41 protein-coding genes and 2 tRNA genes are annotated in these 43,640 nt (G+C 72.9%); 13 read left to right on the forward strand and 30 right to left on the reverse strand.

Translation table 11 applies throughout. The features are described 5' to 3' along the window. Positions 1-118: 118 nt before the first annotated feature. The 3 genes from V1260_RS05940 to V1260_RS05950 form a co-directional block, all read right to left on the reverse strand. Positions 119-1,345 carry a nucleoside permease gene (locus V1260_RS05940; protein WP_329745890.1) on the reverse strand — a complete coding sequence of 409 codons (1,227 nt, stop codon included), beginning with the start codon at positions 1,343-1,345 and terminating at the stop codon, positions 119-121. Positions 1,346-1,563: 218 nt separating this feature from the next. After that, complete coding sequence (locus V1260_RS05945) at positions 1,564-4,896, reverse strand: GH36-type glycosyl hydrolase domain-containing protein (RefSeq protein ID WP_329745891.1); 3,333 nt, start codon at positions 4,894-4,896, stop codon at positions 1,564-1,566. Then, positions 4,893-5,966: a LacI family DNA-binding transcriptional regulator gene (locus V1260_RS05950; protein ID WP_329745892.1), complete on the reverse strand. Its 1,074-nt coding sequence runs from the start codon at positions 5,964-5,966 to the stop codon at positions 4,893-4,895. The genes V1260_RS05945 and V1260_RS05950 overlap by 4 nt, the downstream gene beginning before the upstream one ends. A 227-nt stretch (positions 5,967-6,193) precedes the next feature. Here V1260_RS05950 and V1260_RS05955 point away from each other — a divergent pair, with 227 nt between their 5' ends. After that, the gene (locus V1260_RS05955) at positions 6,194-8,566 is read left to right on the forward strand and encodes a beta-galactosidase (protein WP_329745893.1); all 2,373 of its coding nucleotides are present in this window, start codon (positions 6,194-6,196) and stop codon (positions 8,564-8,566) included. Positions 8,567-8,730: 164 nt separating this feature from the next. Here the strand turns inward: V1260_RS05955 and V1260_RS05960 are convergent, their stop codons facing one another. From V1260_RS05960 to V1260_RS05975, 4 genes are all read right to left on the reverse strand, one after another. Further along, positions 8,731-10,806, reverse strand: a complete 2,076-nt coding sequence (locus V1260_RS05960) for an ABC transporter ATP-binding protein (RefSeq protein WP_329745894.1) — start codon at positions 10,804-10,806, stop codon at positions 8,731-8,733. A 1-nt stretch (position 10,807) separates the two neighbouring features. Then, positions 10,808-11,875, reverse strand: a complete 1,068-nt coding sequence (locus V1260_RS05965) for an ABC transporter permease (RefSeq protein ID WP_329745895.1) — start codon at positions 11,873-11,875, stop codon at positions 10,808-10,810. 1 nt (position 11,876) lies between these two features. After that, entirely contained in the window at positions 11,877-12,863 is a 987-nt protein-coding gene (locus V1260_RS05970; protein ID WP_329745896.1) for an ABC transporter permease, read from the reverse strand. A 63-nt stretch (positions 12,864-12,926) separates the two neighbouring features. Next, a complete protein-coding gene (locus V1260_RS05975; RefSeq protein WP_329745897.1) occupies positions 12,927-14,612 on the reverse strand; it encodes an ABC transporter substrate-binding protein in 1,686 nt (561 codons plus the stop codon). 314 nt (positions 14,613-14,926) lie between these two features. Between V1260_RS05975 and V1260_RS05980 the strand changes: the two genes are divergently transcribed. Continuing rightward, positions 14,927-15,727 (forward strand): hypothetical protein, encoded by an 801-nt coding sequence (locus tag V1260_RS05980; protein WP_329745898.1) that lies wholly within the window; start codon positions 14,927-14,929, stop codon positions 15,725-15,727. Here the strand turns inward: V1260_RS05980 and V1260_RS05985 are convergent. From V1260_RS05985 to V1260_RS06005, 5 genes are all read right to left on the reverse strand, one after another. Then, the gene (locus tag V1260_RS05985) at positions 15,713-17,092 is read right to left on the reverse strand and encodes an aminotransferase class I/II-fold pyridoxal phosphate-dependent enzyme (protein WP_329745899.1); all 1,380 of its coding nucleotides are present in this window, start codon (positions 17,090-17,092) and stop codon (positions 15,713-15,715) included. The genes V1260_RS05980 and V1260_RS05985 overlap by 15 nt on opposite strands. A gap of 10 nt (positions 17,093-17,102) precedes the next feature. Next, on the reverse strand, positions 17,103-17,903 hold the full coding sequence (locus V1260_RS05990) for a hypothetical protein (protein WP_329745900.1): 801 nt from the start codon (positions 17,901-17,903) through the stop codon (positions 17,103-17,105). 78 nt (positions 17,904-17,981) lie between these two features. After that, on the reverse strand, positions 17,982-18,968 hold the full coding sequence (locus V1260_RS05995) for an IS481 family transposase (protein ID WP_329745901.1): 987 nt from the start codon (positions 18,966-18,968) through the stop codon (positions 17,982-17,984). Positions 18,969-19,111: 143 nt separating this feature from the next. After that, positions 19,112-19,498 (reverse strand): VOC family protein, encoded by a 387-nt coding sequence (locus V1260_RS06000; RefSeq protein ID WP_005180136.1) that lies wholly within the window; start codon positions 19,496-19,498, stop codon positions 19,112-19,114. A gap of 10 nt (positions 19,499-19,508) precedes the next feature. After that, positions 19,509-20,306: a helix-turn-helix domain-containing protein gene (locus V1260_RS06005; RefSeq protein WP_158494305.1), complete on the reverse strand. Its 798-nt coding sequence runs from the start codon at positions 20,304-20,306 to the stop codon at positions 19,509-19,511. A gap of 295 nt (positions 20,307-20,601) precedes the next feature. Between V1260_RS06005 and pdxS the strand changes: the two genes are divergently transcribed. Together pdxS and pdxT are read left to right on the forward strand one after the other, a co-directional pair. Beyond that, a complete protein-coding gene (gene pdxS, locus V1260_RS06010; RefSeq protein ID WP_329745902.1) occupies positions 20,602-21,525 on the forward strand; it encodes a pyridoxal 5'-phosphate synthase lyase subunit PdxS in 924 nt (307 codons plus the stop codon). Between the two features lie 41 nt (positions 21,526-21,566). Continuing rightward, positions 21,567-22,193: a pyridoxal 5'-phosphate synthase glutaminase subunit PdxT gene (gene pdxT, locus V1260_RS06015; RefSeq protein ID WP_329745927.1), complete on the forward strand. Its 627-nt coding sequence runs from the start codon at positions 21,567-21,569 to the stop codon at positions 22,191-22,193. A gap of 105 nt (positions 22,194-22,298) precedes the next feature. Here pdxT and V1260_RS06020 read toward each other — a convergent pair whose 3' ends face one another. After that, entirely contained in the window at positions 22,299-22,793 is a 495-nt protein-coding gene (locus V1260_RS06020; protein ID WP_329745903.1) for a flavodoxin domain-containing protein, read from the reverse strand. Positions 22,794-22,982: 189 nt separating this feature from the next. On the opposite strand from V1260_RS06020, the gene V1260_RS06025 reads away from it, so the two are divergent. Then, positions 22,983-23,528 carry an AMIN-like domain-containing (lipo)protein gene (locus V1260_RS06025; RefSeq protein WP_329745904.1) on the forward strand — a complete coding sequence of 182 codons (546 nt, stop codon included), beginning with the start codon at positions 22,983-22,985 and terminating at the stop codon, positions 23,526-23,528. A 263-nt stretch (positions 23,529-23,791) separates the two neighbouring features. Here V1260_RS06025 and V1260_RS06030 read toward each other — a convergent pair whose 3' ends face one another. Next, a complete protein-coding gene (locus tag V1260_RS06030) occupies positions 23,792-24,421 on the reverse strand; it encodes a superoxide dismutase (protein WP_329745905.1) in 630 nt (209 codons plus the stop codon). Positions 24,422-24,596: 175 nt separating this feature from the next. Further along, the gene (gene soxR, locus V1260_RS06035; protein ID WP_329745906.1) at positions 24,597-25,085 is read right to left on the reverse strand and encodes a redox-sensitive transcriptional activator SoxR; all 489 of its coding nucleotides are present in this window, start codon (positions 25,083-25,085) and stop codon (positions 24,597-24,599) included. A gap of 236 nt (positions 25,086-25,321) precedes the next feature. Here soxR and fdxA point away from each other — a divergent pair, with 236 nt between their 5' ends. Further along, complete coding sequence (gene fdxA / locus V1260_RS06040; protein WP_329744830.1) at positions 25,322-25,639, forward strand: ferredoxin; 318 nt, start codon at positions 25,322-25,324, stop codon at positions 25,637-25,639. Positions 25,640-25,706: 67 nt separating this feature from the next. Here fdxA and V1260_RS06045 read toward each other — a convergent pair whose 3' ends face one another. From V1260_RS06045 to idi, 11 genes are all read right to left on the reverse strand, one after another. After that, on the reverse strand, positions 25,707-26,162 hold the full coding sequence (locus tag V1260_RS06045) for a barstar family protein (RefSeq protein ID WP_329745907.1): 456 nt from the start codon (positions 26,160-26,162) through the stop codon (positions 25,707-25,709). Between the two features lie 266 nt (positions 26,163-26,428). Beyond that, a complete protein-coding gene (locus V1260_RS06050; protein ID WP_329745908.1) occupies positions 26,429-27,097 on the reverse strand; it encodes a class I SAM-dependent DNA methyltransferase in 669 nt (222 codons plus the stop codon). 58 nt (positions 27,098-27,155) lie between these two features. After that, positions 27,156-28,046 (reverse strand): prenyltransferase, encoded by an 891-nt coding sequence (locus tag V1260_RS06055; protein WP_329745909.1) that lies wholly within the window; start codon positions 28,044-28,046, stop codon positions 27,156-27,158. Continuing rightward, a complete protein-coding gene (locus tag V1260_RS06060) occupies positions 28,043-28,351 on the reverse strand; it encodes a lycopene cyclase domain-containing protein (RefSeq protein WP_329745910.1) in 309 nt (102 codons plus the stop codon). Before V1260_RS06060 ends, V1260_RS06055 begins: the two co-directional genes overlap by 4 nt. Continuing rightward, the gene (locus tag V1260_RS06065; protein ID WP_329745911.1) at positions 28,348-28,743 is read right to left on the reverse strand and encodes a lycopene cyclase domain-containing protein; all 396 of its coding nucleotides are present in this window, start codon (positions 28,741-28,743) and stop codon (positions 28,348-28,350) included. The genes V1260_RS06060 and V1260_RS06065 overlap by 4 nt, the downstream gene beginning before the upstream one ends. Beyond that, positions 28,740-30,404 carry a phytoene desaturase family protein gene (gene crtI, locus V1260_RS06070; protein ID WP_329745912.1) on the reverse strand — a complete coding sequence of 555 codons (1,665 nt, stop codon included), beginning with the start codon at positions 30,402-30,404 and terminating at the stop codon, positions 28,740-28,742. Before crtI ends, V1260_RS06065 begins: the two co-directional genes overlap by 4 nt. After that, positions 30,401-31,312, reverse strand: coding sequence for a phytoene/squalene synthase family protein (locus tag V1260_RS06075; protein WP_329745913.1), 912 nt, complete (start codon positions 31,310-31,312; stop codon positions 30,401-30,403). The genes crtI and V1260_RS06075 overlap by 4 nt, the downstream gene beginning before the upstream one ends. After that, positions 31,309-32,151 carry a tryptophan-rich sensory protein gene (locus V1260_RS06080; RefSeq protein ID WP_329745914.1) on the reverse strand — a complete coding sequence of 281 codons (843 nt, stop codon included), beginning with the start codon at positions 32,149-32,151 and terminating at the stop codon, positions 31,309-31,311. Before V1260_RS06080 ends, V1260_RS06075 begins: the two co-directional genes overlap by 4 nt. Then, positions 32,148-33,686 (reverse strand): SDR family oxidoreductase, encoded by a 1,539-nt coding sequence (locus V1260_RS06085; protein WP_329745915.1) that lies wholly within the window; start codon positions 33,684-33,686, stop codon positions 32,148-32,150. Before V1260_RS06085 ends, V1260_RS06080 begins: the two co-directional genes overlap by 4 nt. Next, the gene (locus V1260_RS06090) at positions 33,683-34,789 is read right to left on the reverse strand and encodes a polyprenyl synthetase family protein (RefSeq protein ID WP_329745916.1); all 1,107 of its coding nucleotides are present in this window, start codon (positions 34,787-34,789) and stop codon (positions 33,683-33,685) included. Before V1260_RS06090 ends, V1260_RS06085 begins: the two co-directional genes overlap by 4 nt. Continuing rightward, positions 34,786-35,358, reverse strand: a complete 573-nt coding sequence (gene idi / locus V1260_RS06095; RefSeq protein ID WP_329745917.1) for an isopentenyl-diphosphate Delta-isomerase — start codon at positions 35,356-35,358, stop codon at positions 34,786-34,788. Before idi ends, V1260_RS06090 begins: the two co-directional genes overlap by 4 nt. A 126-nt stretch (positions 35,359-35,484) precedes the next feature. Here idi and V1260_RS06100 point away from each other — a divergent pair, with 126 nt between their 5' ends. Further along, complete coding sequence (locus V1260_RS06100) at positions 35,485-35,991, forward strand: MarR family winged helix-turn-helix transcriptional regulator (RefSeq protein WP_329745918.1); 507 nt, start codon at positions 35,485-35,487, stop codon at positions 35,989-35,991. A 537-nt stretch (positions 35,992-36,528) separates the two neighbouring features. On the opposite strand, the gene V1260_RS06105 is transcribed toward V1260_RS06100, so the two are convergent. The 3 genes from V1260_RS06105 to V1260_RS06115 all read right to left on the reverse strand — a co-directional run bounded on the left by V1260_RS06105 (position 36,529) and on the right by V1260_RS06115 (position 36,902). Further along, positions 36,529-36,601, reverse strand: a tRNA-Ala gene (locus tag V1260_RS06105). A gap of 27 nt (positions 36,602-36,628) precedes the next feature. Further along, positions 36,629-36,808 carry a DLW-39 family protein gene (locus V1260_RS06110; RefSeq protein ID WP_329745919.1) on the reverse strand — a complete coding sequence of 60 codons (180 nt, stop codon included), beginning with the start codon at positions 36,806-36,808 and terminating at the stop codon, positions 36,629-36,631. Between the two features lie 20 nt (positions 36,809-36,828). Further along, positions 36,829-36,902 (reverse strand) — tRNA-Ile (locus V1260_RS06115). 323 nt (positions 36,903-37,225) lie between these two features. On the opposite strand from V1260_RS06115, the gene V1260_RS06120 reads away from it, so the two are divergent. From V1260_RS06120 to V1260_RS06135, 4 genes are read left to right on the forward strand one after another with little or no spacing between them, the layout of a single operon-like run. Then, entirely contained in the window at positions 37,226-37,906 is a 681-nt protein-coding gene (locus tag V1260_RS06120; protein WP_329745920.1) for a fasciclin domain-containing protein, read from the forward strand. A gap of 37 nt (positions 37,907-37,943) precedes the next feature. Continuing rightward, positions 37,944-38,570, forward strand: a complete 627-nt coding sequence (sigK, locus tag V1260_RS06125) for an ECF RNA polymerase sigma factor SigK (RefSeq protein ID WP_329745921.1) — start codon at positions 37,944-37,946, stop codon at positions 38,568-38,570. Beyond that, the gene (locus V1260_RS06130) at positions 38,546-39,373 is read left to right on the forward strand and encodes an anti-sigma factor (protein ID WP_329745922.1); all 828 of its coding nucleotides are present in this window, start codon (positions 38,546-38,548) and stop codon (positions 39,371-39,373) included. Before sigK ends, V1260_RS06130 begins: the two co-directional genes overlap by 25 nt. Further along, positions 39,370-40,983, forward strand: coding sequence for a molybdopterin-dependent oxidoreductase (locus V1260_RS06135; protein ID WP_329745923.1), 1,614 nt, complete (start codon positions 39,370-39,372; stop codon positions 40,981-40,983). The genes V1260_RS06130 and V1260_RS06135 overlap by 4 nt, the downstream gene beginning before the upstream one ends. A gap of 27 nt (positions 40,984-41,010) precedes the next feature. On the opposite strand, the gene V1260_RS06140 is transcribed toward V1260_RS06135, so the two are convergent. Then, positions 41,011-41,760 carry a hypothetical protein gene (locus tag V1260_RS06140; protein ID WP_329745924.1) on the reverse strand — a complete coding sequence of 250 codons (750 nt, stop codon included), beginning with the start codon at positions 41,758-41,760 and terminating at the stop codon, positions 41,011-41,013. 142 nt (positions 41,761-41,902) lie between these two features. Here V1260_RS06140 and V1260_RS06145 point away from each other — a divergent pair, with 142 nt between their 5' ends. Beyond that, on the forward strand, positions 41,903-42,382 hold the full coding sequence (locus tag V1260_RS06145; protein ID WP_329745925.1) for an aminoacyl-tRNA deacylase: 480 nt from the start codon (positions 41,903-41,905) through the stop codon (positions 42,380-42,382). A gap of 351 nt (positions 42,383-42,733) precedes the next feature. Beyond that, positions 42,734-43,576 carry an alpha/beta fold hydrolase gene (locus tag V1260_RS06150; RefSeq protein WP_329745926.1) on the forward strand — a complete coding sequence of 281 codons (843 nt, stop codon included), beginning with the start codon at positions 42,734-42,736 and terminating at the stop codon, positions 43,574-43,576. Positions 43,577-43,640: the final 64 nt, after the last annotated feature.

Consider the following 43,640-nt stretch of genomic DNA (forward strand, 5'->3'; position numbering starts at 1 on the left):
GTAGGGTATGGAGAGCGGGAGGCGGATGGTGCGGCGACTACCGCCCATCCCCCCCCCCCCCCCCCCCCCCCCCCCCCCCCCCCCCCCCCGGCAGGTCAGGGTCGCCGGAGTCGCACGATCATGCTGCCTCGACCTCGGCCCCCGCGCTCTCCCGCTCCCGGAACAGGCTCGCGAAGAACAGCGCCACGCCGACCGCGAGCGCCGCGGGGATGAGCCAGATCGTCCGCCAGGCATGGCTGCCGTCGGCCGCGAGGAAGGCGTCGACGATCGGCCCGGAGAGGAGCGAGCCGATGAGCAGGCCCACGCCGTAGGTGGCGAGGGAGATCAGGCCCTGGGCGGCGCTGCGCACGTGCTTGGGGGCGAAGCGGTCGGTGTAGATCTGTCCGGCGACGAAGAAGAAGTCGTAGCAGACGCCGTGCAGCAGCAGCCCGATGATCACGAGCCACAGGAGCGAGCCGGCGTCCCCTACCGCGAACAGGGCATAGCGCAGGGCCCAGGCGAGCATGCCGATGAGCAGCGTCCACTTGATGCCGAGGCGCTTCAGCATGAGCGGCATGATCAGCAGGAACGCCGCCTCGGAGAGCTGGCCGAGGGACTGCACCGCGGCCGCGGACCTCACCCCGATCTCGTTGAGGTAGAGGTTGGTGAAGTTGTAGTAGAACGCCAGCGGGATGCAGATGAGGATCGAGGCGAGGAAGAACACCAGGTAGGAGCGGGTCTTCAGCAGTGCGAGGGCGTCCAGGCCCAGCACGTCGCGCACGGTGGCGCGGCCGCCGGCAGACTCGGGCGGGGTGTGCGGCAGCGTGAAGGCGTACACGCCGAGCACGGCGGAGCCGATCGCGGCCATGACGAAGGTGTTCGCGAGCGCGTCGCCCGCCTCCCAGCCCAGCCAGCCGATGAGCAGCCCGGCCACGATCCAGCCGATCGTGCCGAACACGCGTACGCCCGGGAACTGCTTCTCGGGACTGCGCATGCGGCGGAAGGAGATCGAGTTCGCGAGCGCGAGGGTCGGCATGAACGAGACCATCGCCAGCAGGGCGAACACGAAGAACGCGCCGAAGGACTCCTGGCGCCCGGCGAGGAACAGCATCGCGGCGCTGAACAGGTGCAGCACGCCGAGGATGCGCTGGGCGGCGAAGAAGCGGTCGGCGATGAGCCCCACGATGAACGGGGCCAGGATCGCGCCGAGCGACTGGGTGAGGAAGGCGAGGGCGATCTGGCTGCCGGTGGCCTGCAGGTCGGTCGCGAGGTAGGTACCCAGGGTGACGAACCATCCGCCCCAGACGAAGAACTCCAGGAACATCATCGTCGAGAGCCGGACGCGGGTGAGCGGGTCGAGGTCCATGACCCGTGAATCTATCCCGGCCCGCTCCCGCGCGGGGAGGGGGAAGGTCGGGGCGGCGGGAGGGGGAGAGTCGAGCTCGCTGCTGAAACTCCGGGCCTGGCGTGACCTCACCGCCCCACAGGCCTTCAGGTCACGCCACGCGCGGAGTTCCAGCAGGCTGAGCACCCGACCGAGCAACCGGCGGCCACCTACCGCACCCGAACCGCCTCCGCCGAGCCTCAGCCGGTGACCACCTCGAGCACGGCCCCGGGCCGCACCAGCGCCCGGTCGAGCCCCACGCCGGCCGCGCGGTAGCGGCGCTCGAGCGGACGGGCCGCCGCGAGGTCCACCGCCTCTCCGTCGACGCGCAGCTCGCGCACTCCGCAGCCGGTCTCCCCGCGGCGGAATCGGACCGTGAGCAGCCCGCCGTCGTAGGGGATCTCCGCCTCGGCGCCGTCGAGCGCGCCTGGCAGCACCGGATCGACCTCGAGCCGTCCGGCCCGGGCGCGGAGACCGAGCACGTCCTCGACGATCATCCGCAGCAGCAGCCCGGGACCCGAGGAGTACACGCGCCAGCCGCCCTCGAAGTCGACGGTGCCCTCGCGCATCCGGGCGCCCTCGGCGGCGGCGGTCGCCCGGTCGGGGAAGACCGCGTCGGAGCTCGAGAAGTAGCAGGTGGACTGGCGGATCCGGGCGGAGTCGACACGGTCGGAGAGCCCGATCGGCACGGCCTTCAGCAGCTCGGTCCAGGCCCGCTCGGGCTCGCCGAGGCGGGTGAGCGCCTCGACGTAGCGCAGGTGGGCGTGCATGTACATGAGCCCGATCTCGCGGCCGAAGAAGGTCGCGGTCTCGGCCCGCTGGAAGACCTCCATGACGCCGCCGTGGTAGCCGACGGGCCGGTCGAAGAGGTGGATGCCGGTGGGTCCGGTGAGGTGCGCCTCGAGCAGGTCGAGGTGGTGGCGGGCCTGCTCGGTGGTCAGCAGCTCGTCGGCGAGGGCGTGGATGACCTGCAGGGATCCTCGCTGGAGGCCGGTGGTCTCGTCACGCGGGTGGACGAGGTGGCGCACCTCGCCGTCGTGCAGATGGGCGTATCCGGCGAGCTCCCCGTCCACGAGCAGCAGCTCGGCGAAGGCCTCGGCGGCGCCGTCGGCGAGGCCCTGGCAGCGGGCCGCGAGTGCGGCGACCTCCGGGTCGGCGCTCGGGTTCGCGTGGGCGGTGAGGGCGGCGGCGAGGTGGCCGAGTGCCTTGATCTCGAGCTCGGTGGTCCAGGTCGAGCAGAGGCTCGCGGCGAGCGCGGGGCTCGCCGGCTGGAGGGAGTCGTTCCAGTCGCCGTGCCCGTAGGCGGGCAGGCGCGGGTCTTCGGTGCGCTGGCGGGAGATGTGCTCGACGGCGCGCAGGGCGTGGTCGAGCACGCTGGTCGGCTCGCCGAGGCGGTCTGCCCCGACCCAGCCCGCGGTCTCCGCGAGGATGCTCGCGTCGCCGGTGACCTCGAGGTACTCGGCGAGGGCGAGCAGCGGCCAATAGACGACGTCGCCGTGCGCGTCGCGAAGGCCGGGACCCGCGTACCCGGGGAGATAGTCGAACCACTGCGGCCAGGTGCCGTCCTCCTGCTGGGCGCCGAGCACGGTCAGCAGGGTGCGGCGCAGCTCGGCCGGCTCGTCGGTGGCGAGCAGCAGGCCGACAGGTCCCTGGCACACGTCGCGCGTGCCCCAGGCGCCGCCGGTGTACTGCTCGAGGCCGCGCGGGGAGCGGAAGTGCACGGAGGCGTTCTGCGCGAGCCAGGCCAGGGTCTCGCCGACGGCGGCGACTTCCAGCTCGGCGGCGGCCGACGGGGCGGTCGTGTCGGTCGCCGCGGTCGCGGGGTCGCCCGCTGCCGACGGGGCGGCCGACGCGGCGGTCAGTCGCGGCAGGCGCGGTCGGTAGGGCTCCACCTCCGCGTCCGCGCCGGCTCGCCCGAGCAGCACCTGCGCCTCCCGCGCCGCGCCGAGGGCGACGGTGCGCAGCCGCGAGTCGCGGGCGACGGCGTCGGAGAAGAGCGCGGAGTCGTCCGCGATCTCGAGGCTCTGCCCGTCGGCGGCGGCCTGCAGGGACAGCTCCTCGCTGCCGTCGACGAGGAGCAGCAGCTCGCCCACCGCGCCCGTGGTGGTCACCGTGAGGCGGACCGTGCCGGGCAGGGCGACCTCGGCGCGCACGCGCACCGTCGCCTCCGCGGCTCCCGCCGCCCCGTCGGCCGCGACGTACAGCCAGGTGCAGACCTCCTCGCCCACGGACCAGGCGGTGGGCAGACCGAGCAGCTGCCAGTCGCCGCCCACGGCGCGGCGGAGCAGGCGGACGCCGCTGGCCCGCTCGAGGCCGAGGTAGGAGCGGCGCACGCCGGTCAGCTCGCCGCTCGAGGCGTGGCCGATCGTGAGCTGCGAGCAGAACACTCCCCGCATCCAGGCGGTGGAGGCGACGACGTCGAGGTCCGCGGCGGCGCGCGCGTGGACCTGCTGGATGTGGCCGTGGGGGCGCAGCACGGCGCGCTCCTTCGCGGCGGCGACCACGTGACCGGCGGTCCCGAAAGCGGAGAGGACGGCGCCGCGGTCCTCCTCGAGCAGGCGCAGCGCGCCGCCGGCGAGCGCCTCGAGATCGATGCGGGTTGCCTCGCGCACGGGCAGCTCGGCGGCGGTCGCGAGGAGGCTGCGGGGCACATCGGTGCTGCCGGCGGTGGTGTCCGCGCTGGGCGCAGCGGCCTCCGCAGTGTCCGACGGGGTCTCCCCCTCGAGGACCCGCTCGCGCAGGGCGTCGACGAGGGCGGCATCGGCCGCGGTGGTGGCCGCGGGGTGGTCGGCGACGACCGCGCCCCAGAACACCGTCGACCAGCTCTCACCGGGGCCGAGGGAGACCGCCGCGGTGCGCAGCGCGGCGAGGGTGTGCTCGTGCTGGAGCCGCTCGGAGGGCAGGTCACGGGCGGGATCGAGGCCGGCGCCGGTGCTCTGGTTGAGGAGCTGGAGGGCGTCGGTGCCCCACTGGGCGACGGGGGCGTCGGCCCCGATCACGGCCCAGGGCACCTCGCCCGAGGGCATGTTCTGGCGCACGGCGAGCGCGAGCCCGGCACCGTCCGCGCCGTGGCGGACGGGGCTGAGGTCGAGGTACTGGGCGACGTACTGCTCGTTCCGCCGGACGGCGTCGCGCGGGGTGAGCGCCGCGTCGAGGGTGTGCAGCAGATCCACCTCGACGACGGTCCCGCGGTCGTTGCGCACGGTGACGCTCCAGGACCAGCCCTCGCCGGCCGCAGCGAGGCGGGCGGTGACGGCGAGGCCGGCGGGGGCGCTCTGCACCGTGCCGTCGGCCGCGCGGACACCCAGCACGGCGGGGCCGGTGAGCGGCGCGGTCATCTCCCAGGCGGAGGCGCCGACGGGGCGGACCCGCAGGTGCACGCCCGCGGGCCCGGACTCGGCGGGAGTGGCCGGGTACTGCAGCAGGCTGAGCGACCCGGCGTCGAGGCGGGCCGGATCGCCAGCGGGGGTCAGCTCGAGGGCGATCGGCAGGGTGCGCGTCGCGTGGGGCGGGGCGGTGGTCGTGGAGGTCATCGGGTCTCCTCGGGGAGGTCGGGGGAGGTCTCGGGGCCGCTGGGGCCCGGCGTCGCGCAGCCGCAGCTGCCGCGGTGGACGATGCGGGAGTCGAGGACGACCGGCTCAGGATCGGGGTCGGCACCGTCGACGAGGGCGGCGAGGCGGCGGGCGGCGAGCGCGCCCAGCTCTTCGACGGGCTGGGCGACGGTGGTCAGGCCCGGGCGCACGTAGCGGGCGGCGTGCACGTCGTCCCAGCCGACGACGGCGATCTCTCCGGGCACGTCGACGCCCTCCTCCTGCAGCTGGTGCATGACCGCGAGAGCCAGCTGGTCGTTGCCGCAGACGATCGCGTCGAGGTCGAGGCCGTCGGCGACGATCTCGCGCGCGATCTGGGTGCCGGACTCGTCGACCGCGTCGGCCGCGAAGGTCGTCACGCTCTCGAGCCCGGCATCGCGCAGGGCGCTGAGGTAGCCCGTGTAGCGGGCGCCGATGTCGGAGTCCGGCTCGGGCCGGCCCAGGAAGGCGATGCGGCGGCGACCGGCCTCGACCAGGTGCCCGGTGAGGCGGGCGGCGGTGACCTCGTTCTCGGTGAAGAAGGCGTCGCGACCGGGGATGCGGCCGCGGGCGGCGGTGACCACGGGCCGACGACGGCCGATCTCCGCCACGAGGGCGTCGTCCGCCGCGCTGCGGGACATGAAGGCGATGCCGTCCACCTTGCCGGCGAGCTGGCGCACGGCCCGTTCCGGATCGGTGTCGGGGCCGGTCAGGAGGATGACGACGGACAGGCCGAGGTCGCTCGCGGCGGTCTCGAAGCCCACCAGCACGGCGGCGTAGTAGGGGCCGTCGATGCCGGGCAGCACGAGGCCGAGCGCGTTGGTGCGCCGGCCGGCGAGGGCCCGGGCGGATCCGTCGGGGACGTAGTTCAGCTCGCGCGCGGCGGTCAGCACCGCCTCCCGGGTGCGGGGCGCGACCTTGTCGCTCCCGGCGAGCGCCCGAGAGACCGTCGCGGTGGAGACGCCCGCGCGTTCCGCGACCGCGTAGATGGTGGCGGAGCCCCGCTCGGACCTCTTCGTCGTCTGCCTGCTCATGCCGTGCGCCTTCCTGCTCGACCTCGATGACCGTCCGGCCCGCGTCGACCGCGACCCTCTTGACCCCCGCCGGGAGGGTCCTCGACGCGCCCGGCCGTGGTGGATATGCTTGTGCCCCAGAGGTGCAAGCGCTTACATGTCTTCACCGTAGACGCCGGCCGACGCCGCGTCCACCCGACAGCGGGCCCCCGGCCCGACCCCCGACACCGACGACGGGATGTCCCCGAATGCTCACCATCGACCGCCGCCGCCTGCTGATCCACGGAGAGCCGCGACTGATCCTGGCCGGCGAGATCCACTACTTCCGCGTGCCCCGCGAGCAGTGGGCCGCGCGCATCGCGCAGCTCGCCGAGTCCGGCGCGAACACCGTGGCCAGCTACATCCCGTGGGTCTTCCACGAGCTGCCCGACGGCACCCTCGACCTCACCGGCGCCACCCGCCCGGAGCGGGACCTCGCCGCCTTCCTCGACCTCTGCGCCGAGGCGGGGCTGTGGTTCATCGCCCGCCCCGGCCCCTTCCAGATGGCGGAGCTGAAGAACGAGGGCCTCCCCTACCGGCTCTACACCGAGCACCCGGAGATCGTGCCCGTCGGCTGGGACGGCGCGCCCGCGCCGAGCCGCACCGTCGACTACCTCGCCCCCGCCTTCCTCGCCGAGGCCGACCGCTGGTATGCCGCGGTCATGCCGCTGCTCGCCGAGCGGCTGATCCAGCACGGCGGCCCGATCATCTCGGTGCAACTGGACAACGAGATCGGCATGCTCGCCTGGGTCACGAACTCCCCCGACCTCACCGACGATCTCCTCTCCGACCTGCGCGGATGGATCCGTGAGCACCGCGCGGACGCCGCCGGGACGTACCCCGCGCTCGAGGAGGACGACGCCGCCTGGGCCCGCGCCGTGCGCAGCCCCGAGGAGGCCTGGGCGGGCGCCCTGCGCGTGGACCTGACGCGGTTCCTGCGCGGCCGCTTCGCCCGCTACGTCGACCATCTGCGCGCAGCCGCCGAGTCGCACGGCGTGCGTGATGTGCCCTTCCTGATCAACATCCACGGCACAGAGCAGGGCTCCGCGCTCGGCATCAGCCAGCTGGTCGAGACCTACTCCGGCCGACCCGGCTACCTCTCCGGCTCCGACCACTACGCCGGGGACATGACCCTCGACGTCACGACCGACATGTACGTGCTGAACGCCTTCCAGCAGGCGGTCCACGACGACGACCAGCCGCTGACCTCCCTCGAGTTCGAGGCCGGGACCGGCGACTACGGCGACGGCATGGAGCGCCTCGCCGAGCCCGCCACCGCCGACCTCAAGAGCCGCCTGTTCGTCGCCCAGGGCAACCGGATGCTGAACTACTACCTCTTCGCGGGCGGACACAACCCGCCGCTCGACGAGCCCGTCGGCGACGGCAACGACCGCCTCGCCTTCACCGGGCGCCGGCACGGCTTCGCGGCCCCCGTCGGCCCCGAGGGCCAGGCCTCCCCGACCCTCGCGCCCCTCGCCGCGGCCATGCGCCAGCTGGCGCTGCACGAGCGGCACCTCGCGAGCGCCGTCGAGGAGCTCGACGACCTCGCGCTCGGCCTCGTGCTCGACTCCTACGCGACCGAGCTGCGGCATCCGGACAGCGAGGTCATGGGCGAGATCGTCCGGGACCTCGAGCTGCACCGCGGGCCCGGCCAGCGCAAGGCCCTCGCCCGCTCCGCCCTCTTCCAGGGCTACCGCTTCGACGCGGTCGACGTCGCCTCCCCCCGACCGCGGTCGGGCGGCGCGGGACGGAGCGTCCTCATGCTCGCCTCCTCGCGACACCTCGACCCGCACGTGCAGCAGCAGCTCGCCGATCACGTCGCCGGGGGCGGCGGCCTCCTGCTGCTGGGCGTGCTGCCCGAACGGGACCTCGAGGGCCGGCCCTGCCGGATCCTCGCCGACTCCCTCGGCCTCAGCGCCGCGCCCGTGCGCCACGACTCCTCGCGCTTCCACCCCTCGGTGCACTGGACCGAGGATCGCGCGGTGCTCGATGAGACACGGGTGGGCTGGTTCCAGGAGCTCTCCGGTCCGGACGCCCGGCCGGTGCTGACCACCGTCGACGGCGAGACCTGCGGCGTCGAGGTGCGGCGCGGCGAGGGCCGGGCGATCCTGCTCGCCGCGGGTCTCCCCTCGCACCTGGGCCTGTTCGGCCACGCCCTCGAGCGTCTCGGCGCTGTGCCCGGGCTGCGCCTGCGCTCGAGCGTCCCGGGCGTCGTCGCCACGACCACCCGCGACGAATACGGCGGCCGCATGCTCCACCTGCTGAACGTCACCGGTTACCGGCCGGACGTCACGATCGAGCTCGACGGGGAGCGGATCGACCTCCGCCCCGCCCCGCACACCGGCTACCTGCTCGCGCGCGGGCTGGACGTGGGCCGCGCCCGGATCGAGGAGGCGAACGCCGAGCTCACGGCGATCTCCGACGAGCAGCTCTCCTTCGCCGAGCCCGCCGGGGAACGGCTCCGGGTGGTGCTCCGGACCGACGCGCCGGTCACGGCCGACGGGCCCGGCGCCCGCGCCGCCCGCTCCGGGCAGAAGGTGCTGGTCACGGCCGACGGCCCGGTGAGCGTGCACATCGGCTGAGGGGGGCTCCGGGCAGGCCCTGCTGAAACTCTGCGCCAGGCGTGACCTCACCGCCTGTGGGGGCTTCAGGTCACGCCACACGCGGAGTTTCAGCAGCCGGCTCCCTGCACCCAGCAGTCCGTCAGCACAGCGTGCCCCCGGGTCCGGCGCGCCCACCGCGGAGATCACGGCTTGTAGAGGTCGGCGAAGGGGTTCGGGATCGCCTCCAGCAGCTGCCGCGTGTACTCGTCGCGCGGGGTGCGGATCACGTCGATCGCTTCCCCGTGCTCGACCACGCGGCCCTGGTTCAGCACGATCACGTCGTCGGCCAGCATGCGGGCCGAGAGCAGGTCGTGGGTGATGTAGAGGATGCCCACGTCGGAGTCGGCGACCAGGCGCTGGAGCAGCTCGAGCACCTCGGCGCGGATCGACACGTCGAGGCTCGAGATCGGCTCGTCGGCGATGATCAGCTCCGGATCGGCGGCGAGCGCCCGCGCGATCACCACGCGCTGACGCTGCCCGCCGGACAGCTCGAAGGCGTGCCGGGACCGGTAGCGGCGGGCCGGGGTGAGGGCGACCCGTTCGAGCAGCTCGTCGATCGCCGCGCTCAGCTCCGCCCGCCCCATGGAGCGGTGGTTCTTCAGCGGCCGCGACAGGATGTACTCGAGCGTCTTGTTGGGGTTGAGCGACGAGTAGGGGTCCTGGAACACCATCTGCACGAGGGAGCGGTAGCCGCGCAGGGCGCCGCCGCCGAGGGTGCCGACGTCGAGCGGGCCCTCCTTCGCGTGGAACGTGATCGTGCCCGTCGTCGGCCGGTCCACGCCCGTGATCATGCGGGCGAGGGTGGACTTGCCCGAACCGGACTGGCCCACGAGCGCGGTGACCATGCCGCGGCGCAGCTGGAAGCTGACGTCGTCCACGGCGAGGGTCTCCCGCGTGCGCAGGCCCTGCCGGGACTGGAACACCTTGGTCACCCCGTCGACCTCGAGGAACACCTCGCCGCGCAGCGCCTCCTTGGTGTCCGCGACGGTCTTCTCGAAGGCGGGTCCGGCGAAGCGGACGGTGCGCGGCGGCAGGCCCTCCGTCTCCGGCGCCTCACGCTGCAGCCGGGCCACGTGGCAGGCCGCGCGGGGCGGGGTCCACGTGCCGTGGGAGTCGAGGCGCAGGCCGGTGACGGCGTCGTCCTTCCGCAGCGTCGGCATCTCCAGCAGCTGCGGGGCATCGGTCAGGCACTGCGCGATCTTCTCCGGGCAGCGGGGCGCGAAGGGGCAGCCGGTCAGCGGCTGCGAGAGGTCCGGCGGACGCCCCGGCACATAGGTGATCCGCACCGTCTCCTGGCGGGGGTCGCCGTAGGAGCCGAGCAGGCCCTTCGTGTAGGGGTGCAGCGGCTCGCGCAGCAGGTCATCGGTGTCGTGCTCCTCGACGATCCGCCCCGCGTACATCACCAGGATCCGGTCGGAGAGGTCCATGACGGTGCCGATGTCGTGGCTGATGAACAGCACCGCGAAGCCCTGCTCCGCCTGGAGCTTGCGGACCCCTTCGAGGATCGAGCGCTGCACGACCACGTCCAGGCCCGTGGTCGGCTCGTCGAGCAGCACGAACTTCGGGTCGTTGACCAGGGCGAGCGCGAGGTTGACGCGCTGCTTCATGCCGCCCGAGAGCTCGTGCGGATAGGCGCGGATGAAGCGGTGGTCGATGAGGACCAGGTCGAAGAGCTCCTTGATCCGCTCGACCACCTCGGCGCCGCGGCGGGAGGAGTGCAGCTCGATCGCGTCGCGGAACTGGTCCTCGACGCGCACCACCGGGTTCAGCGAGTTCATCGAGGACTGGAAGACGGTGGAGATGTCCCGCCAGCGGTAGGGGCGCAGCTCCTCCTGGCTCATCGCGGTGATGTCCCGACCGTCGAAGCGGATGGTGCCGCCCGTGATCCGGCCCGGCTTCTCGGTGAGCCGTAGCAGGGCCGTGCCCAGCGTCGACTTGCCCGAGCCGGACTCCCCGATGAGGCCCACGAACTCGCCGGGACGGATCGAGAAGGAGACGTCCTGCACGGCGTCGAGGGCCGGGTGGAGCTTCGGCTCGTAGCGGACGGTGAGGCCGTCGACCTCGAGCAGCGGGGCGTCGGGGGCGGGGCGGTTCTCGGCGAGGGCGGGGAGGTTCTCGGCAGGGCCGGTGCGTTCACGGCCGACGGGGGCCGCGGTCGCGTCGGCGCCGCCGACGGTCGACGCGGGCTGGTGCTCGTTGTTCTCGGCGTGCTCGCTCATGTCAGCCGTCCTCTCGCAGGTGCGGGTTCGAGATGAGGTCGATGCCGAAGTTGATCAGGGTCAGCGCCATGATCAGGCCCGACAGCGCGAGGCCCGGCACCAGCAGCCAGACCCACAGGCCCTGGGCGAGGGCGCCCTGCAGCTGCGCCTGGTAGAGCATCGTCCCCCAGGAGATCGACTCGGTGTTGCCGAGGCCGAGGAAGCTCAGCCCCGCCTCCGCGCCGATCGCCCCGGTCGCGGCGCCGAAGAAGCCGGCGGCCACCAGGGAGGTCATCTGCGGGAGGATCTCGCGGAAGATGATCGTGGGGGTGCGGTCCCCGGCGAACTTCGCCGCGGTGACGAAGTCACGGTGACGCAGCGTGATCATCAGCGAGCGCTTGGACCGGGCGGCGCCGGCCCAGGAGATGATGCCGATGATCAGGATCGTGAACCACACCGAGCGGACCTCGGAGTAGGCCATCAGGGTGATGATCAGCGGCAGCGTCGGCACCACGAGGGCGACGTTGGTGACCAGCGAGAGCACGTCGTCGATCCAGGTGCCCTCGAAGTAGCCGGAGGTCAGGCCGATGATCAGGCCGAGAATGGTGGCGAACAAACCGCCGAACAGGCCGACGATCAGGGAGACCCGGGTGCCCCAGATCAGCTGGCTGAAGATGTCCGCGCCCTGGGTGGTGGTGCCCATCCAGTGCTCCGCGCTCGGCAGCAGCACCGGCGCGAATGTCGTGTCGTCGCCGCGGTAGGGCGCGATCAGCGGGGCCGCGAGCGCGATCAGCACGTACAGGCCCAGCAGCACGATGCCGACGCGGGCCTTCTTCGAGGCCCAGAGGATCTGGAACCAGGAGGGGCCGTGGTCGATGCGGTCGGTCTGCTCCGCCTCGGCGAGGGCGAGGTCCGTCAGAACGCTCGCGTCGGCCGTCGCGGCCGACGCCCCGGGCAGCGGGGCGGGGTCGCCCGCCGGGGAGGCGCCGGCCGCCGGGCCGGAGCCGCGCTCGTCGGCCGGGCCGGACCCGCGCGCCCCGTCGGCGCCGGAGCCCTCCGGGCGGGGGTGGACGTCGTCGTGGTCCGCCATGTCAGGCCGCCTTCCGGGCTCGGGGATCGAGGACGCCGTAGAGCATGTCGGCGAGGAGGTTCGCGATCAGCGTGCCGACGATGGTGAACAGCAGCAGCGCCTGCAGCAGCGGGTAGTCCTTGCCGGAGGCGGCCTGCTGCATGAGCCGGCCCATCCCCGGGTAGTCGAAGGTGGTCTCGATGAGGATCTGCCCGCCGAGGATGCCGCCGAGCGCCATCGCGAGGCCCGTCACCGAGGGGAGCAGGGCGTTGCGGGCCGCGTAGCGCATCGCGATCTGCTTGTCCGGCACGCCCTTCGCGCGGGCGAGGCGGATGTAGTCCTCGCCGAGGTTGAGGATCATCGTGTTGCGCATGCCGAGCACCCAGCCGACCGGCCCCAGCAGCATCAGCACCGCCGCCGGCAGGATCGAGTGCAGAACCGCGTCCCCGAGGAACTCGAGGTTCCAGCCCGGCATCGACGCCTCGTAGCCGCCCGAGGTCGGGAACCAGCCCAGCACGTAGCCGAAGACGAACAGCAGCAGCAGGGCGACCCAGAAGGACTGCAGGGTGCCGATGAAGGTCGAGCCGAGCGTGACCACCGAGTCGAAGGGCGAGTTGCGCCACCAGGCGGCGAAGGCGCCCAGCACCGTGCCCAGCAGGAAGGAGAGCACCAGCGTCACCCCGACCAGGACCAGGGTCCACAGCATCGCCCGCCCGATCACGTCCGTCACCGTCGCCGGGAAGTACGTGTACGAGTAGCCGAAGTCGCCGCGGGCCAGCTGGCCGAGATACGCGAGGTACTGCTCGAAGAGGTTGCCCTCGGGCTGGCCGAGCATGATCCGCATGGCCTCGATGCGGGCCGGGTCGATCTCGGTGTCACGACCGGAGATCTGGCGGATCATCAGCTCGGCGGGATCGCCGGGCTGGAGGCGGGGGATCAGGAAGTTCAGCGTGATCGCCGCCCACAGGGTGAGCAGGAAGTAGCCGATCCTGCGCAGGAAGTACTTCACGGTGCGCTCCGTTCCGGGTCAGGGCACGGCCGGGGCGGGGACCTCACACCCCGGCCGCGCGGCTCAGGAGGCGCTCGGCGGCACCAGGCGGGTGATGATCATGAGCATCTCGGAGTTGGTCCCGTAGGGGTCCTCCTCCGAGGGCCAGCCCTCCGCCTTGTCGGTGCGGTAGATCATCCGCGCCGGGGCGTAGAACAGCGGGGTGACCGGGTACTTCGTCATCATGATCTCGACGAGCTGACCGGTCAGCTCCTTCTGCGCCTCGGGGTCGGTCTCCCCCGAGAGCTGGGCGATGATCTCGTCGGTCGCCGGGTCCTCCCAGCGGCCCACGTTCGCCTTGACGGTGTCCTCGGTGGGCACCTGGTCCGAGGAGAGCTTCGAGCCCAGGTTGCGGGCCACCTCGCAGCCGCCGTGGAGGTACTCGAGCAGCAGGTCGAAGTTGGTGTCCTTCTTCGCCTGGTCCACGGCCTCGGGCGGTGACGTCTGCACCGAGGCGTTGATCTTCATGGTCTGCAGGTTGCGGACGATCACGTCGGCCGCCGCCTGGTAGTCGATCCAGCCCGCCTGCACGAGGAACTTCGGGGCGAACGCCGAGCCGTCCGGGAGGGTGCGGAAGCCGTCGGCGCCGACGGTGTACCCCGCGGCATCAAGCAGCTCCTCCGCCTTCGCGGTGTCGAAGGGCAGCACGGTGTCCTGACCGGCGTAGGCCTCCGGCAGCAGGTTCTCGGCGTAGGGCAACTTGAGCCCGGTCTGCGAGGCGGGGGCCATCACCGAGTAGGTCGCCTTGGCGCTGATCTCGTCCTTGTCGAGGCCTTGCGAGACGGCCTCGCGGAACTTCTCGTCGTCGAACGGGGCCTTGGTGAGGTTGTAGGTGAGGACCGTCGAGCCGGCCGGGGCGTACCAGAAGTGGTTCAGCTCCGGGTCCTTCGCGGCGAAGGCCTGCTCCGGGTTCGGGATCTCGCCCCAATAGGCGTCGAGCTCGCCCGCGGCGAGCTTCAGCGCGGCGTTGGTGGCGTCGTAGTTGCCCTCGAGGATGAGCTCCTCGATGAGCACCTTGTCGGCCTGCCAGTAGTCCTCGCGGCGGGTGAGCTGCAGACGGCGGCCGTTGTAGGAGCCGAGGGCGAAGGGGCCGGTGCCGACGGGGGCCTCGTCGACGTACTGGGTCGGATCGCCGACCTCCCCCCACACGTGCTGCGGCATGATCTTCGCGGTGATCAGCGAGTCGAACTTCGCGGCCGCCAGGCCGGAGAAGCTGATCACGACGTCCTGGCCCTCGACCTCGACCGACTCGGCGGGGGCGCCGAAGACGTCGGTCCACAGGCCGATGTCGTCCGCGCCGGGGTACTCCTTGCGCAGGTTCAGGGTGAAGGCGACGTCGTCCGGGGTGAGGGGCTCACCGTCGGACCAGGTCACGCCCTCGCGGATGGTGAACACCAGGGTCTGCTCGTCGCGCCAGGCGAACTCGGTGGCGATCCACGGGACCACCTCGCAGTTCATCGAGCTGCGGATCATCAGCGGCTCGTAGAAGTAAGTGCGGGAGGTGACGTTCGGGGCGAAGGGGTTGAAGTTCGCGATGCCGGCGACGTTCTCCGCGACCTCGGACGGGAAGGTCAGCTGCGGGATCGTGGTGCCGTCCCCGGCGGGTGCGTTCCCGCCCTGGTTGGTCTGGATCCGGCCCGAGCAGGCGACGGTGCCGGCGACGAGGGCGGCGGCCAGCGGGCCAGTGGTGAGGAGGGTCCTTCTCTTCATCGAGTGCTCCTGAGATCGTGCCCGGCGTCCATGGGCAGAGGGTCCGCGCCGGAGGGTCTGCGCGGGTCGGTGGGGTGAGGCGATGGTGCGATCGGCGGGGAGAGCGGACCTCTTCATCAGTGAGCGAGGTCACTCCCCCGGGGAACGAGCACCCATGTTAGCGCTTACATCACGGATGTCAACGCTTACATCGCGGTCTGGACCCCCGGCACGGGAAGGGCGGCCCCGCGTGGCATCCTCGACGATGACGCGGACCCATCACTCCATCGGCCCCGCTCGAGCCTCGTGACCGACGACCCGGGAGGGCACCTCCGATGACCGCGCACGACCCGGCTCTGCCTGACCACCTCGCGTCACTGCGCGGGCAGTGGATCGAGGGCATCGCCGTGGACGCCGACCGCACCCGCCTGGTCACCAGCCGCGGCGCCGTGCTCCACGGCCCCGCCGAACCCGGCGGCGCGTCTTGGATCGGAGGGGACGGCCTCAGCAAGGACGACGGCCGGCTGCTCGGCGCGGTGGTCACCGCCACGACGCTCGCCCCCGAGGGCGTCCTCACCCTGGTGCTCGCCGACGCCGACGGGAACGATCCGCTCCTCGTCGCGATCCGCGCCCCGTGGGTGCTCGCCCTCCCCCGCGGCGCCGGCCTCGCCGCCCGCGCCGACGGCAGGATCGACGTACGGGAGGGGTCGGGACCGGTCCACGCGACCGCGGAGGCGATGGGCGCCTGGACGGAGTCCGAGCCGTGCGCTGTCGAGCGCGCCGTCCTCGAGGCGGCGGAGGACGACTGGGTGAGCCCCGGCGACGTGGTCTCCGCCCTCCTGCGCGCCGGCGTGAGCACGGATGAGGAGATCGCGCGGCAGGGCATCGCCGTGCTCAGCCGGCTCCTCGCCCGCGGCGACCTCGAGGCCGGGTGGATCGAGGAGGAGGGCTTCCGCCCCGCCGAGGGCGCGCCCGCCGACGTCATCGAGCACGTCGCGACCGTCTGGCACGCCCTCGCTGGGATCGGGCGTCGGCCGGGCCCCGGGCAGATCGCCTGGTTCCGGATCCCGGAGAGCGCCGGGGGCTCGGACAGCGCCGGGGACCCCGACGGCGTCGGGGTCTCAGCCGGCTTCTGAGGCGTCCGGCTCGAGCGCCGCCCCCAGGTCGCTCGCAAAGCGCTCCGCCTCCTGGTCGCCCAGGCCGTGCACTGTCACGCGCAGGTGCCGGGAGGGCTCCGCGTCCGGAGCGAGGCGGAACTCATCGCCGGTGCGAACACGCCAACCCCGTCGGGCGAGCTGCGCGGCGACCTCGCCCGCGGGCCGCGGCAGACCCACCCACAGGCTCATCCCGTCGGCCGCCGCGACCTCGGCCCCGACCTCCCGTAACAGTGCGGCGACCTGCGCGTTCCGTGCCGCGTACCGATCCCCCGCCCGCTCGATGAGCGCCCGGGCGCCGTCCTCGCGCAGCACCCCGTGGGCGAGGCGCTGCAGCAGGTGGCTGACCCAGGTGGTACCGGGGCTGAGCCGCAGCGCGAGCCGGTCGGCGGTCTCGCCGTCACTCGCGACGACGGCGAGGCACAGGTCGGGCCCGAGGAACTTCGAGACCGAGCGCACCAGCGCCCAGCGCCTATGCCCTGGCCCGACCACCGAGCGGAAGGGCACGCGGGCGAGGAGCGAGTAGTAGTCGTCCTCGATGACCAGCACGTACGGGTGATCCTCGAGGACGGCGCGCAGCTCCTCGGCGCGGCGCGCGCTGAGCGAGACGCCCGTCGGGTTCTGGGCGCGAGGAGTGAGCACCACGGCCCGCGCCCCCGCCTCGAGCGCGGCACGCAGCCCGACCGGGGTCATGCCCTCCGCGTCGACGGGGACGGGCAGGGCCCGGTAGCCGGCGTGGCGGACGGTCTGGATGCTCGCCAGGAAGCAGGGATCCTCGAGGGCGACCGCGTCGCCGCGCACCAGCGCCTGGTCCAGCAGCCGCTCGATCGCATCGACGGCGCCGCTGGTCAGGGTGAGGTGCGCGGCCTCTCCATCCGGCACGTCGGGGGCGACCCAGTCCCTCGCCCAGGCCGCGAAGCCGGGGTCGATGACGGGCTCGCCGTAGAGCACGAGGCGGCCGACCGCCCCGGCGAGCGCGCGGGTGAGATCAGGGATGAGAGCGGGGTCGGGGTTGCCGGTGCCGAGGTCGCGGAGCGTCTCCGCGGGAACGTCGGGGGCGAGGGCGGCGAGCGCGGCCGCGTCGGCGAAACCCTCTTGCGCGGCGGTGCGGGTGCCCGCGATCCGGGTGCCGGCCCGGCCCTGGGCGATCACGGCGCCGTCGCGGGCGAGCCGCTTGTAGGCGGCGACGGCGGTGTTGCGGTTGACGCCGAGCTGTTCGGCGAGGGCGCGGACGGGCGGGAGCAGGTCGCCAGGGGCGAGCTCGCCGCGCTCGACGAGGCCGCGGACGCTCGCGGAGATCTCGGCGGCGGTGGCGCCGGTGATCTGTGCGGGCGAGGGGGTCTCCACGGGAGCGAGTCTAGGGCGGGCCCGGGGGCACGGGCAGTGTCGCGACCCGCCCCGCGAGCGCCCGGAACCAGCGGTGCTCGTACTCGCTGCGCTCGACGGCGAGCGCCGTCCGGCACCAGGCGAGGACCTCGTCGCGCTGCCATTCCCCCTCGCGGATGAGCCTGGGGATGACGGAGGCGTCCAGGCGCGGGCCCGGACCGGTGTCGTCGCGCTGCGCTGCCGACGCTCCCTTGATCCCCGGGGTCTCGAAGAGCCGCGGGAGCGTCGTGCGGAGGAGGACGGGGTGCCTCCGGAGGTAGGCCCAGGGCGAGGGCCAGGCAGCCCAGCAGATCAGAATCAGCACGGCGCCCTGCTGCGTGGGCGGCTCGACGAGTCCGGACTGCGCCCAGTCGAACATCGCCTCGATGCCGCGGTTGCCGTCCCAGGCTTTCGGGTTTGTGAGGAACCGCGTCGAGAACGCCTCTACGAAGGCGGGGAGGTCCTCCGGGAACAGTCTCGGGAGGTGGTCGCGCGCCACGGGCCCGTCGAAGGTGCGCTGCCGCAGCGCCTGGGGGAGCGAGGCGGTCGCGAGCAGCGCCGTCTGCGCCGCGTACCCGTGCCGGCCGCTCAGGGCGCCGCGCCACCGACCTTCGGGGTCCCGGGCCCCGGTCGGGGCGCCGAGGATCGCGTTCGCGCTCCACATGACGCTCCTGCGCAGCGCCGTGCGCTCCTGCGCGGGGAACGGTTCGAGCAGCTCGACCACAGCGTCATGGTCCCCTCGCTGGAGGGCGGCGAGGAGGGCCGAGGTCGCATCGGGGAGTGACTGGTTCATCGGCCGCTCTCGTGAGGGGGACGGTGCATGTCGCGCTGACATTCTTCCTCCCGGCGAGGGCGCATCTCCATTCGTCCACTAGGTGTACTGCCCGGAGACGTTGATCAATCGCGAGAAGGGCGGGAGGTTTCCGCAGGCCGTGTGCGGCCGGTGATGGTTGTAGTAGTGCAGCCAGTCGTCCAGCTCGCCCCGTCGTTCGGCTTCGGAGGTGTAGCAGCGGGCGTAAGCCCATCCGTCGGCCAGGGTGCGGTGGAAGCGCTCGATTTTCCCGTTGGTCTGCGGCCTGTAGGGCCGGGTGCGCTTGTGCCGGATACCGAGTTCGGCGCAGGTGTCGCGCCACAGGTGTGAGCGGTACGCGCCACCGTTGTCGGACAGGACCCGCTCGACGGTGACGCCGCGGGCGTTGAACCACTCGACGGCTCGGACCAGCACGGCGGTGGCAGTGCGGGCGGTTTCGTCGTCGTGGATCTCGGCATAGGCGACGCGAGAGTGGTCGTCGATGACGGTATGGACGTAAGCCATGCCCATCAACGGGTCGTAGTGCTTGTTCTTCGGCTTGTCGGGTGTAGCGGCCCGGTTCTTGTCGCCCTGTCGCCGCCCGACGTAGCGCCATCCTCCGCCGTCGGGAATGTTGCCGAGCTTCTTCACGTCGACGTGCAGCATCGAACCTGGGTGATCGTGCTCGTAACGGCGCACCGGTTCTCCCGTGGCGCGGTCGACGTGCGACAGCCGGTTCAAGTGCACGTCTGTAAGGATGCGGTGGACCGTGGACGGGGCTATCCCAAGTCGGCTGGCCAACTGCACCGGCCCCTCCCGTAGTCGCAGGCGAAGACGGACGCAGCGCCTGGCAGTCTGCTGGTTGGTCTTGTTCGGTGAGTAATGCGGCCTGGATGACCTGTCCTGCATTGGCTCGCCGGTGCGGTAGCGGTCGGCCCAGCGCTTCACCGTGGGCCAGGAGACCTGGAACCTGGCGGCGACCTGGCTGATCGGCCAGCCGTCATCGACGACCAAGCGGCCGACGATCAGGCGGTGGCGAGGGGTGAGAGCGGCGTTCGCGTGGGACATGACGAGGCCTTCCTGGGGGCATGCGCCGCCCAGGAAGGCCAGTTGCCGCCGCGGGCGGCGAGATTGTGTGGGTCAGGGCTCATTGAGATGTGCACGAACTCGTGAGCCGTGGCACATGACGGTGTCGAGGGGTGTTCCCCGGCTCAGGCTCCTGGGTAGGAGTCGAGGTTCCACCAGTGGCCATCGAAGTCAGCGACACATGCGTTGCGCCCTCCGTGGGGGGCGTCGTTGGGCTCCGTGACGGTGGTCGCGCCGTGTGCCAGGGCTGCGGCGAAGAGGCTGTCCACGTCCTCATCACTGGCGACCACCAGGTTGCAGATCCCCGGCCCGTAATGCGGGTCATCGTCCCGAACAGAGCCGAGCATGATGCCCCCGTTGTCACGCCAGGCAAGTTGCGCATGGGCCACCAAGGTCGCGTCATCAGGATCCCGCACGATCATGGCGGTGGTGAAGCCGATGGCTTGGAGGAAGTCGATGCCTCGATCGGCGTTCGTATAGCGCAGGCAGTGGAACAGCTGTGGTGTCGTCATGGCTCTAGCCTCACGCCGGAAGCATGTCGGTGTCTTGAAGCAATGGGAAATCGTCCTTCGACTGGCGCAGCGTCCATCCAGTCATCGACTTCCATTCCCGGGACAGGTGCGGTTGGTCGCTGTAGCCGGCCATCGCCGCGACGTCCGAGGGCTGGGCGCCACGCTGGACCAAGTCTTTGGCATGGGTGAAGCGAGCGATGCGCGCCACCTGCTTGGGCGAGAGACCGGTCTCGAGGTCGAACAGGCTTGAGAGCCGCCGTCTGGACAGGCCAACGTCCTGAGCCAGGCCGGAGATGGGGATCGTGCCTCGGGTCCGATGGATCCGCGCGAGTGCCTCGACCAGGTCTGCGCGCGGTGCATGAGGATGCTGCTCGAGCCTCTTGGTGAGGAATGCCGCCAAGAGGTGGAACCGTCGTGGCCACGTTGACTGCCGCAGCTGGTCGAGCAGGTGCCTGGGCCACGAGAGATCATTTACATCAACCATCGAGCCGGCCAGTTCCCCGGCCGGCAGCCCGAGAAGCCGACGGGTCGAGAGCGGGTGGAGCGACAATTCGAGGCCCTGCTGGCGTCCCCTCGACTGGATCAGAGCCGGAGTGGTGTGCAGGCCGGAGACTAGTACGTCACAGAGATGCCGCGCGTCGCCATGAAGCCAGCCACAGTCGATGGGCTCTCCGAGCGACAGCACCACCGTGACGCCCATCGAGGGAACCCCGTGGTGGACGGTGTCGGTACTGGTGAAGTCGTACCCCACCCAGGAAAGGAGATGGGGGCGCAACCCTTGCGGGATAGCTGGCTGCCAAACGGGCATGCACCCACCCTAGGGAAGCCCCGGCCCAGAAACAGTCACTTGTCTGACGACCACTGTGGTGTCGCTACACGACCGCCAGGGCCGTGGCGGCTCGATCAACGTCTCCGGGCAGTACAACTAGGCGGCGTCACGGCGCGGGATTTGGCAGGGAGCACGGACCTCGCACCCTCGCGGCCCTCTCGTGACCACTCCCGCCACCCCGTGCTACCTTTTGGCCTAGATCAAAGTGGTGCAGGGAGGGGCGACGCGCACGGAGCGTCGGCCCGCGCCGCGCGAGCGACGAAGGAACACAGCTGTGACCAGTGACGTCACCCCTGCCCCCACCTCCTCCCCCGCTGCCGCGGCCGGCACCGGCACCGTCAAGCGCGGTCTCGCCGAGATGCTGAAGGGCGGCGTCATCATGGACGTCGTCACCCCCGAGCAGGCGAAGATCGCCGAGGACGCCGGCGCCGTCGCCGTCATGGCCCTCGAGCGGGTCCCCGCCGACATCCGCGCCCAGGGCGGCGTCTCCCGCATGAGCGATCCCGACATGATCGACGGCATCATCGCGGCCGTCTCGATCCCCGTCATGGCGAAGGCCCGGATCGGCCACTTCGTCGAGGCGCAGGTGCTGCAGGAGCTGGGCGTCGACTTCATCGACGAGTCCGAGGTGCTCTCCCCCGCCGACTACGTCCACCACATCGACAAGCACCGCTTCACCGTGCCCTTCGTATGCGGGGCGACGAACCTCGGCGAGGCGCTGCGCCGCATCACCGAGGGCGCGGCGATGATCCGCTCCAAGGGTGAGGCCGGCACCGGCGACGTCTCCGAGGCGACGAAGCACATCCGCACCATCACCGCCGAGATCCGGGCCCTCGCCGCGCGCTCCGAGGACGAGCTCTACCTCGCCGCGAAGGACCTCCAGGCACCGTACTCCCTGGTCAAGGAGGTCGCGGAGGCCGGCGCGCTGCCGGTTCCGATGTTCACGGCGGGCGGGGTCGCGACCCCGGCCGACGCCGCGATGATGATGCAGCTGGGGGCCGACGGGGTGTTCGTCGGCTCGGGGATCTTCAAGTCCGGCGAGCCCGCGAAGCGCGCGGCCGCGGTCGTGAAGGCGACGACCTTCTTCGACGACGCCGCGGTCATCGCCGACGTCTCGCGCGGGCTCGGCGAGGCGATGGTGGGCATCAACGTCGCCGACCTCCCCGCCCCGCATCGCCTGGCCGAGCGCGGCTGGTGAGCGGCGCGCCCCTCTCCACGGCCTCCGGGTCCAGTGCCACCGTGCCGTCGGCCGGCACCTTGTCGGACGGTGCCCCCGGCACCGGCCTACGGATCGGCGTCCTCGCCCTGCAGGGCGACGTGCGCGAGCACCGACGGGTCCTCACCGCCCTCGGGGCGCAGGTCGAGACGGTGCGCCGCCCGGCCGAGCTCGCGGCCGTCGACGGCCTCGTCATCCCCGGCGGCGAGTCAACGGTGATCGATCGGCTCGCCCGGCTCTCCGGCCTGCACGAACCGCTGCGGGCAGCGATCGCGGGCGGGCTGCCGGTGCTCGGCACCTGCGCGGGCCTCATCCAGCTGGCGGAGCGCCTGCGCGACGGCGGCCCCGGTCAGGAGACCTTCGGCGGACTCGACGCGACCGTGCGGCGCAATGCCTTCGGCCGGCAGACGGAGTCCTTCGAGACGGACCTGGTGGTGCCGGACCTCGAGGGTCCGCCGGTGCGGGCGGTGTTCATCCGTGCGCCGCTGATCGAGGAGCTCGGACCGGCCTCGCGTGCCGTGGCGACCCTGCCCGACGGCCGGATCGTCGGGGCGCGGCAGGGCGCGGTGCTCGGCCTCGCCTTCCATCCGGAGTCGGCCGGGGAGACTCGCTTCCACGAGCTGTTCCTGGAGTCCGTCCGCCGACGGTGAGTCCGGCCAATGGCGGGGGTTCCGGCCGACGGCGGGAGTCGTCGAGGGCGCTTCCGGCCGACATCGGGACCCGTCGGGGCGCCAACCCCGTCGGCCGTCCCGCGATCAGCCGCGCAGCAGCGGGGCGATCTCGACGGCCCAGGCGGCAGTGGCGTCGAGGTCGCGGAAGTCGCCGGTGGGCGTGCGCATCGACCGCAGCAGCAGCTGCTCGTGCGCCGGGATGCGGTCGAAGAGCACCCACCCGGGCAGGTTCCGCGTGGCGACGGGCGTGAGCGGGGTCTGCGCGAGGAAGCGGTCCAGGGCCTTCTGCCGACCCTTCTTCGCCGGGTCCGAGGCGGAGCCGGAGCAGGTGAACAGGGCGAACGGCGCGGCGGCGAGGGCGTCGGCGTGGCGCTGCGTCCAGCGGACGAAGCTCTTCTCGAGGCTCTCGGCCCGCACGGCGGAGCCCGCGACGACGGCGCTGTGCGCCCCCGGGTCCGGGTCGTCGGCGATGTCGGCGGCGACGGCGTGCAGGCCGACGCCGACGAGTGCCTCGGCGATCGTCTCGGCGAGGGTGCGGGTGGCTCCGGAGTGGGTCGCGTAGGCGACGAGCACGGTCATGGGCCCCATCGTGCCAGGGGCCGACGCCCGCCCGCGGGACCGAGGACCCTCGCCCGTCGGCGCCGTTCCCGCAGGTCACGATTCGGTGGTCATGACCGACTGGTCACTGGATCCGGCATTCCGGGCGGAGGATGATGCGTCCACGGCCGCTGCCGTCCGGGCCGCGACCGGGCCACGAAGGAGGCAGCCATGAAGAGGTTCCTCACGGTCCTCGCGAGTCTCGCGCTCTTCGTCGGTCTGGGCATGACCGCTCCGCTCGCAGCGGATGCCGCACCGTTCTGCGGCATCACCTGGGGGTCCCTGCAGAAGACTCGGGCCGGCATGTCCACGGCCCCGCTCACCGACCTGCGCACCGGCCGACACGCCTGCTATGACCGTCTCGTCGTCGATCTCGACGGCGCGGTCTCGGGCTACTCGGTCCGGTACGTCAGCGCGGTGCACCGTCCCGGCTCCGGGTCCGTCGTCCCCCTCGCGGGAGCCGCGGACCTCGAGGTCGTGATCCTGGCCCCGGCCTATGACGACCGCGGCCGTGCGACCTACTCTCCCGCCCGTCCCAACACCGCCGTGGGCGTCTCGGGATACACCACCTTGCGGCAGGTCGCCCTGGCCGGAAGCTTCGAGGGCGAGACCACGATCGGCCTGGGCGTCCGCGCCCGCCTGCCGATGCGGGTCTTCGTCCTGCCGGGTCCCGATGACGGGTCCCGGATCGTCATCGACGTCGCCCATCGCTGGTGAGCGGACGACCTCGCTGACCCCTCCCCGCGCCGCTCGGCTCGGGGCTGCTGGAATTCCGCGCCTGGCGTGATCTCACCGCCCCACAGGCCCTGAGGTCACGCCACACGCAGTCTTTCAGCAGGAGCAGCAGGGACCGGGCCGCAGAACCCCGGTCACAGAAGTGGCCGGCTCCGGACCGGGCGTCACCGGCGGCGGAGACCCCCGGAACACACGAAACGGCCGGCCCCTCCGGAGAGGGACCGACCGTCCGACGGCAGAGCCGATCAGGCGCCGGGCACCACGATCGTGCTCGCGTTCGCCCGCGCGTTCTCGAACCGCGCCTGGACATCCGCCCAGTTCACGATGTTCCAGACCGCCTTCACGTAATCAGCCTTCACGTTCTGGTAATCCAGATAGAACGCGTGCTCCCACATATCCAGCTGGAACAGCGGGATCGTCGCCACCGGCACCCCGTTCTGCTGATCGTAGAACTGCTCGATCACCAGGTTCCCGCCAGCCGGCTCATACGCGAGCACCGCCCAGCCCGAGCCCTGGATCCCCAGCGCCGCCGCGGTGAAGTGGGCGCGGAACGCATCGAAGGACCCGAAGAACTCATCGATCGCCGCCGCCAGCTCACCGGTCGGCTTGTCGCCGCCCTCCGGGGAGAGGTTCTTCCAGAAGATCGAGTGGTTCGTGTGACCACCGAGGTTGAACGCGAGATCCTTCGACAGCTGGTTCACCGTGCCGAAATCGTTCGCCTCACGCGCCGCCGCCAGCTTCTCCAGCGCCGTGTTCGCACCCTTGACATAGGTCGCGTGGTGCTTGGAGTGGTGCAGCTCCATGATCCGGCCCGAGATCGAGGGATCCAGAGCGCCGTAGTCGTAGTCGAGATCGGGAAGCGTGTAGTCAGCCATGGTCCGTCCTTTCGTGACGTCGATGGCTCGACCCTAGAAGTTCAAGCACGCTTCAGGTCAAGCGCCGTTCACCGTCGGCGGATCGGTCCCCGGAGCCGTCAGTCGATCCGCCCCCCGGACCGTGGGCCGATCCGTCGGCGGGACCCTCGGCCGAACCGTCGGCCGGGCCCGCCGCTCAGCTTTCCGCCGAGTCCTCGTCCTCGTCCTCGTCCTCCACGTGGAGCCGACGAGGCCCGGCACCGGTGGCCGCGAGGGCGTCGTCGGGGTTGAGCAGCGCGCAGGCCTTGAGGGAGAGGCAGCCGCAGCCGATGCAGCCGGTCAGCTCGTGCTCGAGCCGCTCGATGGCGCGTCGGCGATCCTCGAGCCGCGCCTTCCACCGGCGGGAGGCGCGCTGCCAGTCGGCATGCGAGGGGGTGGAATCCATGGGCACGTCGCCGAAGGCCTCGTCCACATCGGCCAGCGGCATGCCGAGCCGCTTCGCGACGGTGATGAGGGAGACGCGCCGCAGCATGTGACGGGGGTAGCGGCGCTGGTTGCCGGCGCTGCGCACCGAAGCGATCAGGCCCAGGTCCTCGTAGTAACGCAGGGCGCTCGCGGCGACGCCGGTGCGTCGGCCCATCTCGCCGATGGTCAGCAGCTCGTCCGGCTCGTGCGGGGTGTTCATCCGTGCCCTCCCTCCCCGGCCGGGGACGGCGGTCCGCCCCGGAACCTCAAGGATGCTGGAGATCCTAGCCGCCTGGCGACTCCGCGCAGAGGGTGCGGGCGCCGCCTACCGCCGTCCCGCCGCGCCCCCTCGCCCGTCGCACCCCCGACACGCCCGTTCACACGCGGCCTCCGGCTTGACCTCAAGGGCGCTTGAACTCCTACGCTCGCGGGTGGACTGTCGAGAAGGAGACCCCCGTGACCTATGTGATCGCCCTGCCCTGCGTGGACGTGAAGGATCGCGCCTGCGTGGACGAGTGCCCGGTGGACTGCATCTACGAGGGCACCCGGTCGCTGTACATCCAGCCCGACGAGTGCGTGGACTGCGGCGCCTGCGAGCCGGTGTGCCCGGTCGAGGCGATCTACTACGAGGACGACGTCCCCGACCAGTGGGCCGAGTACTACGACGCGAACGTCCACTTCTTCGACGACCTCGGCGCCCCCGGCGGCGCGGCCAAGATGGGCGTCATCGACAAGGACCACCCCCTCATCGCGGCCCTGCCCCCGCAGAACTGAGCCCACAGGCCTCAGCCCGTCGGCATGAGCCCGCACGCCTGAGCCCGCCGGCCCCGGCCGACCGGCGCTACGCCAGCACCAGCTCGATCCGCGGGTGATCCGCGAAGACCTCGAGCACCGTCTCGAAGTACGTCGGTCCCTCGCCCGCCTCGAGCGCCGCGAGGCGCCGACGCGCCGTCTCCGCGTTGTAGACGTCCGGCCGCGCGAGCTTGCCGAGCAGCTGCTCGCGCGTCGCCTCGACGCCGAGCGCCTCGCGCGCGACCGCGTGATCGGCCCAGACGATGCGCGCCCGATCGTGCCCGTGCAGGGTGCCGAAGCCGCCGTGCAGCAGGTCATCGAGCGCATCGAGGCTCGCCCCGAGCCGCCAGTCGACGCCGACCATCAGCACCCGGTCCAGCTCGGCGTAGAGCGAGGGGATATCGCGGATCCGCGAGCCCTGGAGGCGGAGCTGGAGCAGCCCGTCGGCGTCGGAGCCCGCCGCCGACGCGCCCACCCCGTCGGCGCCCCCTTCGCCGCCGGTCACCGCCGAGTCCATCCGAGCAGGTCCGCGATCTGCGCGGGGTCCCCGGCCCAGGAGAGATAGCCGCCATCGGCCACGAGGGCGATGCGGACTCCGGCGCCGGGCGGGGTTGGGGGCATGGCGGGTCCTTCGACGGGGCGGATCGGGAGATGGTCGGCGGGCGTGGGAGCATCCTGCCGTTCGGGCGGCCGACGGCGGGGCCTGCATCCTCTCGCCCGCGCCGACATATCGCCAGCGCGGCCCGTCATAGCCGCCTCCCCGATCCCCGCTCAGCGCCGCCCGAGCACCGCGACCAGGAAGTCCTCGGCCGGCGGGCGCAGGTCCCAGGTGGAGAAGCGGTGGTGGAGGTCGAAGCCGCTCGCGTCGGCGTCGGCAAGGAAGTCCTCGACGGCATAGCCGCGGCCGGAGCCGAAGCCGACCACGAGGCGGCCGCCCGGCACCAGGTGCTCCCGCAGCCGCTCGAGGGCGGGACGGCGCTCCGCCTCGGCGAAGAAGGCGACGACGTTCCCCGCGCTCACCGCGAGATCGGCGCGCACCCGTTCTCCCTGGTCGTCGAGCAGATCCAGGCGGGCGAGGTTCTGGGTCTCGAAGCGGGCGGCGGGGTGGTCGGCGCGGGCGATCGCGATCAGTTCCGGGTCGAGGTCGACGCCCACCACGCGATGCCCCGCGGGCAGCAGATGCGCCGCGAGCCGGCCCGTGCCACAGCCGGCGTCGAGGATCAGCGAGCCGCGCGCGGCCATCGCGTCGATCAGCCGCGCCTCCCCGAGGATGTCCTTCCCCTCGGCGGCGAGGCGGCGCCACCGCTCCGCATACCGCTGCGCGTGGGCGGCGTCGCGCGTGACCGCCGCGTCCCATTGGTTGCCGGGGGTCGCGGCGGGACGCGGGTCCGACGGGGTCGGGGCGGACGCGCCCGGAGAGGGGCTGAGGTTCGAGGCCATGCCCCCAGTGTGCCGCGCCACGAGGCGATGACGGACGGAGTCCGCGGACCCGTCGGCATCACCGCCCCAGGAGCTCCACGATCACGAGCTGCGTGAGCAGCGCCCCGGCCACCAGGTTCAGCACCAGGAACCGTCGCCACGCGGCGTGGGCGCGGCCGCTGCTCGCGTCGGTCAGCGCGAGGTGCGGCGCGATGTTCGCGAGATAGGGGATGACCAGGAGCGCGGCGAGGGTCCCCGGCCAGGGGAGGCCGAGCAGCAGCAGTCCGGAGGCGGCGTAGAGGCCCGCGGCGGTGCGGATCGTGGCCCGGGCGCCGAGCGCGGTCGCGACGGACCCGATGCCCGCCGCCCGGTCCGGCACGATGTCCTGGACCGCCCCGACCGCGTGCGAGGCCATCCCCCAGAGGAAGAAGGCGATCAGGGCGAGCACGGCCGGTCCCGAGGGCTCCGCGCCGGCCAGGGCGAGCCCCACGGCCGCAGGGCCCACGAAATGGGCCGACGAGGTCGCCGAGTCCAGCACAGCCCGCTCCTTCAGGCGGATCCGCGGGGCGGAGTAGCCGACGACGGCGGCGAGCACCCCCACGAGCAGCGCCGTCGAGGCCGCCGTCCCCCACATGGCCAGGGCGATGACGAACGGCAGGCAGAGCAGTCCCGCGGCCCAGAGGGTGAGGGCGTGCCAGCGCGTGTCCAGCACGACCCCCTCGACCCCGCCCTTGCGCGGGTTGCGCAGGTCCGACTCGTGGTCGAACACGTCGTTCACGCCGTACATGAGGAGGTTGTAGGGGATCAGGAAGAAGATCGTCCCGACGACGAGCACGGGGCCCGCTCCCCCGCCGCCCAGGAGGTACGCGGCCGCGAAGGGGTAGGCGGTGTTGATCCAGCTGAGGGGTCGGGAGGACCCCACGAGCTGCCGGAGGGCGGTGAGCGGGCCGGAGGCGAGGGCGGTGGTCATGCGCGCTCCTGGGGGGTGAGCAGCAGGTGGAGCGACGGCAGCAGCAGCCCCGCGGCGAGGGGCCAGGCCAGGTCCTCGACGGGTGCGAGGCCCAGGCGCAGCCCGCTGAGCTGCGACTCGTCGTACCGGAACAGGTCCGCGGCCACCATGAGGCTGTCGAAGACGACCGTGAGGACCATGAGCCCGACGACGGTGAGCGCGGTCGCCGCCCACCAGCGCGCATCCGGCCGACGTCGCACGACGGCCACGGCGGTCACCACCAGCGGTGGGAGGAGGAAGAGCCCCGCGAGGGCGGCGTAGGTCATGCCTCCGCCCCGTCCCGGTCGCCGGGAGCTTGGTCCCGCTCGGCGGGGACCGCGGCCCCGCGCCGTACGGCCGCCGCGGCGAGGCCCCGGGCGATCAGCGCCCGCAGCACCAGGGTGAGGTAGGCGAGGAAGCTCACGAACACCAGCTCCTCGAGCGGCAGCTCGGGGGCGAGGTGGATGCCGGTCATCGCCGCGCTCCCGCCGGTGCGGTAGTGGCCCGAGGCGATCGCCGCCAGGTCCCATAGGAGGAAGAAGGCCACGCCGAGGCCCAGCGCGATCAGCGCGGACCGCGCCCGTCGGCCGCCCGCAGCCAGCACCAGACGGAACCGCAGGTCGAGAGCGGCCATCCCGGCGGCGGAGCCCAGCAGGGCGGTGAGGTACAGCAGGCTCATCGGCGTCCCCCGGCTCCCGACGCCGACGGCGACGCTGACTCCGGTGGCGCCGCTGCGTCGGCCCGCGACGCTGACTCCGACGACGGCTTCGGCTCCGGCAACGGCCCGGAGGAGCGGTCCCCGCGCAGGCGCTTGACCACCAGCTCCGCGCTGATCAGGCACATCGGCAGGCCGATCCCGGGGATCGTGCCGGAGCCGGCGTAGAGCAGTCCGTCCACGTGGCGGGAGACGTTCCCCGCCCGCAGGAAGGCGCTCTGCCGCAGCGTGTGGGCGGGACCCAGCATGCTCCCCCGCCACGCCCCGAGATCCTCCGCGAAGTCGCCGGGACCCACGGTGCGCCGCACCACGATGCGGTCCGCGAGGTCGGGGATGCCGGCGTTCGCAGCCAGGCGGGCGATCGCGTCGTCGGCGATCCGCTCGACCGCCGCGTCGCCGCTGCCGTCGATCCCTCCCCTGCCGAGGGCGGGATCGGAGGGGACGGGGACCAGCACGAACAGGTTCTCGTGGCCGGACGGGGCGACGGAGGGGTCCGTGGCCGAGGGCCGACAGACGTAGCTCGAGGCCGGGCTGGGGACGCGGCCCTCGCGCAGGGCGCCGAAGTTCTCCCGCCAGTCGGCGGTGAACAGGAGGGTGTGGTGCTCCAGCTGGGGCAGCTCGCCGCGCACGCCGAGCATCGCCAGCACCGCGCCCGGGCCGCTGGTGCGGCGCTCCCACCACCGCTCGGGGTAGGTGCGCAGCGAGGGCGGGAGCATCGTGGTCTCCACGTGGTGGAGGTCGGCGGAGGCCACCACGCGGTCGGCGCGGATCGTGCGCCGGCCTCCGTCGGCCCCGACGACCTCGACCCCGCGCGCCCGGGCGCGACGGCGCCCGGCCCCGGGGCGGGCCGGCTCGGTGAGGATCCGCTCCGCCCGCGTCGAGGTGTGCACGCGCACGCCCTCGCGGACGGCGAGCGCGGCGATCCGCTCGATCACCTGGCTGAAGCCGCCCATCGGGTATCGGACGCCGCCGGTCAGGTCGAGCGCGCTCATCAGGTGGTACATGCTGGGCGTGCGGTCGGGCGACGAGCCGAGGAAGACCGCCGGATAGCCCAGCACCTGTCGCAGCCGCGGGTCGTCGATGCGGCGGGCGATGTGGCTCTCGAGGCTCCGCAGCAGCAGGCCCAGCAGCCGCGGCGCCCGCAGCAGCACGGCCGGGGCGAGCAAAGAGCGGGGGGAGTCGAAGGACGTGTAGAGGAAGTGCTCCAGGGCGAGGTCGTAGGTGCGGGCGGCCTCGTCGAGATAGGTGGAGAGCCGGCGGCCCGCCCCCGGTTCGATCTGCTCGAACAGGTCGGCGTTGCGGGCGGCGGAGGCGGTGACGTCCAGCGGCTCCTCGTGGCCGTCGAACAGGACCCGGTACCCGGGGTCGAGCGGACGCAGGTCCAGCTGCTCCGCGGCCGAGCTGCCGAGCAGGCGGAAGAAGTGGTCGAACACCTCGGGCATCAGGTACCACGACGGCCCGGTGTCGAAGCGGAACCCGTCGCGCTCCCAGGTGCCGGCCCGACCGCCCACCGCATCGCGCGCCTCCACCAGGTCCACGTCCCAGCCGTCCCGGGCGAGCAGCGCGGCGGTGGCGAGTCCGGAGATCCCGCCGCCGATCACGACCACGGAGCCGGGCGCGCTCATCCGCGCCCCCGCAGCACGGCCCGGGCGAGGACGATCGCCTTCTCGGGATCGGGCACGCGGACCCGGGCGCGCAGGATGTCCTCGGCGGGGGTGCGCCGCAGGCGGCGGGAGAGGGCGCGGAACAGCCCCAGGGCCGCCGCGACCGCCCGACGGGAGGAGCCGGGGAGCTCGGGCAGGGCCGACGCGGCGAGATCGAGGTCGGCGTCGACCGTGTCGAGCAGGCGATGCTTGTCCGCCTCGTCGAACGCCTCGGGATCCACCCCCGGCAGATAGGCACGGCCGAGCTGGTCGTGGTCCTCGGCGAGATCCCGCAGGAAGTTCACCGTCTGGAAGGCGGAGCCGAGCGCGCGGGCGGGGACGTCCAGGCGGGTGCAGGCCGCCTCGTCCCCCGCGAGGAACACGCGCAGGCACATCAGTCCCACCACCTCGGCGGAGCCGTGCACGTACTCCTCGAAACTGTCCTCGTCGTGGGAGGCGACGGCGAGATCGGCGCGCATCGAGGCGAAGAACGGGTCGATCAGCGCCGCGCCGATCCCGTACTGCCGCGCCGTCAGCGCGAAGGCGTGCACGACGAGGTTCGTCGACCGGCCCTCGGCCACGGCACGGGCCGTCTCCTCCGCGAGGTCCTCGAGCATCCGGGACCGTTCCGCGGTGGTGAGGCCGGGATCAGGATCGTCCACCGCCTCGTCGGCGACCCGCACCAGCGCGTAGATGTTGCGCACATGGGTGCGGGCGGGCTCGTCCAGCAGGCGTGTCGCCCAGCCGAAGGAGGTGGAGTATCCCTGGATCACGCGCGCGGCGCTGCGCTGGGCGACCCGGTCGTAGCGGGCCGACGCCGACGGTTGGAAAGCAGTGCGGCGGGGACGCTCGGGGCGCTCGGAAGGCGCGAGGAGCCGGTCGGGGGTCATCGGGTCGCCCCGTCGGCCGTGGAGCGGGATCCCACAGCGGCACGGGCGACGCGGGACGGGTCCGGGCGACGCACGGCCTGCACCACGGCCGCGGCCGCGATCAGCGCGGCCACCACGGCGGCCACCGCGGCGGCCACCGCGGCGACGGCGGGGGCGTGCGGCGCGTCGGTCGCCCGGCCCACGGCGATCCAGGCGAGCCCCCACACCATCGCCGCCGGCGCGGCGAGAGGCGCCCGCCCGGTCCGGGAGCGCCCGAGCCCGATCAGGGCCAGCGCGATCACGCCCACCACGAGGATCACCGCGATCGCGAGGAACCCCGGGACCCCGAATCCGTCGACCCCGGCCCCGGCGAGCGCCGCGGCGATGTTCGCGCAGGTCGCGACGCTGACCCAGCCGAGGTAGAGCCCGAAGGTACCGTCCACGACGACGCGCTCGAGAACGCCCTGCGCCGGCCGGAGCACGAGCCGGCGGAACAGCACGGCCAGCACCGCCAGCAGCGCGAGGATCACCAGCACGCTGACCCACACCCACCCCGCCTGCACCACGAGGATCCAGGCGGCGTTGAGCAGCAGCGACGCGATCGCCAGGGCCGCGATCCGGCGGGGATCGCGCGCATCCCGCCACTGCCACAGGGTGTACGCGGCCAGCCCCGCGTAGATCACGCTCCAGATCCTGAAGGCGGGCGCGGCGGGGGCGAGGTGCGTGGCGTCGGCGGAGAGCAGGCCGCCGGCGGCCTCGTCGATCGGGTCGCCGCCGAGTACTCCGACGCCGACGGCGGTGCCGAGCATAGCCACCGCGAAGGCGAGGGTCACGGCGAGGTGGCGGACGACGGGGGTCATGGGAGGTCCTTCCGGTCGTGGGGCGGGGCGGGGTCGGAGTCGTCGTCAGCGGCGGCAGCCTCGGCGGCACGGGCGATATTGCGCTGCATGCCGCCGAAGACGACGCCGTGGAAGGGCAAGACGGCCCACCAGTACGCATCGCCGAGCAGCCCGCGGGGGTGGTACACGGCACGCTGGTGCAGGATCGAGCCGCCGTCGCCGTCCTCCTCCACCCCGAGCTCGAGCCAGGCCTCCCCGGGCACCCGCATCTCGGCGCGCAGCCGCAGCAGGCGGCCCGGCTCGAGCCGCTCCACCCGCCACCAGTCCAGCGCCTCCCCCACGGCGAGCCGGTGCGGGTGCCGACGACCGCGGCGCAGCCCGGGCCCGCCGACGACCCGGTCGATCAGTCCGCGGGTCACCCACCCCAGTCGCCACGAGTACCAGCCGTGCGCACCGCCGATGCCCTCGATCACCGACCACACCGTGGCGGCCGGGGCGTCGACCCGGCGTCGGCGCTCGTCCCCGCGCACGATCCCGCCGGACCAGTCCGGATCCTCCGGCAGCGGCGCGGACGGGGCGCCCGCGGGGGTCGCGTCGTGCCAGGCGGTCGCGATGTCGAGCTCGCGGATGCGGATCAGCGCCAGGCCGATGGCCCGGTCGACGCCGGTCAGTCCGCCCTCGGGGTCGGGCACGAGGGCGCGGATGTCCTGCTCGGCGGCGACCGACTCGTGCACGAGGGACTCGACCAGGGGTCGGGCGATGGACGTGGGGACGGGGGTGACCAGCCCGATCCAGTGACTGGCCAGGCGCGGGGTCAGCACCGGCACCACCCGGATGCGCCGCGGGGGCAGGTCCGCGGCGCGGGCGTAGGCCTGCAGCAGCTCGGCGAAGGTGAGGACGTCCGGCCCCGCGACGTCGAAGCTGCGGTTGGGGGCGCCGTCGAGCCGGGCGGCCGCGACCAGGTAGTGGAGCACGTCGCGCACCGCGATCGGCTGGATCCGATTGCTCACCCAGCGGGGGGTGATCATGACGGGCAGCCGCTCCGAGAGGTGCCGCATGATCTCGAACGAGGCGCTCCCGGACCCGAGGATCACGGCGGCGCGGAGCACCACGGTCGGCACCGGTCCCGACAGGAAGATCTCCGCGACCTCCCGCCGCGAGGCCATGTGGGGCGAGAGGTGCTCCTGATCGGGGTGGATCCCGCCGAGGTAGACGATGCGCCGCGTGCCGGCGCGGGCGGCGGCGCGGGCGAAGGCGCGCGCCCCGGCGCGGTCCCGCGCGGCGAAGCTGCGTCCTCCGCCCATGGTGTGGATGAGGTAGTACGCGACGTCGACGCCGTCGAGCGCGGTCCGCAACGAGTCCGGGTCCTCGACGTCGGCCTCGACCACCTCGACCTCGCCGCGCCACGGGCGGCCCTCGAGCCGTTCGGCGCTGCGCGCCATGGCGCGCACCCGCAGCCCGGCCTGCAGCAGGGCGGGGACGAGCCGGCCGCCGATGTACCCGCTGGCTCCGGTGACGAGGACGAGCGGGGCGTCCGTCGGCTGGTCGGCGCTCATGCGGGCAGTCCGTCCACGGCGTGCAGCGAGGGCTCCCCGGGCAGGAGCAGGTCGGTGGTGCGGAGGATCCGGTCCGTCGCCGCCCTCAGGACCTCCAGGAGCGGGGCGGGGAGGCCGCGCTCGGCGGCGCGCTCGAGGCCCCGGTCGAGGTGCCAGTGGGCGAGGTCCTCGACCCAGGCCCGTGATCCGGTCTCGACGAGGAGGTCGCGTGCCCGGCGGGCCTGGGCAGGTCCGAGGTCGGTCCGGCCCAGCATGGGGCGCAACTCCGACCAGGCGGGGGTGGTGGCGGCGTGGGCGATGAGGGCGGTGCGCTTCCCCTCGCGGAGATCTCCGAGGGCGCTCTTGCCGGTGCGCCGCTCGTCGCCGAACATGCCCAGCAGGTCGTCGTGCAGCTGGAACCCGATGCCGAGCAGTCCGCCGATCTCCTCGAGCGCGTCGATCGTCGCCGTCGGGGCGTCGGCCAGCAGGGCGGCGGCGTGGAGCGGGAGGCGGAACGAGTAGTCGGCGGTCTTGAGCTCCGCGACAGCCAGCTCCTCGTCGGGTCCCCGCATCTCGCCCGGCGCCTGCAACGGCAGGCGCACATCGGCGAACTCACCGGCGACGGTGACGTGCACGCAGCGCTCGACGCGATCCAGGAGGGCGTCGACCACCTGCGGCGGGGCGTCGCAGCGGCGGATGGCGCGCAAGGCGGTCATCAGGCCCAGGTCGCCGGTCAGGATGCCGCCGGCCTCGCCCAGGCGTCGGGCGCCGAGGGCGTCGGCACCGGCGCGGCGGGCCGCCTCGGCGATGCTCCCGGGCACGCTCGGCGCACCGCGGCGCAGCAGATCGCCGTCGATCACGTCGTCCTGCACCACGAAGGCGGTGTGGAGGATCTCCAGCGCGGCCCCTACCTGCACGGCCGCCGTGGTGCGGGTTCCGGCGAGGGCGGCGTGGGCGTCGAGCAGCAGCGCCGGCCTCGCCCGCTTGCCGCCGCGGACGGCACGGCACAGCGCCTGCCACAGCGCGTCGTGGTCCGCGAGCTGGAGGGCCCCGGCCCGGCCGGCGCCCTCCGCGAGCAGACGATCGATCTCCGCGTCGACGGCTCCGTGGGCGATGACGGTCATCCTCGCACCGCCGGGGCCGCCGCGAGGAGGGGTCCGAGTCGCGCCAGCTGCTCGGCCGCCCACGGGCTGATGATCCACGGAGCGGCGCCGACGAGGGCCGTGAGCTCGGCGGGATCGACCCAGCGCAGGTCCATCACCTCGTCGGGATGGGGCATCGGTTCCGCGGTCGCGCGTGCGAGGTACACGGGGCAGATCTCGTTCTCGACCACGCCGGAGGCGTCCTGTGCGCGGTACCGGTAGCCCGGCAGCACGCACTGCACGTCGTGCACGGCGAGGCCCAGCTCGTCCTGCGCCCGGCGGGAGATCGCCGCGAGATCGTCCTCCCCGGGGCGAGGGTGCCCGCAGACCGAGTTGGTCCACACCCCGGGCCAGGTGCGCTTGGTCAAGGCACGCCGGGTGAGCAGCACGCGGCCGTCCTCCCGCACCACATGGCAGGAGAACGCCCGGTGCAGGGGAGTGCTCTCCGTGTGGACGCTCGCACGGGGGGCAACGCCGCGCGGGGTGCCGTCGGGGTCGACGAGCACCACCACGTCCTCCGGGTCGGAGATCGGTGGAGCCGGGTGGGACATGCGGCCTCCTGAGATGCGCTGAGGGACGTACGAGGGACATGCCAGCGACACGCCACGCGATGGACCGAGCGGCACGCCCAGCGCTTTGCTTAGCTTATCTATCAAAATGGACTGTAGCATCCAGCCATGCGCGATGCCCCTGATGAGGCGGACGAGGCCCTCGGGGCCGGGTACTGGTACCCGGAGGCGGACTCCGCCACCGCACTCCTCTCCGCCCTGCGCCGGTTCCGTGCGGCCGACCACGACATGCGGCGACGGATGAGCTCCGACATGGACATGAACACCACGGATCTCGCCGCGCTCCGCCATGTGATCGCCCATGAGCTGCGAGAGGACCCGATCACGCCGCTCCGCCTCGCGCAGCTGCTGGACATCTCCGGCGCCTCCACCTCGAAGCTGCTGGACCGGCTCACCGCCTCCGGTCACCTCGCGCGCGCTCCGCACCCCCGCGACCGCCGTTCCCGCATCGTGGTGGCCACCGACGCCGGGCACGCCGAGGTGCGCGAGCGGCTCAGCCGGATGCACCGGCGGATGCTCGAGATCGCGCAGGACGTCCCCGAGCCCGCCAGGCGCGCCGCCGCCGACTTCCTCCTGGCCATGGCGGAGCACCTGGAGACCGAGCCGCCGGACTGATCACCGCGGCGACGAGCTCGACCTCGGCATCCGAGCAGGAGCTGGTGCCGCCGACGTGGACGTGCTCTCCACCGTCACGGCGACTTCGTTGCCCTCGAGGGTCGCCCGGTCGCCGCCGGAGACCCAGGACTGGTTCGGAGACCAGGAGCGGGCGGAGCGGACCGGCGGCGGATCGAGCCCGACCCCGACTCGTTCCGACCTCGAGGCCCCAGCCTCCGCGTGTGGCCCCGCGCGCGACCCCAGCACCCGGTCTCCGCGACCGGGCACCGCGATGGGGCTCCACGGTCGGGCTCTGCGACCGACCACGCGGTAATACGTGTCGGTCACCCCGGCGGTTACCGACACGTATTGCCGCGTGGGGGCACGGGGTCGCCGTGGTGCGCCCGGGGTGGGTGCATCCCCCGGACCAACGCCGCTTGTCACCGCTGTGGGGACCGCCTGGTCGGCAGCGCCGCGCGCGCCCGCTCGCGGACAGCACGAAGGCCCCACCTCACGGTGGGGCCCTCGCGACGAGTCACTGTCTCACGGATTCTCGAGTGGAGACTAGGGGGGTCGAACCCCTGACCTGAAGCTTGCAAAGCTACCGCTCTACCAACTGAGCTAAGTCCCCGTATTCAGTTGTGATCCCGCAGGGGGATCAGTTCTGGGAGGCGACGGGCGCCGTAACGGCCTCGTGAGCGTCCTGCTCGGCGGAGATCCGCTCGGCCTCGGACCACAGATCATTGCGAATCCGATCGGACTCGATCTTGCGCCAGGCGAGCAGCCCGGCCGCGGTGGTCCCGATCAGGACGGCGACGGCGGTGATGAACCTCTTCATGAGTCCTCCGTACCTCGAAGTGGGCCTAACTGGACTTGAACCAGTGACCTCTGTCTTATCAGGACAGCGCTCTAACCGACTGAGCTATAGGCCCGTGGGCGGATCTGCACAGTCCCTTGCGGGGGTGAGTGCCGACGGCCACCGACGTGCAACTCTACAGCGCGCCCGCCGAGCACGTCCAACCGATGCGGACCGGTGTACGGGAGGTCACAGCGTCGAGCGGGGCCGGGCGGCGAGCAGGGGCGGTCGCCGTCGGGTGCAGCCGGTGACGCCGGTCGCCGTCGGGCCCCTCTCCGCTGCTCCCCATCGGGTCCGCGTCGGATCCGCTCCCGATCCCTCCCATCCGCTCGGCCGACCGCTCCGAACCACTCCCGTGACGCCCCCCGGTGTCACCGACGGAGAACGAAGGAGACGGTCATGACGACACGCACGATGCTCCCCCGGCTGGGAGCCCTGGCTGCCACGGTCGCGCTGATGAGCGCCTGCTCGGGCGGCATGGGCGAGGACCCCTCCGTCGAGGAGGGCCAGAACCCCCCGGCTGCTGAGCAGAGCGAGGCCTTCGACGGCGGCGGCGCGGCGATGGATCCGGCGGCGAACTTGGTGGGCCCGGGCTGCGCGGACTACGCGGAGATGGTGCCGGACGGCGCCGGCTCCGTGGAGGGCATGGCCCAGGACCCGGTCTCCGTCGCCGCCTCCAACAACCCGATGCTCACCACGCTGACCTCTGCGGTCTCCGGCGAGATGAACCCCGACGTGAACCTCGCCGACACCCTCGACGGGGACGAGTTCACGGTGTTCGCACCGGTCGACGAGGCCTTCGCGGCGGTGCCCGCGGCGGACCTCGAAGCCCTGGCCGCGGACCCCGACGCGCTGACCGCGGTGCTCACCTACCACGTGGTGCCGGAGCAGATGAGCCCCGACGAGATCGCCGGGACCCACATGACGGTCCAGGGCGAGGAGCTCGAGGTCACCGGTGAGGGCGACGCCCTGATGGTCGGGGACTCCGCCGTGATCTGCGGCGGCGTGCAGACCCAGAACGCCACCGTCTACCTCATCGACACCGTCCTGATGCCGCCGTCGATGGCGGAGCAGGGCTGATCAGGGCACACTGCTCACAGTCCACGGAGGAGCGGCGATGCCCCCTGATCCCCAGGAGGAGCCCGGCTGGGGCGTGATCGGCGGCGCCGATCGCGCCGATCCGCCCTGGCCGGAGCTCCTGCACCGCGTCGCCCTCGGCGACGAGGACGCCTTCTCGCGCCTGTACGACGAGGTCGCGCCGCTGCTGCTGGGTCTGATCCGGCGCGTGGTGCGCGATCCCGCGCTCAGCGAGGAAGTGCTGCAGGAGGTGCTCGTGGAGATCTGGCGCCAAGCCACCCGCTTCGATGCGGGTCGCGGCTCGGCGCGGAGCTGGCTGTGCACCATCGCGCACCGCCGGGCCGTCGACACCGTCCGCGCCACCGAGGCCTCGCGGCGCCGGGACTCGGACGAGGGGATGCGGATCATCGAGGAGCAGGTCGTGGACGTGCAGGAGGAGGGGATCATGAGGGTGGAGTCGCAGCGGGTGGAGTCGGCCCTGCGATCGCTGACCTCGGTGCAGGCCGATGCGATCCGCCTGGCCTACATGGGCGGCTACACCCATCGGGAGGTGGCCGCCCTCCTCGACATCCCGGTCGGGACGGCGAAGACTCGGATCCGTGACGGGATGATCGTCCTGCGGGACAGGCTGGGGGTGACCACGTGGCCGAGCGACAGCACGACATGAGCGGCGTCTGGGCCCTGGATGCCCTCGACGACGCCGAGCGGGCGGAGGTCGAGGCCTACCTGGCGCAGGACGCCGAGGCGGCGGCCGAGGCCGCCTCGTTCCGGGAGACCGCCGCCGAGCTCGCCCAGGGGCTCCCTCGGGTCGCACCCTCGGCCGATCTCAAGGCCGCCGTCATGGCGCAGGTGTCCCGGACCCGGCAGCTGTCGCCGAGCACTCCCGCGGAGGCCCCTGGGCCGACGTCGTCGGCCGCCGAGCCACCCGAGGACCGGCGCCCGGCGGGCGAGGTCGTCTCCCTGGAGCGTCTCCGCGCCGCGCGTCGGCGTGCCCTCTGGGCGGGGGTCGCCGCGGCGGCCCTGCTGCTCACGAGCGTGGCCGGGCTGGGGCTCTGGGCCTCCGAGCGCGCCGAGCTCCGGCAGGCGGAGTCGAGGATCGAGGCCCTGGAGGCCACATCGGCCGACGCCGCGCAGGAGCAGCAGATGGTGCGCACCATCATGGCCTCCGACGACGCCGCCCACGTCACCGTCGAGTCCTCCTCCGGCGGGGCGCTGCAGGTGCTGTATTCGCGGGACCAGGAAGCCATGGTCGTCCAGGCGGGCGGTCTGCCGGACCTCCCGGAGGACCGCACCTACCAGCTGTGGATGATCGATGAGGACGGAGCCCATGACATGGGAGTGCTGACGGACGCCGACGGGACGGCGCTGCTCTCGGGCCCGATGCCCGCCTCGGCACAGATCGGTCTGAGCGTCGAGCCGGCCGGCGGCTCCCCGGAGCCCACCGACGTGGTCGCCGTGGGAGAGCTGTGAACACCGGGCAGAGCGATCCCGGCGGCACGGTCGCACCGGGCGGCCGCTCCGCCCCGAACGACCGCTCCGCCCCAGCCGGCCGGCTCGCGCCCGTGCTCGCCGGTCTCGTCTCCGGGCTGCTGCTGGTGGCGGTGGCGGAGCTGGTCGCTCTCGGCTTCAGCTCCTCGTCCGCGCCCTTCGTGGCCGTCGGCTCGGCCTTCGTCGACATCGTCCCGCCCTGGGTGAAGGACCTGGTCATCTCCCTGGTGGGCACGTGGGACAAGCCCGTGCTGTTCGCCTCGATGGCGGTGGTGTACGGGGTGCTGACGGGGCTGATCGGGTGGATCGGCGCGCGTCGCCCGGCCCTTGCGGGCATGCTGCTCGCCGGACTCGGCGTGCTCGCCGCCGTCCTGGTCCTCACCCGGGCGCAGAACAGCGTGCTGGACCTGGTCCCCACCCTCGTCGGCACCCTCGTCGCGGTGCCCGTCCTGCGGCTCCTGCTGCGGGCGCTGCGAGGGTCCGGCGCCGACCAGGAGGAGCCGGACCAGGCGGCCTGGTCCCGCCGACGCGCCCTCGTCTTCACGGGCGGCGTGGGCGTCATCGCGCTGATCGGCGGCGGCGTGGCACGGGGCCTGACCTCGGCACGGGAGCGGGCCCGCACCATCGCGCAGTTCGTGCTCCCGACGCCGGCGACCGCGGCCGATCCCATCCCCGAGGCCGCCCAGGTGCAGCTCGAGGGCATGCCCCCGATCCTCACCCCCGTTGCCGACTTCTACCGGATCGACACCGCACTGTCGGTCCCCCGCGTGGACCCCACCACCTGGGAGCTGAGGATCCACGGACTGGTGGACCGCGAGGTCACGCTGACCTTCGAGGAGCTGCTCGCCGAGCCGATGGTCGAGGCGCACGTGACGCTGGCGTGCGTGTCCAACCCCGTCGGCGGCGACCTCGCCGGCAACGCCACCTGGCTCGGCGTCCCCGTCGCGACCCTGCTGGAGCGCGCCGGGGTGAAGGACGGCGCGGACATGGTCCTCTCCCGCTCGGTCGACGGCTTCACCGCCTCGACCCCGCTGGAGGCCCTCACCGACGGCCGCGATGCGCTGATCGCCGTGGGGATGAACGGCGCGCCGCTGCCCGAGGAGCACGGCTACCCGGTGCGCATGGTGGTGCCCGGTCTGTACGGCTACGTCTCGGCGACCAAGTGGCTCACCGAGCTGAAAGTGACCCGCTTCGCGGACGACGTCGCCTACTGGTCCACCCGCGGCTGGTCGGAGCGAGGCCCCATCAAGATCGCCTCCCGCGTCGACGTGCCCCGCTCCTTCGGGGACCTCACCCCGGAGGCCGACGGCGCCGTCATGCTGGGCGGCACCGCCTGGGCGCAGCAGCGCGGGATCTCGCGCGTGGAGGTCCAGCTGGACGACGGGGAGTGGCGCGAGGCGGAGCTCGGCGCGGCGATCTCGGAGGACACCTGGGTGCAGTGGTCGCTGCGCTGGGAGGACGCGAGCCCGGGCGATCATTCCATCTCGGTCCGCGCCACCGACGGCGAAGGTGAGCTGCAGACCGACGAGCGCGCAGCCCCCGCCCCCGACGGGGCGAGCGGCTGGCACACGATCCGCTTCACGGTCGCGTAGCGGCCGACGGGGGCGCCCCGCGCGGGATCAGCGGCGGGGCAGGCCGTCGGGGATGTCGAGGCCGTGGGAGGCGAGCAGCGCGCGGACGTCGCCGGGGTCGGCGGCGAGACGTGCACAGACCTCGTCGGCCGGGCCCTCGAACGGATCGGGATCCACGAGCACCGCGAGCCGCTCGAACAGCTGCTGCTGGCTGACGTGCAGCGGGAGCGGGCGGAGCCGACCGATCACCCCGTGCCGGCTCGCATACACCTCGACCTCCGCCGGGGCCTCGTCGGCCGCGAGGGTGAGCTCGAGCCGTGCGGCAGGCAGGGTGAGGCGCTCGTAGTTCGGCTCAGTCGCGTCGAGCGCGGCCAGCTGCTCCTCGCTCACCCAGATCGCCCGCAGCTCGGTGCGCACGCCGGGGGCGGCGTACGGGGCGGCGGGCACATAGCCGCGGCGGGAAGCGTGGGCGCTGTGGCCGACGGCGAGACCGGTGACGCTCGCTGCGACCAGGCCGGTCGCGACGGCGGCGTCCCCGCACAGACCCGCCCGCTCGTATCGCTCGGCGAGGACCTGCGGGGCGGCGAGCGAGCCGACGGTCAGCAGCAGGCGGCGGTCGGAGCGCGGAGCGGCCCCGGCAGAGGCGAGGGCCTCGTCCAGGGCGGCGGGTCCGTCGGCGGGTCCAGCGGCTGGAGTGAGCGGACGCACCGTGCCGTCACCCTGCAGGAGGGCGAGGGGAGGCAGCTCGACCGGCCACGGGTAGGCCTGAGGGGTGAGGTCGGAGGCGTCGACGGGCATGCTCCGAGGGTAGCGCCGGGCGGCGCGAGGGTCGGCGGAGCGCGGGGGGCGGGTGGTGGCTGAGCGCGGATCGGCGGCGGAGCGCGGCGGCCGGCGGCGCACGGACGGACGGGCGGAGCGTGGCGGGCCTACGCTGGGGACCATGAGCGAACAGCGTGCGATCGCGGCCCTCGAATCCTCCGGGCTGGAGTACGAGATCACCCGTCACGGACGCGTCGGCTCCCTCGCCGAGGCGGCGGCCGCCCGCGGCGTCGAGCCGCGCGACATCGTCAAGACCCTGGTGGTGCGCCGCGGCGAGGGCGACTACCTGTTCGTGCTGGTCCCGGGCGATAGGGAGATCTCCTGGCCGCTGCTGCGCGCGCTGCTCGGCGTGAACCGGCTGTCGATGCCGGACAAGGACGTGGCGAAGGAGGTCACCGGCTACGAGCGCGGCACCATCACGCCCTTCGGCTCCACCACCGCCTGGCCGGTCATCGCCGACGCCACCCTCGTGGACGAGCCCGGCCGACGCATCTCCCTCGGCGCAGGCGCCCACGGCAGCGCCGTCACGCTCGACGCCGCCGCGGCCCTCGCCCACCTCGACGCCCAGGTCACCGAGGTCACCGAGCTCCAGGCGCCCTGAGGTCCGCAGCCCTCGCCACCGTGCCCCGAACCCCTGCCCCAAACCCCCGCCGCCCCCGCCTTCACCAAGAACTCCGACGTCGGGCCCCACACCCAGCCCGCGTCCATTACCCCCACGAACTTGGGGGAATAGACGCTCCATTCCCCCAAGTGTGCGGGGGTTTCGGGGCGGGTCGGGGTCTGGGGGCGGCGATCCCGGGGAATCGGCGTCCCGGGGTTGGGGTCCCCCGAGCTGGCGACCCCGGGGCGAGTCAGGTCCCGTCCCGGGGGGGGGCGACGCGAGGGCGCGGGTTCACTACGGTGGAGTCCTCGGCGGGGACGACCGTCCTCGCCCCGTCCGGAAGGAAGCCCCATGGGCACCATCACCGTCGGCACCGAGAACTCCACCCCCGTCGAGCTGTACTACGAGGACCACGGCTCCGGCCGCCCCGTCCTGCTCCTCCACGGATACCCGCTCGACGGGCACAGCTGGGAGCTGCAGACCCGCGCCCTGCTCGAGGCGGGCCACCGCGTCATCACCTACGACCGGCGCGGCTTCGGGAAGTCCTCGAAGGCGACCACCGGGTACGACTACGACACCTTCGCCGACGACCTCCACACCGTCCTCGAGACCCTCGACCTGCGGGACGTCACCCTGGTCGGCTTCTCGATGGGCACCGGCGAGCTCGCCCGCTACGTCTCCCGCCACGGCCACGAGCGGATCTCGCGCCTCGCCTTCCTCGCCTCCCTCGAGCCCTTCCTGCTGCGCCGCGAGGACAACCCCGAGGGCGTCGAGCAGGAGGTCTTCGACGGGATCAGCGCCTCCGCCCGCGAGGACCGCTACGCCTGGTTCCGGGACTTCTTCGCGAATTTCTACAACCTCGACGAGACGCTCGGCTCCCGCATCAGCCAGGAGGCGGTCGACGGCAGCTGGAACGTCGCCGTCTCGAGCGCGCCCACCGCCGCCTACGCGGTCGTGCCCACCTGGCTCGAGGACTTCCGCGGCGATGTCGAGGCGGTGCGCGAGAGCGGCCTGCCCACACTGATCCTGCACGGCACCGGGGACCGCATCCTCCCCGTCGACGCGACCGGCCGACGCTTCCGCGACCTCGTCCCTCAGGCGCAGTACGTCGAGATCGAAGGTGCTCCGCACGGCCTGCTCCGCACCCACGCCGACGAGGTCAACGCCGCGCTGCTGCCGTTCGCCGGCGCCTGAGCATGGCCCCCCGCCGACACACAGCGGCGCCTGAGGGAGCATGTTCGCCGGAACATGCTCCCTC

Origin of the sequence: Brachybacterium sp. J144, assembly GCF_036321705.1 — a bacterium.
Taxonomy (GTDB): domain Bacteria; phylum Actinomycetota; class Actinomycetes; order Actinomycetales; family Dermabacteraceae; genus Brachybacterium.

Coding starts and splice junctions, on each gene's coding strand:
- V1260_RS05955 (WP_329745893.1), top strand. CDS start 6,194: ATGCTCACCATCGACCGCCGCCGCCTGCTGATCCACGGAGAGCCGCGA.
- V1260_RS06085 (WP_329745915.1), bottom strand. CDS start 33,686: ATGAGCGCCGACCAGCCGACGGACGCCCCGCTCGTCCTCGTCACCGGA.
- sigK (WP_329745921.1), top strand. CDS start 37,944: ATGCCCCCTGATCCCCAGGAGGAGCCCGGCTGGGGCGTGATCGGCGGC.
- V1260_RS06020 (WP_329745903.1), bottom strand. CDS start 22,793: ATGACCGTGCTCGTCGCCTACGCGACCCACTCCGGAGCCACCCGCACC.
- V1260_RS06145 (WP_329745925.1), top strand. CDS start 41,903: ATGAGCGAACAGCGTGCGATCGCGGCCCTCGAATCCTCCGGGCTGGAG.
- V1260_RS05975 (WP_329745897.1), bottom strand. CDS start 14,612: ATGAAGAGAAGGACCCTCCTCACCACTGGCCCGCTGGCCGCCGCCCTC.
- V1260_RS06055 (WP_329745909.1), bottom strand. CDS start 28,046: ATGACCACCGCCCTCGCCTCCGGCCCGCTCACCGCCCTCCGGCAGCTC.
- V1260_RS06100 (WP_329745918.1), top strand. CDS start 35,485: ATGCGCGATGCCCCTGATGAGGCGGACGAGGCCCTCGGGGCCGGGTAC.
- V1260_RS05995 (WP_329745901.1), bottom strand. CDS start 18,968: ATGTCCCACGCGAACGCCGCTCTCACCCCTCGCCACCGCCTGATCGTC.
- V1260_RS06150 (WP_329745926.1), top strand. CDS start 42,734: ATGGGCACCATCACCGTCGGCACCGAGAACTCCACCCCCGTCGAGCTG.
- V1260_RS06000 (WP_005180136.1), bottom strand. CDS start 19,498: ATGACGACACCACAGCTGTTCCACTGCCTGCGCTATACGAACGCCGAT.
- V1260_RS06060 (WP_329745910.1), bottom strand. CDS start 28,351: ATGACCTACGCCGCCCTCGCGGGGCTCTTCCTCCTCCCACCGCTGGTG.
- V1260_RS06110 (WP_329745919.1), bottom strand. CDS start 36,808: ATGAAGAGGTTCATCACCGCCGTCGCCGTCCTGATCGGGACCACCGCG.
- V1260_RS05980 (WP_329745898.1), top strand. CDS start 14,927: ATGACCGCGCACGACCCGGCTCTGCCTGACCACCTCGCGTCACTGCGC.
- V1260_RS05990 (WP_329745900.1), bottom strand. CDS start 17,903: ATGAACCAGTCACTCCCCGATGCGACCTCGGCCCTCCTCGCCGCCCTC.
- V1260_RS06140 (WP_329745924.1), bottom strand. CDS start 41,760: ATGCCCGTCGACGCCTCCGACCTCACCCCTCAGGCCTACCCGTGGCCG.
- V1260_RS06075 (WP_329745913.1), bottom strand. CDS start 31,312: ATGACCCCCGACCGGCTCCTCGCGCCTTCCGAGCGCCCCGAGCGTCCC.
- V1260_RS06050 (WP_329745908.1), bottom strand. CDS start 27,097: ATGGCCTCGAACCTCAGCCCCTCTCCGGGCGCGTCCGCCCCGACCCCG.
- V1260_RS05945 (WP_329745891.1), bottom strand. CDS start 4,896: ATGACCTCCACGACCACCGCCCCGCCCCACGCGACGCGCACCCTGCCG.
- crtI (WP_329745912.1), bottom strand. CDS start 30,404: ATGAGCGCGCCCGGCTCCGTGGTCGTGATCGGCGGCGGGATCTCCGGA.
- V1260_RS06090 (WP_329745916.1), bottom strand. CDS start 34,789: ATGACCGTCATCGCCCACGGAGCCGTCGACGCGGAGATCGATCGTCTG.
- soxR (WP_329745906.1), bottom strand. CDS start 25,085: ATGAACACCCCGCACGAGCCGGACGAGCTGCTGACCATCGGCGAGATG.
- V1260_RS05950 (WP_329745892.1), bottom strand. CDS start 5,966: ATGAGCAGGCAGACGACGAAGAGGTCCGAGCGGGGCTCCGCCACCATC.
- V1260_RS06080 (WP_329745914.1), bottom strand. CDS start 32,151: ATGACCCCCGTCGTCCGCCACCTCGCCGTGACCCTCGCCTTCGCGGTG.
- V1260_RS05940 (WP_329745890.1), bottom strand. CDS start 1,345: ATGGACCTCGACCCGCTCACCCGCGTCCGGCTCTCGACGATGATGTTC.
- V1260_RS06120 (WP_329745920.1), top strand. CDS start 37,226: ATGACGACACGCACGATGCTCCCCCGGCTGGGAGCCCTGGCTGCCACG.
- V1260_RS06025 (WP_329745904.1), top strand. CDS start 22,983: ATGAAGAGGTTCCTCACGGTCCTCGCGAGTCTCGCGCTCTTCGTCGGT.
- V1260_RS05960 (WP_329745894.1), bottom strand. CDS start 10,806: ATGAGCGAGCACGCCGAGAACAACGAGCACCAGCCCGCGTCGACCGTC.
- V1260_RS06065 (WP_329745911.1), bottom strand. CDS start 28,743: ATGAGCCTGCTGTACCTCACCGCCCTGCTGGGCTCCGCCGCCGGGATG.
- V1260_RS06005 (WP_158494305.1), bottom strand. CDS start 20,306: ATGCCCGTTTGGCAGCCAGCTATCCCGCAAGGGTTGCGCCCCCATCTC.
- V1260_RS06030 (WP_329745905.1), bottom strand. CDS start 24,421: ATGGCTGACTACACGCTTCCCGATCTCGACTACGACTACGGCGCTCTG.
- idi (WP_329745917.1), bottom strand. CDS start 35,358: ATGTCCCACCCGGCTCCACCGATCTCCGACCCGGAGGACGTGGTGGTG.
- V1260_RS05965 (WP_329745895.1), bottom strand. CDS start 11,875: ATGGCGGACCACGACGACGTCCACCCCCGCCCGGAGGGCTCCGGCGCC.